At 45.9% G+C, this 57671-nt stretch carries 49 protein-coding genes and 1 pseudogene (1 of these 50 running past the window's edge); 14 read left to right on the plus strand and 36 right to left on the minus strand.

Going from position 1 to position 57671, the window contains the following annotated elements; all coding sequences use genetic code 11:
- Positions 1-156 precede the first annotated feature (156 nt).
- Positions 157-859, minus strand: a pseudogene (locus tag BQ9893_RS13350) (transposase); the annotation flags it as partial.
- Positions 860-1012: 153 nt separating this feature from the next.
- The gene (locus tag BQ9893_RS21405) at positions 1013-1492 is read right to left on the minus strand and encodes a hypothetical protein (protein WP_139322610.1); all 480 of its coding nucleotides are present in this window, start codon (positions 1490-1492) and stop codon (positions 1013-1015) included.
- 147 nt (positions 1493-1639) lie between these two features.
- On the opposite strand from BQ9893_RS21405, the gene BQ9893_RS13355 reads away from it, so the two are divergent.
- Positions 1640-2857, plus strand: a complete 1218-nt coding sequence (locus tag BQ9893_RS13355) for an IS256 family transposase (RefSeq protein ID WP_075966485.1) — start codon at positions 1640-1642, stop codon at positions 2855-2857.
- Positions 2858-3077: 220 nt separating this feature from the next.
- Here the strand turns inward: BQ9893_RS13355 and BQ9893_RS13360 are convergent, their stop codons facing one another.
- From BQ9893_RS13360 to BQ9893_RS22350, 10 genes are all read right to left on the minus strand, one after another.
- On the minus strand, positions 3078-3770 hold the full coding sequence (locus BQ9893_RS13360; protein WP_244155133.1) for a DUF4377 domain-containing protein: 693 nt from the start codon (positions 3768-3770) through the stop codon (positions 3078-3080).
- 392 nt (positions 3771-4162) lie between these two features.
- Entirely contained in the window at positions 4163-5206 is a 1044-nt protein-coding gene (gene ilvC, locus BQ9893_RS13365; protein WP_075966487.1) for a ketol-acid reductoisomerase, read from the minus strand.
- Positions 5207-5290: 84 nt separating this feature from the next.
- On the minus strand, positions 5291-6025 hold the full coding sequence (locus BQ9893_RS13370) for an acyl-[acyl-carrier-protein] thioesterase (protein ID WP_075966488.1): 735 nt from the start codon (positions 6023-6025) through the stop codon (positions 5291-5293).
- A 27-nt stretch (positions 6026-6052) separates the two neighbouring features.
- Positions 6053-6616, minus strand: a complete 564-nt coding sequence (gene ilvN, locus BQ9893_RS13375; protein ID WP_075966489.1) for an acetolactate synthase small subunit — start codon at positions 6614-6616, stop codon at positions 6053-6055.
- A gap of 12 nt (positions 6617-6628) precedes the next feature.
- On the minus strand, positions 6629-8329 hold the full coding sequence (gene ilvB / locus BQ9893_RS13380) for a biosynthetic-type acetolactate synthase large subunit (protein WP_075966490.1): 1701 nt from the start codon (positions 8327-8329) through the stop codon (positions 6629-6631).
- Positions 8330-8440: 111 nt separating this feature from the next.
- Positions 8441-10276 carry a dihydroxy-acid dehydratase gene (gene ilvD / locus BQ9893_RS13385; protein ID WP_075967375.1) on the minus strand — a complete coding sequence of 612 codons (1836 nt, stop codon included), beginning with the start codon at positions 10274-10276 and terminating at the stop codon, positions 8441-8443.
- A gap of 560 nt (positions 10277-10836) precedes the next feature.
- Positions 10837-11775: a HipA domain-containing protein gene (locus tag BQ9893_RS13390; RefSeq protein WP_208610815.1), complete on the minus strand. Its 939-nt coding sequence runs from the start codon at positions 11773-11775 to the stop codon at positions 10837-10839.
- Positions 11768-12106 (minus strand): HipA N-terminal domain-containing protein, encoded by a 339-nt coding sequence (locus tag BQ9893_RS13395; protein ID WP_075966491.1) that lies wholly within the window; start codon positions 12104-12106, stop codon positions 11768-11770. Before BQ9893_RS13395 ends, BQ9893_RS13390 begins: the two co-directional genes overlap by 8 nt.
- Positions 12103-12309 (minus strand): helix-turn-helix transcriptional regulator, encoded by a 207-nt coding sequence (locus tag BQ9893_RS13400; protein ID WP_075966492.1) that lies wholly within the window; start codon positions 12307-12309, stop codon positions 12103-12105. Before BQ9893_RS13400 ends, BQ9893_RS13395 begins: the two co-directional genes overlap by 4 nt.
- Before the next feature lie 360 nt (positions 12310-12669).
- On the minus strand, positions 12670-12798 hold the full coding sequence (locus BQ9893_RS22350; protein ID WP_262497382.1) for a hypothetical protein: 129 nt from the start codon (positions 12796-12798) through the stop codon (positions 12670-12672).
- A 56-nt stretch (positions 12799-12854) separates the two neighbouring features.
- On the opposite strand from BQ9893_RS22350, the gene BQ9893_RS13405 reads away from it, so the two are divergent.
- From BQ9893_RS13405 to aroC, 6 genes are all read left to right on the plus strand, one after another.
- On the plus strand, positions 12855-14495 hold the full coding sequence (locus BQ9893_RS13405; RefSeq protein ID WP_075966493.1) for a tetratricopeptide repeat protein: 1641 nt from the start codon (positions 12855-12857) through the stop codon (positions 14493-14495).
- A gap of 194 nt (positions 14496-14689) precedes the next feature.
- Entirely contained in the window at positions 14690-15586 is an 897-nt protein-coding gene (locus BQ9893_RS13410) for a hypothetical protein (protein WP_075966494.1), read from the plus strand.
- 54 nt (positions 15587-15640) lie between these two features.
- Entirely contained in the window at positions 15641-16327 is a 687-nt protein-coding gene (locus BQ9893_RS13415) for an outer membrane beta-barrel protein (RefSeq protein ID WP_075966495.1), read from the plus strand.
- A gap of 111 nt (positions 16328-16438) precedes the next feature.
- Positions 16439-17614 (plus strand): MalY/PatB family protein, encoded by a 1176-nt coding sequence (locus BQ9893_RS13420; protein WP_075967377.1) that lies wholly within the window; start codon positions 16439-16441, stop codon positions 17612-17614.
- Between the two features lie 96 nt (positions 17615-17710).
- Entirely contained in the window at positions 17711-18289 is a 579-nt protein-coding gene (locus BQ9893_RS13425) for an FKBP-type peptidyl-prolyl cis-trans isomerase (protein WP_075966496.1), read from the plus strand.
- Positions 18290-18457: 168 nt separating this feature from the next.
- Positions 18458-19528, plus strand: coding sequence for a chorismate synthase (gene aroC, locus BQ9893_RS13430; protein ID WP_075966497.1), 1071 nt, complete (start codon positions 18458-18460; stop codon positions 19526-19528).
- 17 nt (positions 19529-19545) lie between these two features.
- Here the strand turns inward: aroC and rlmH are convergent, their stop codons facing one another.
- Positions 19546-20019 carry a 23S rRNA (pseudouridine(1915)-N(3))-methyltransferase RlmH gene (gene rlmH, locus BQ9893_RS13435; protein WP_075966498.1) on the minus strand — a complete coding sequence of 158 codons (474 nt, stop codon included), beginning with the start codon at positions 20017-20019 and terminating at the stop codon, positions 19546-19548.
- A gap of 90 nt (positions 20020-20109) precedes the next feature.
- Here rlmH and BQ9893_RS13440 point away from each other — a divergent pair, with 90 nt between their 5' ends.
- A complete protein-coding gene (locus BQ9893_RS13440) occupies positions 20110-20481 on the plus strand; it encodes a DUF4783 domain-containing protein (protein WP_075966499.1) in 372 nt (123 codons plus the stop codon).
- Between the two features lie 108 nt (positions 20482-20589).
- A complete protein-coding gene (gene nadC, locus BQ9893_RS13445; RefSeq protein WP_075966500.1) occupies positions 20590-21447 on the plus strand; it encodes a carboxylating nicotinate-nucleotide diphosphorylase in 858 nt (285 codons plus the stop codon).
- 27 nt (positions 21448-21474) lie between these two features.
- On the opposite strand, the gene BQ9893_RS13450 is transcribed toward nadC, so the two are convergent.
- The gene (locus BQ9893_RS13450; RefSeq protein ID WP_075966501.1) at positions 21475-22050 is read right to left on the minus strand and encodes an acyltransferase; all 576 of its coding nucleotides are present in this window, start codon (positions 22048-22050) and stop codon (positions 21475-21477) included.
- On the minus strand, positions 22051-22752 hold the full coding sequence (locus tag BQ9893_RS13455; RefSeq protein ID WP_075966502.1) for an SAM-dependent methyltransferase: 702 nt from the start codon (positions 22750-22752) through the stop codon (positions 22051-22053).
- Positions 22753-22885: 133 nt separating this feature from the next.
- On the opposite strand from BQ9893_RS13455, the gene BQ9893_RS13460 reads away from it, so the two are divergent.
- Positions 22886-24292: a methyltransferase RsmF C-terminal domain-like protein gene (locus tag BQ9893_RS13460; protein ID WP_075966503.1), complete on the plus strand. Its 1407-nt coding sequence runs from the start codon at positions 22886-22888 to the stop codon at positions 24290-24292.
- Between the two features lie 4 nt (positions 24293-24296).
- Here BQ9893_RS13460 and BQ9893_RS13465 read toward each other — a convergent pair whose 3' ends face one another.
- From BQ9893_RS13465 to BQ9893_RS13475, 3 genes are all read right to left on the minus strand, one after another.
- On the minus strand, positions 24297-25301 hold the full coding sequence (locus BQ9893_RS13465; RefSeq protein WP_075966504.1) for a DUF4837 family protein: 1005 nt from the start codon (positions 25299-25301) through the stop codon (positions 24297-24299).
- Positions 25302-25489: 188 nt separating this feature from the next.
- Positions 25490-26161: a hypothetical protein gene (locus BQ9893_RS13470; protein ID WP_075966505.1), complete on the minus strand. Its 672-nt coding sequence runs from the start codon at positions 26159-26161 to the stop codon at positions 25490-25492.
- A 5-nt stretch (positions 26162-26166) separates the two neighbouring features.
- Positions 26167-28236 carry an RNA degradosome polyphosphate kinase gene (locus tag BQ9893_RS13475; RefSeq protein ID WP_075966506.1) on the minus strand — a complete coding sequence of 690 codons (2070 nt, stop codon included), beginning with the start codon at positions 28234-28236 and terminating at the stop codon, positions 26167-26169.
- Between the two features lie 58 nt (positions 28237-28294).
- On the opposite strand from BQ9893_RS13475, the gene BQ9893_RS13480 reads away from it, so the two are divergent.
- Positions 28295-28789 carry a metallophosphoesterase family protein gene (locus BQ9893_RS13480; protein ID WP_075966507.1) on the plus strand — a complete coding sequence of 165 codons (495 nt, stop codon included), beginning with the start codon at positions 28295-28297 and terminating at the stop codon, positions 28787-28789.
- Between the two features lie 54 nt (positions 28790-28843).
- Here the strand turns inward: BQ9893_RS13480 and BQ9893_RS13485 are convergent, their stop codons facing one another.
- The 3 genes from BQ9893_RS13485 to BQ9893_RS13495 form a co-directional block, all read right to left on the minus strand.
- Complete coding sequence (locus BQ9893_RS13485) at positions 28844-29965, minus strand: hypothetical protein (protein WP_075967378.1); 1122 nt, start codon at positions 29963-29965, stop codon at positions 28844-28846.
- A gap of 61 nt (positions 29966-30026) precedes the next feature.
- Entirely contained in the window at positions 30027-30872 is an 846-nt protein-coding gene (gene lipA / locus BQ9893_RS13490) for a lipoyl synthase (protein ID WP_075966508.1), read from the minus strand.
- Positions 30873-30878: 6 nt separating this feature from the next.
- Positions 30879-33053 (minus strand): S9 family peptidase, encoded by a 2175-nt coding sequence (locus tag BQ9893_RS13495; protein WP_075966509.1) that lies wholly within the window; start codon positions 33051-33053, stop codon positions 30879-30881.
- Between the two features lie 86 nt (positions 33054-33139).
- Between BQ9893_RS13495 and BQ9893_RS13500 the strand changes: the two genes are divergently transcribed.
- Entirely contained in the window at positions 33140-34096 is a 957-nt protein-coding gene (locus tag BQ9893_RS13500) for a tRNA modification radical SAM protein MnmL/YtqA (protein WP_075967379.1), read from the plus strand.
- Here BQ9893_RS13500 and BQ9893_RS13505 read toward each other — a convergent pair.
- Positions 34056-34553: a DUF4251 domain-containing protein gene (locus tag BQ9893_RS13505; RefSeq protein ID WP_075966510.1), complete on the minus strand. Its 498-nt coding sequence runs from the start codon at positions 34551-34553 to the stop codon at positions 34056-34058. The two genes, BQ9893_RS13500 and BQ9893_RS13505, sit on opposite strands and share 41 nt — an antisense overlap.
- Before the next feature lie 214 nt (positions 34554-34767).
- Here BQ9893_RS13505 and BQ9893_RS13510 point away from each other — a divergent pair, with 214 nt between their 5' ends.
- Positions 34768-37449 carry a calcium-translocating P-type ATPase, PMCA-type gene (locus BQ9893_RS13510; protein ID WP_075966511.1) on the plus strand — a complete coding sequence of 894 codons (2682 nt, stop codon included), beginning with the start codon at positions 34768-34770 and terminating at the stop codon, positions 37447-37449.
- Positions 37450-37580: 131 nt separating this feature from the next.
- Here the strand turns inward: BQ9893_RS13510 and BQ9893_RS13515 are convergent, their stop codons facing one another.
- Entirely contained in the window at positions 37581-38987 is a 1407-nt protein-coding gene (locus BQ9893_RS13515; RefSeq protein WP_075966512.1) for a sialate O-acetylesterase, read from the minus strand.
- 501 nt (positions 38988-39488) lie between these two features.
- On the minus strand, positions 39489-40334 hold the full coding sequence (locus BQ9893_RS13520; RefSeq protein ID WP_075966513.1) for an SDR family oxidoreductase: 846 nt from the start codon (positions 40332-40334) through the stop codon (positions 39489-39491).
- A 309-nt stretch (positions 40335-40643) separates the two neighbouring features.
- Between BQ9893_RS13520 and BQ9893_RS13525 the strand changes: the two genes are divergently transcribed.
- Positions 40644-41414: an RNA methyltransferase gene (locus BQ9893_RS13525; protein WP_075966514.1), complete on the plus strand. Its 771-nt coding sequence runs from the start codon at positions 40644-40646 to the stop codon at positions 41412-41414.
- A gap of 290 nt (positions 41415-41704) precedes the next feature.
- Here BQ9893_RS13525 and BQ9893_RS13535 read toward each other — a convergent pair whose 3' ends face one another.
- The 12 genes from BQ9893_RS13535 to BQ9893_RS13590 form a co-directional block, all read right to left on the minus strand.
- On the minus strand, positions 41705-42508 hold the full coding sequence (locus tag BQ9893_RS13535; protein ID WP_075966516.1) for a DUF4296 domain-containing protein: 804 nt from the start codon (positions 42506-42508) through the stop codon (positions 41705-41707).
- An 11-nt stretch (positions 42509-42519) separates the two neighbouring features.
- Complete coding sequence (locus tag BQ9893_RS13540) at positions 42520-43134, minus strand: lipoprotein signal peptidase (protein ID WP_075966517.1); 615 nt, start codon at positions 43132-43134, stop codon at positions 42520-42522.
- A 1-nt stretch (position 43135) separates the two neighbouring features.
- Positions 43136-43516 (minus strand): TraR/DksA family transcriptional regulator, encoded by a 381-nt coding sequence (locus tag BQ9893_RS13545; RefSeq protein ID WP_075966518.1) that lies wholly within the window; start codon positions 43514-43516, stop codon positions 43136-43138.
- Between the two features lie 140 nt (positions 43517-43656).
- Positions 43657-47082 carry an isoleucine--tRNA ligase gene (gene ileS / locus BQ9893_RS13550; protein ID WP_075966519.1) on the minus strand — a complete coding sequence of 1142 codons (3426 nt, stop codon included), beginning with the start codon at positions 47080-47082 and terminating at the stop codon, positions 43657-43659.
- An 88-nt stretch (positions 47083-47170) separates the two neighbouring features.
- A complete protein-coding gene (locus BQ9893_RS13555) occupies positions 47171-48208 on the minus strand; it encodes a DUF3810 domain-containing protein (RefSeq protein ID WP_075966520.1) in 1038 nt (345 codons plus the stop codon).
- Positions 48205-51993, minus strand: a complete 3789-nt coding sequence (gene metH / locus BQ9893_RS13560; RefSeq protein WP_075966521.1) for a methionine synthase — start codon at positions 51991-51993, stop codon at positions 48205-48207. The genes BQ9893_RS13555 and metH overlap by 4 nt, the downstream gene beginning before the upstream one ends.
- A gap of 23 nt (positions 51994-52016) precedes the next feature.
- Positions 52017-52481: an SsrA-binding protein gene (gene smpB / locus BQ9893_RS13565; RefSeq protein WP_075966522.1), complete on the minus strand. Its 465-nt coding sequence runs from the start codon at positions 52479-52481 to the stop codon at positions 52017-52019.
- 10 nt (positions 52482-52491) lie between these two features.
- A complete protein-coding gene (locus BQ9893_RS13570) occupies positions 52492-53058 on the minus strand; it encodes a YIP1 family protein (RefSeq protein ID WP_075966523.1) in 567 nt (188 codons plus the stop codon).
- Between the two features lie 31 nt (positions 53059-53089).
- A complete protein-coding gene (locus BQ9893_RS13575) occupies positions 53090-53848 on the minus strand; it encodes a BFO_2992 family lipoprotein (RefSeq protein WP_075967380.1) in 759 nt (252 codons plus the stop codon).
- Between the two features lie 131 nt (positions 53849-53979).
- Positions 53980-55071: a DNA polymerase IV gene (dinB, locus tag BQ9893_RS13580; RefSeq protein WP_087880697.1), complete on the minus strand. Its 1092-nt coding sequence runs from the start codon at positions 55069-55071 to the stop codon at positions 53980-53982.
- The gene (locus BQ9893_RS13585; protein WP_075966525.1) at positions 55071-56654 is read right to left on the minus strand and encodes a YfcC family protein; all 1584 of its coding nucleotides are present in this window, start codon (positions 56652-56654) and stop codon (positions 55071-55073) included. Before BQ9893_RS13585 ends, dinB begins: the two co-directional genes overlap by 1 nt.
- Positions 56651-57671: the 3' portion of a DNA recombination protein RmuC gene (locus BQ9893_RS13590; protein ID WP_075966526.1), read on the minus strand. The gene runs 254 nt beyond the window's last position; only the last 1021 of its 1275 coding nucleotides appear in the window; the start codon falls outside the window, past its right edge; its stop codon occupies positions 56651-56653. Before BQ9893_RS13590 ends, BQ9893_RS13585 begins: the two co-directional genes overlap by 4 nt.

A 57671-nucleotide genomic window follows, 5' to 3' on the forward strand; every position in this document is an offset into this window, starting at 1 on the left:
TCACGCTATAAAAATACAATTATTTTCCGAAAAGAAGCAATATTCTACGGTAAATTTCAAAAAAATCCCGTAGAATTCTTATACATATTGAGGCTGTGTCGTAATTATGTTTTACGGCGTAGCCTCTGTTTTTGTGTTCTGAGAATCGGATTATTTTTAGGCGACCGATTTTTGCGGAATTTTCCAAAATATTTGTATCTCGGACGATATAATCCAAGATACACGTATAAACAGGTCAGGATGGGGTGTATTCTCCCCGTTTTTGGCCTGTTTCGCTATTATTGAGCACATTTTCTTTATATTGAAGGCAATGGCGAAGAAGGCAAAGTCCATTGTGACCTTGTCTTTTCCGAAGTGGCGGAAGCGTCTGTATGCCATGTTTGACTTCATCTGTCCGAAGACCGCCTCCGGTTCGATACATCGTCGTCCTCGGTATCTGAGACCTTCTTCGGATGTCTGCAGTTCCCGGGCTCTTCGTTTGTATCCGTTGAGTCTGTGGTTGACCTCGATTGCCCGTCGGTCACCACGGGCTTTGTAGCAGAGGCAGCGTAGCGGACAGCCCTTGCAGTTGCGGGCGAGATAGCGTGCGCTTTCACTTCGATAGCCGCTTGCGCTCTTCGAGTGTGATGTCCCCACGCGCGTCATGTGTTGCCCCATCGGACAGACGTAATAATCTTCGTCGGCATTATAATGGAAGTTGTTGTGGTGGAACGGATGGTTTATAGCGCGGACCCTGTTCGAGATGGAATCGGTTGTACTTGACATAAGCCTCCATCCCGGCCTCGTCCATGAAGCGATAGTTTTCCTCAGAACCGTAGCCTGAGTCGGCGACTGCCACGGAGGGCAGATGCCCGTAACGGGCTCCGCCACTCCATGCCTCTGTATTTTAACAGGACTATAAATCTGTTATTTTCCGGAGGCAGTTTACGAATATGCCCTCTAATCTATAATCACAATAAAAATATATATCATGCATGATTTTTTTTGCGATGTAATTCGTACTTCCAGATTATCAATCATAATCAGAACAGTCAAATTCGCCACTACCTCCTGGAACGATGAAACAAGTATACTTCATATTCAAAGGAGGTAATGATTTATAAAAACGCCCCTCTTTTAAATAATAATGATTATTAAACCAGTTGAGACGATCCTCTATTCTTAATGAAGACTCAAATACCCGATACCCGTATTGTATAGGTGTTTCAATACCCCTGGTATGATTATGGACAATAGTGTCATTATCTAAAACAATCTCTCTCACTCCTCTAACATTAAATCTTGGTCCCACATATTGCTGCATTATCAAATGATTAAGATTGAATCCTATATAGTTTTGAGGAACTGTTCGAATAGTACAACCCTTATCTGCATAATATCTCAAAAAGACATTGGCATCTGAATAGAAATAATCAAATGTATGTTCTTTAATTATATCATATTCAACTCTTGCATATACAGGATCACTATCTATATCTATTTTAAAATTCACTTTATAAGGAGAATCATCACTATAATGTGCAAATGAGCAGAAAATAGGTTTGCCTGGAGAAGAAGAAGAAAAATCACCTCCTGAGGCTGTAATTTAAACTGTGTCATCAAGGAATAAAATATTAACTTTGCTAACACAGTTTTTTATATGAAAGCAGAATTTGATTTTGAAAGTATCAAGAACAAGACAATAGAGCAGCTGAAAGCCGGTAAGCCATTGTTAGGAAAGGATGGTGCTTTTGCCCCCCCCTTATTGGAAAGTATCTTGAATGCCGCATTGGAAGGTGAGATGGATGCCCATCTTACAGAAGAAGAACGTCAGTTGGGCAATCGTCGTAATGGTAAAATGCAGAAGCAAGTCCAGACTCCATTGGGTGAAGTCACAGTGTCTACCCCTCGTGACCGTAATTCAAGTTTTGAGCCTCAGTTTATAAAGAAACGTGAGACCATCCTGGCGGAGGGCGTAGCGGACCGTATCATCGGACTTTATGCCCTTGGTAACAGCACACGCGAGATCAGTGACTGGATGGAGGAAAATCTCGGCAACCGTGTTTCTGCCGAAACGATTAGTTCCATAACCGACCGTGTTCTTCCAGAAATAAAGGCTTGGCGTTCCCGTACCCTTGATGCTGTCTATCCGATAGTCTGGATGGACGCAATCCATTATAAAGTCACTGACGAGAGAGGGTGTGCCGTTACCCGTGCAATCTATAACGTCTTAGGTGTCGACAAGGAAGGGCACAAGGATTTGCTTGGCATGTATATCTCTAAAAATGAGGGAGCCAATTTCTGGTTAAACGTACTGACGGACTTGCAGAACCGTGGAGTTCATGATATCCTTATTGCTTGCGTTGATGGTCTGAAAGGCTTTCCTGATGCCATCCAAAGTGTTTTCCCGAACACCACAGTACAACTTTGCATCGTCCACCAGATACGTAACTCCATTAAATATGTCGGTAGCAAGCATCAGAAGGAATTCCTCAAAGACTTGAAACGGGTTTATGGTGCGGTAAGTAAAGAAGCTGCTGAAACGGAACTTTTTAATCTGAATGAGAAATGGGGAGAAAAATATCCTATCGTCATCAAGTCATGGGAGGATAACTGGGAAAAACTTACTGAATACTTCCAGTTCACATCGGATATACGCCGTATGATTTATACCACAAATACAGTTGAGGGCTATCATCGCCAGATACGGAAAGTGACAAAAAACAAGGGCGTATTCCCTAACGACACCGCCCTTGAAAAACTGGTTTACCTCGCTTACCGCAATATACGTAAGAAATGGACCATGCCACTGGCTAACTGGGGAGCCATTGCACAACAACTGGCGATAAAATTTGGAGATAGGTTTAAATTATTGTAATTTTACGCTCGTCGGGACGGGTGGTCCCGCCCCTTGGCGCTGGCCGCTCCCCGACCGATGAGATTGAATGAGAATAGAGCATGACACAGTTTAATTTACACAACCGCTTTGGGAGTATCCCCAAGTATACAGGTACACCGGGTTATGATCCCCGCGATCTATAGAAACTATATATCTATGAAGTCCAGACTCCAACAGCACATTCCTTAAACTATCTTTTCTATAATTCAAATATACCACTATTTATATTTATAATAGGTAGAATATTATATTCTTCTCCTTCTGTTTGAGATTGTTCAAAAATTTGCTTATATATTGGTACTGATATCACATCAAAAAGTAAATCAACATCGGAATTATAAAAAGAGCAATACCATTCAGGATTTCCTCTCATATTAAAATATCCTCTTCTCTCAATAACAAACTTATAAAACCCCACAAATTCTCCATTTTTTTCTATTGAAGTTAAACCTCCAAAATTTGTACAAATCCTATATTTCAACGACTTTAACGAATAATATTCTTTTTGCACTAATCTATTCTCAACATATTTTGCTCTATATACATAAAACGGGATTTCAAAAACGCCACCTTCTGGCGGAAGAATAAAAGGATTTTTTTGTTCTGTTTGAATCACATATTTAAACTGAACTTTGTCTTTTGATATAATTTCCACAAGTTTATACTTATACTTTTTAGTATTATTCTGTAAAATAGCAATTGTCGTTTTTTCTACAAACAACTCATACTCGTAATTTTTTTCGTACTCAAAACCTTCAATACTACCAATTTCTATTTTTCTATAATATTCTTGATTATCTTCTTTTATCAAAAGACATTCTACCTCTACAGAAGTGTCTTCCAATAGACACGAACTCATTTCTGCAGAAACATATATTTTCACAATTTCCACCTTCTCTTTTAAATCATCTTTTTTTGAACAAGACAAAAGAAATATCAGACAAAAAAAGAAATAAATTTAAACAATCGTTTTATTTGCATATCTATATTTATTATTGGGATTTCACATCTACATAATAGCATGACAAACGTTTCCATTTCCAACGGAACAACACTTTCTATATAAATAGAATATTAAGCAACTAATCAAAATTAAGCAGAAAAATCTAACAAACAGCTGCAATTTACGTAAAATATCAAAACCAACAAATACTTTATGCAAAAAATAAAAATACGTATTTTAAAAGTTACTAAAAAAACAAGGATATAAAGTGAGGAAAAATTTAATTCCTACAACCTTGTATCCTTGAATGAAATTCATCTGTGAAGGCAATTACCTCCGTATCAATTGTTTTCCGGACGTAATTTGCGGACAACTGCACCTGCACGCCACATTTCGCTGTTGCGCAGGGCTTCCAGTTCCTTGTTCAGTCCTTCACGATAGTCAGGTTTGCTGTTCGTGTCGATAGAACGCTGTGCTTCATTGCCGGCTGCCACTTCTTTATAGAGTTTTTCAAACACCGGCTTGGTTGCATCGTGGAACGGGCCCATCCAGTCCAAAGCACCGCGCTGTGCGGTTGTCGAACAGTTTGCATACATCCAGTCCATACCGTTTTCTGCGAACAACGGCATCAAAGACTGAGTCAGTTCTTCGACTGTTTCATTGAACGCTTCAGATGGTTCGTGGCCGTTTTCACGCAATGTTTCGTATTGAGCCAGCAGCAAGCCTTGGATGGCACCCATCAAAGTACCGCGTTCGCCTGTCAGGTCGGAAAAGACTTCCTTCTTGAATGTCGTTTCGAACAGATAGCCGGAACCGACACCGATACCTAAAGCGATCACACGATCCCAAGCTTTGCCGGTCGCATCCTGATAGATTGCATAGCTGGAGTTCAGGCCACGTCCTTGCAGGAACATACGGCGCAAAGACGTTCCGGATCCTTTCGGGGCAATCATGATCACGTCGACATCTGCAGGAGGAATGATGTGGGTACGATCCTTGTAAGTGATAGCGAAACCGTGAGAGAAATACAGCGCCTTGCCCGGAGTCAGGTATTTCTTGATACGCGGCCAGCATTCGATCTGAGCAGCGTCAGAAAGCAGAACCTGGATAATCGTTGCTTTTTCGCAGGCTTCTTCGATACCGAACAGTGTTTCGCCCGGCACCCAACCGTCGGCAACAGCCTTGTCATAGGTTTTTCCGGGACGCTGTCCTACGATAACATTGAAACCGTTGTCGCGCAAGTTCAAGCTCTGTCCAGGACCCTGAACGCCATAACCGATCACTGCGATTACTTCATCTTTCAACACTTCTCTTGCTTTTTCCAACGGAAACTCTTCGCGGGTTACTACGTTTTCGTCAACACCGCCAAAATTCATTACTGCCATTTTCTTTTACTATTTAATGTAACGTACTTAATAAAATAATTCTTTCACTGGGGGCGGTTCGCAAACCGCCCGTATCATGTTTGTTCAATGCCACGTAACGGCGGCACGGCAAATCGCTTTGCCTCCGTTACAGATAGCCATATCGTATTTTCCGGCCTCAGCCTCCTCTTTCTTGTGCAACAGGAGTTCCATCCCATACTTGCCTTCGGATTGGTAGGCGATTTCGAAACGTTTGATGTCTTTTGTCTGAAACAAGTCCAGGTCGAACAGGTCCAGCAGATGTTCCATATACTTGATGCTGTTCAGGTGGCCGTTGATGTCGAGGTCGCTGTACTTGACGACATAAGGGATTCCTTCCGTATCGTTCTCCACAGCCGCAATCTTTCCCGGTTTCCCGATCGGACAGGGGCGATCCGTGACGTAAGCGCTCAACCCGGCGACATCCAACAAGGTCGGACGGCGTGATTCCATGTCGATGGCCGCCCAGATAGAGCGGGCATAGCCGAATGTCTTGCCCCCGGCATCCACCATCTCGAAACAACGGCTGGTAAAGAGGCGACCGACTTCGTCCACCCAGGTATACAGGGTTATGGGTTCGGACATGGCAGGATATCCGGTCATCTCGATTGCCAGACGGGAAAGAACCCATGCCGTATGCCGTTCCGACATATCGTTGAAACCGAATCCGCGTTCGGCAGCATGGCTGGATGCGGCATGTATCAGGTAGTTCCCGATCATCGGAATCGTTACGCGTCCACGGAAATCCAACAGATACGGTTCTGTGACGAAATGATATTCTCCTACTTTGTCTTTGTCCATAATTCTATGCTTTTATCAGGCGATATGTTATTGTTGTCCGTCTTGCTTGTTCTGCAGCTTGCGTTCCATTTCGGCCAGCATGTCGCTCAGGCGTTCGACGCGGCTTTTTGTGATCGCGACGCGACCGGAACGGATGAACTGCAAGACACCGATCGTTTCACTCAATTCCTTGAACAAGGCTTGCGTCTCGTCGTAATGGCCGCTCTTTTCCAGAACCACGCACGTTTCGTTCATTTCCAGAATTCGGGCGTTATACTTGCGGATCAGGTCCTCGACCGTCCCCATCTTGATGAACAGTTCGGTGCTCAGCTTATAAAGGGCTATCTCTTGGAAAACCAAGTCTTCGTCCGTGTTATAATAGGCTTTCAGGATATCCACTCGCTTGTCGATCTGCTTCACGACCTTGTCGATCGTATCTTCATCGGCGAATGTCGTGATCGTAAACTTATGTATGCCCTGTATGGCGGAAGGCGAAACGGAAAGCGTCTCGATGTTCAACTGCCGGCGCGTAAAGATAACTGTAATCTGGTTCAGAAGACCTACTGTATTCTCTGAAAAGATAATAACGGTATATAATTTTTTTGTTGTCATGGCTTCTCCTCCTTACTTATCTCCTAATATCATGTTAGTTACGCTTCCACCGGCGGGAACCATCGGATATACCATCCCGCACGCCTCCACGTTGGCGACCAGCACATACGCTCCGTCATGGTGCAACATCTCGGCAATGGCCTCATCCAGTTCTTCCCGTTTATCCACGGTGCGGCCGGCAATGCCGTATGCATTCGCGATCGCCACGAAATCCGGGTTCACCATAACCGTGTTCGAATAGCGTTCGTGGAAGAACAACTCTTGCCACTGGCGCACCATTCCTAAGAAGTTATTATTGAGGATAATGATTTTCACATCCAGTTTTTCCTGCATGATGGTTCCCAGTTCTTGGATCGTCATCTGTATGCCACCGTCGCCGGTGAAGAAACAGACCGTACGGTCAGGCGCACCGAACTTAGCACCCATTGCGGCGGGAAGACCAAAGCCCATTGTCCCCAGACCGCCCGAAGTAACCACGCTGCGGGTGCGTTTATACTTGAAATAGCGGACGCCCATCATCTGGTTCTGCCCGACATCCGTCACTAAAACGGCATCATTGCCGGTCGCTTCGGAGACTTTCCGGACGACCTCGCCCATTTTCAGCGGGCCGCTTGTCGGGCACAATTCCTTTTCGATCACCTTTTCATATTCTTCCTGCGCATCCGGCTCGAACTCGGCATTCCATTCCGGGCGTTTCCGTTCTTCCAGCAACGCGGTTATCATCGGGATGGTATGTTTGGCATTTCCGAGCACTTTCACGTCGACCGGCACATTCTTCCCGATCTCCGAGTTATCGATATCCAGATGGATCACTTTCGCCTGCTTGGCGTACGTATTCAAATCGCCTGTGACACGGTCGTCGAAACGCATGCCGATGGCGATCAGCACGTCGCATTCGTTGGTCTTCCTGTTCGGTCCCACATTGCCATGCATACCGAGCATACCTTTGTTCAAAGGAAAATCGGAAGGCAACGCCGACAGGCCGAGGACGGTCGAACCGGCAGGAATGTCATTCTTAGACAGGAATGCTTTCAACTCTTCTTCGGCGCCCCCCAACAGGACACCTTGCCCGACCAGGCAGAACGGTTTCTCCGCCTTATTGATCAATGCAGCGGCAGCCTTGATCCTGTCTGGGTTGATATCCGGTTCCGGCTGATAGCTGCGGACAAAATCGACTTTCTTGTATTCATAATCCACCAATCCTACCTGGGCGTCTTTTGCCAAATCAAGCACGACCGGTCCCGGACGTCCTGTAGAAGCGATATAGAAAGCTCGCGAAACAGCCCATGCAATCTCTTCCGGTTTGCGGATCTGGTAAGCCCATTTGGTGATCGGTTGCGTGATGCCGATCACATCGACTTCCTGGAATGCATCGGTTCCGAGCAATGGAGAAGGAACCTGTCCGGCTATGACCACCATCGGCGTGCTGTCCATCAGCGCATCGGCAATGCCGGTGATGGTGTTCGTCGCACCGGGTCCCGAAGTGACCAACGCCACTCCGACTCTGCCGGATACGCGGGCATATCCCTGTGCAGCATGCGTCGCTCCTTGTTCGTGACGCACCAAAACATGTTTCAATTTATCTTTGTAGTCGTACAAACTATCGTAAATAGGGATTGCCTGTCCGCCGGGATAACCGAAGATCGTATCTACCCCTTCAGCTATCAGCGACTTCAACAAAGCCTCCGAACCGGTTATTTTATGTTTCTCCATACCCTTTATTGAATTGACAATTGACAATTGATAATTGACAATTGGATATTACTCTATTTTAATGTTTAATGTTTTCTTCTTCTTTTCTTTTTAATTGTCAATTGTTCATTGTCAATTGTCAATTATCCTCACTCCTCCCTTGTCAGCCGAACTAACCATCTTTCCGTAGGCTCGCAAGGCTTTTGAGACGACACGCTGGCGGTGAGGAGGCGTAAAGGCTTTCGTTCCGCGGGCCTCTTCCGCTTTACGGCGTTCGGCAAGTTCGGCGTCGCTGACCTTCACGTTAATCGTACGTTCGGGAATATCGATCTCGATCATATCTCCGTCTTTCACCAGGCCGATCGCTCCGCCTGCCGCTGCTTCAGGAGAGATATGGCCGATGGAGAGGCCGGATGTACCGCCGCTGAAACGCCCGTCCGTGATCAACGCACATTCCTTGCCTAAATGGCGGCTTTTTATATAGGATGTGGGATAAAGCATTTCCTGCATACCCGGACCGCCTTTCGGCCCTTCGTGGGTGATCACAACCACATCGCCCGAAACCACTTTTCCGCCAAGGATACCTTCACAAGCCGCATCCTGCGAATCGAAAACTTTCGCGGGGCCGGCAAACTTCCAGATGCTTTCATCCACACCGGCCGTCTTGACCACGCAACCGTCCAAAGCGATATTTCCTTTCAGGACGGCCAGGCCGCCGTCTTTGGAATAAGCATGTTCGATGTCGCGGATACATCCGGTGGCGCGGTCGGTATCCAGTTCCTTATAATAGGTTTCCTGCGATCCCATCCGAATACTGAAACGATGGGCGGGAGCACTCTTGTATTTCTTGACAGCCTCGTCCGTCACATTCGGCGAGGTGATAGCAAATTTATCCACGGCTTCGGCAAGCGTCATTCCGTCCACACGCTTCACGTTCCCATCTGCCAGGCCGCCTTTCAGCAGCTCGTTCATGATTCCCATGATGCCACCGGCACGGTTCACATCCTGGACATGGTAGGTGTGCGTGTTGGGAGCAACCTTGCAGAGGCAAGGAGTCTTGCGGGAAAGCATATCGATATCGTCCATCGTGAAGTCCGCCTCCGCTTCCTGTGCTATCGCAAGCAAATGGAGAACCGTGTTCGTAGAACCGCCCATTGCGATATCCAAAGACATGGCATTCAGGAAGGCCTGTCGAGTGGCGATACTGCGGGGAAGAACCGACTCGTCGCCGTCACGATAGTATTTATAGGCATTCTCCACAATCTGCCGCGCTGCGTCGCGAAACAGTTGCGTACGGTTAGCATGCGTAGCAACGATCGTCCCGTTGCCCGGAAGAGCCAAGCCGATCGCTTCGTTCAGGCAGTTCATCGAGTTGGCCGTGAACATACCGGAGCAGCAACCGCATCCCGGACAGGCATTCCGTTCCACCTGCTCGACCCGTTCATCGCTAACCGAAGTGTCGGCCGATTCGATCATGGCATCGATCAAGTCCAGATGGCGGCCAGCCAGTTCGCCGGCTTCCATCGGCCCGCCGGAAACAAAGATAGTCGGGATATTGAGCCGCATGGATGCCATCAGCATCCCCGGCGTGATCTTGTCGCAATTGCTGATGCAGACCATCGCATCGGCTTTGTGGGCATTTACCATATACTCGACGCTGTCTGCAATAATATCACGCGAAGGGAGCGAATAGAGCATTCCGTCGTGTCCCATGGCGATACCGTCGTCGATCGCAATCGTATTGAACTCGGCAGCAAAACAACCCAACTTTTCGATCTCCGCCTTTACCAACTGTCCGATCTCATGCAGATGGACATGGCCGGGCACAAACTGGGTAAATGAATTCACTATAGCTATAATCGGTTTGCCGAACTGCTCTTCTTTCAGGCCGTTGGCACGCCACAAAGCACGGGCTCCGGCCATGCGTCTGCCCTCTGTGCTGTATGAACTTCTTAACGGATTCTTCATCATATCATTTATTATTTTCGAACGGAAAAACCGTTCTCTATTTGTTTTCTCACATATATATATCAAAAAAGCCTTTCCCTATATGGAGAAAGGCTTAAGAAATATCTTTATATGATTTCACAACTTCTTACACACCTTTCTCCTTACCTGCTAATGACTAGAAGGACCACCACGAGAATAATATGCAATACGTTGTTCATCATCTTTTCTATGTCTTTATTTTCGTTTGACGCTGCAAATGTAGAACAATAATTCATACCACCAAAGAAATTAAAAGAAAAATATCAATTTATCTTACATTTCTCAAGCAAAGAAACAAGATAGGCTTGCAGTTTAACACATCCATCCATTCTTCCATTATCAAATCCGAAATGCCTGCCTGGATTGTCTCCGCCCAACTTTTCATGCAAATGACAGTTACCCTTTATGATACTTTTCGTACCCGGCTCATTTGCAGATGAAGGTAACCGGAACAGGCGAAGGCACTTTTACCCTTTGGGTTCACCTGTTAATAGTCTTATAATTAAGCACTATACATAAAGGTGACGGCAATTCTCGGATTATAACGAAAAAAGTCTACCAAACCGTTCTCCCAACAATTCAGCATACATTTCTTTTAGTTCAGCACTTAGAAAGGAGTTTTGAATGACAGCCTCAAACTTTGGCAACAGCTTAATATACTTTTTTATCAATCGTTCTACAATCACAGCCTCTATTCCTAAGGTAGCTGCCGACTTGATAAAATCTTCTCTTTGCAATTTCTTCTTCCGCCCATTCAAGGTCAATGCCAGTTCTTCATCATCTTTCGGATTAATGATAACTGCATTCAACAAGTCATAAGCTGGAGCCAGACGTATCTTATTGGCTGTTTCATACAAAGAGAAATTTTTCAAGTGCATATCGTTATTTCCAGTCAGCCAAGAGAAAAGTACCAACTCAAAAAAATTGATAACATCCATTTTAGGTAAAGACGAGTATTTCAAAATTGCTTTGCCTATGCGCTCATAACTACTCTTGTATTTATGTTCCGTTTGCCGTTCCGTCAGTTGGCACATATCTTCCATTGCTATCTTTTCTCCGGTAAGAGTCCTGTCGATTCGGCGAGTAAGATAGCAAAGCGTATTGTCTGCCATCCGCATCAATGTATGGGGAACCACATCAATATGTGCCACTTCTGCAAGGTGCATAGTCAAATCTTCCACTTCCGGCATCATTTCATATTGGGAAGTCTGTGGTTTGCAAATGTAACCGCCCCAGAGGCCGACGATGGTCAATCGCTTACTACCTTCATGTTCATTTAAATGCAAAGACAACTTCGGCTGAACGCCAGTCAGAGATGTTTGGTCTTGGATAATTTGCAGGGCAAGTTGCTCAAGCTGCTCTGTTGTATAGTCTAAAACAGGCAACACCGTCGTTCCGAAGAATTTCTTGATACAAGCTGTGTGCATATCCTTTTCTCCTTTTAGGAGAGGACGATAACAATATAAACAATTACACATGTTTTCCCTCCTTTTCTTCAATTGGAACAACACTCACCGCCCCAATGCAATCTTTGCAGCAAGTCAGTAATAACGACATTCGATCAAGAATACTAATGTCTGTATTCCGCAATGCCACGTCCAGCAACCATCCTTCAGGAATCAAACCATCAAAGAAAGGAAATAGCGTAGGACTTATATATGCCTCTTTTTGCAAAGGCAATGTCAGGCTAACCGCCTTTGCTGTTTCCAAAGACAGATACTCCGGCAAATAATAGAACTCATATCCGGCATCATTTTCTGTCAAAATACCTGCCAATTGGTTTTTGTAAAATATATTAGCTTGTCTCATCGGTTATTGCTTTTTGGTGTAGCAACCATTTCATAATTGAAAAAATCAAGAAGCTGATTCACTTTATCGAGGCGTAGCGTTTCTTTGCCTTGTTCAAGGTCTCGCACAAAGCGCAAACCAACACCCGATTTCAACGATAGTTCTTCTTGCGTCAGATTATATTGCTTCCGCAGCATTTTGACCGTAGTAGAAAGATTATTCATAATATCAAACTTTATACCTTTTCGGGTACAAAGTTAGTATTATTATTCGACATTATATCAGTATGGGTATAATTTATTATTTTACGGATACAATTATATCAGTATGGGTATAATAGACATGACCGGACACGAACCGAGTCGATGTCTGATAACCATGCAGAACCTTACTGTCATATTTCTACTTATTGTATAGTTTTCTCAAATACCCACTGGTCCAAATCGAAACAGTAGCGCATGAAATTTGATTTTCTACCCCATTTATTTCAAATTACTCGCAAGGGTAATATTTTTTAATAAACACGATTTTACATAAAGCACTATATATAAGACATATATAAACATTCACCCTTTTAGAGGGGGTTATTGTAAACTGTAGATATTCATTCCCCCCTCTCCGAAAGCAACAAATCCACATGAGTCCGGACGTAGATTTTCCCAATAGAACATCCGTTCGGGTACAACCATCTTGGCCCCAATCAATAAATTCATTCATTTTTATTTGATAATCAATAAAAATCGTATCTTTGATACTTTAATACATCAAAATGAAAAACAGTCTGTTACTTACGCTATTTGTCATATTTTTCTCTTGCCATAACGATCGAACAATTCCCCTTTTGCTTGACCGGGTCGAATCTCTTATCGAAACACAACCCGATAGCGCAGAAATATTTTTAGACAGTATACAAATGCCGGATAAGCTAAACGACAAGCTTTTTGCCCGTTGGTGTTTTTTACAAAGCAAAACTGCAGACAAATTACATAAAGAGATGCCTTATGTAGAACAACTCTCACGCGCCTTGCAATGGTACGCCAAACATGGGACTGCAAAACAACAGGCATGGACTGGTCTATACTTAGGCCGATCTTACACAGAGGATAAACTTTTCATACCTGCAATCAACGCCTATTCAGATGCATTGGAAATAGCTCAGAATAAACATATATATAATGTAGCGGGATATATTTGTAGTTATATGGCTGATCTGTATACCTATACAGGACAAAGAACTGAAGAAAGACGAAAATTTGAAGAAGCAGCCGACTATTTCAAAAAGGCCGGGAATATCAGAAGCTATGCGTTTGCGCTACGGGATATTGCTCAAACTTGGGTGTTTGGAGACTCCTGTTCAATAGCATTAAACTATATGTTAAAGGCAGATTCTATCATTACAAAATTAAATGATTCTATAGGAATGGCTTCCATCGCAAACGGATTTGGAAACATCTATAAAAAAACTGGAGATTTAAATAAAGCCAGATTGTATTATATAAAGTCCATAGCTTTATATAATACAAAATCCTCTCCCAATTTTTTAGCATTAAGTAATATTTATTACAGAAACGGTACTATAGACTCGGCTCGCTATTACTTAGAAAAATCAAAAAGCTTAACAACAAACCCCTATACCCATATTGATCGTTTATATATGGGATATTTAATTGAGAAAGATGACAATGAAAAAGATAAAGCTTTAAATTATCTGGAACAATATATTGAAGCAAAAGATTCTTTATATGACACAGAGAAGCAAATAGACATCATCGATGCAGAAAAACGACACAATTTAGCTGTTTTATCTAAACAGTACAAAGATCTTCAACTTACAGAATATTTTCATATTACCCTACTTTGTATCTCTGCTATAATTACCCTTATTATTTACCTGTTCTACCAAGCAAAAAATAATTATCAACGGAAAGTTTTAGAACAAAAAGGAATCTTGCTAAATGAGTTGGAATTGGAAATACAACAAAAAAATTCAAGTTTCGAAAATACAGAAGACCTTCAAACTGAAGCAAAAAGAACGAAAGAAGAATTGTGTGCCCTAAAACAGAATATATTTCAAGCAGCTTCAATCACAAAGCGAATAAAGAAACTTTGTAAAAATGTGACTCCCGACAAAGATCAAAAATTAACAGACAAAGACTGGAACAGTCTAATTGCTCTCATCCAAATGCTTTATCCTAATATTATAACCTTTATAAAAGAGAATCCATACAGTCTGACAGATACAGAAAAAAAGATATGTTACCTCAGTTTTTTGCAACTCGATGTAAAAGCAGAAGCAATCCTGTTAGACATTATTCCTAATTCAGTCAGCAAATACAGGCTAAGGACTCGCCAAAGACTCAATTTGACCAATCAAAACACAAGTATTCACGATTATCTATTAACTTACTGATTGTAAACAATATAACATATCACATTGTCTTGACAAAATATATCAATGTCCATCCTTAATCCACATAAACAGTTGAATTACAAGCACAAACACCACGCATCAGAAAAGTCCTTGTCCATGTCTATTTCAACCGATTCCTTTGCCAGGAAAGCATAGCCCCCTACTTTTGCATCATTCATTTTAAACAATCAATTATGGTCAAAAACAAATTATGGTGTATCGGATTAGCGCTGACATTTATATTGCCCGGCTTTGCTAAAAAGGGAATTACACACAAGAGCAAAACACCCTATACAACATTTCAAAAAAATAAAACTACAAAATATCGTAATTCAACAAATAATGCCATGAAACATATTATATATACAATCAATTTTTTACTTCTATTTTGCTGTTGTTCAAAAAAGGATACAACACTGGAAACGATCGAACCTGAATCTATTTCATATTCAGCATATATAGGTGAGACATGTAACCTATTTATCGATTTAAAAGCTAATAAATACACTGTTAGAAACAATAATCCGGGGATTGCGTCATGGAGCTACATCGAAAAGTCGGATGCAATCTCCATCAAGCTTGAAGCCGATGGAGAAGGGACCATTGATATATTAGATGCAAATAACAATATAAAAAACATTATCCATATTTATGCTTTCTATTTCAATGCCGATAAAATAGAAGAATCAGACATGCATCCCACTGAAAAGGCCGAAGTTACAGTTGAAGTTATAGACTCTGATGTTAAATCTTTAATTGAAAAACAATTATGGAAAGAGATCGAACAAAAAAGAGGAACATTTTATAGTTTCAAATCTGACACAAAAGTGTTTACAATGAGTTATCCTCAAACAACAGAAAAGCTACAGGGAACTTATAAATGGAGTATTGATTCTCTGACTTTAAACTACCAAAATACGATAGAAAAGTATGGTTTCAAAATTGCGACCGGAAGACGTTGCTATCTAATATCATCGGACAAAACAAAAGAATATCAACTTCTATTTCCAAACGCGGGTATAAAAGTTGTCCGGACTCAAACAATCTGGTATGACCATACCACCAACCCACTACCCGGGTTAGTTTTGTGATTAAAAAACCGGATTTCATAAAAACACAGTATAGAACAATAAATATTTAGCATTATGAAAGTTACGAAATTATTGCTTATCGCATTACTGAGCTTTTGCTTCTTTACGGCAAAGGCGCAATGGCGTTTGGGAGCAGAAGCCGGTATTGACTTGTCAAGTGTCGACGTTATCACCAATCATACACAGATTGGATCACATGGAGGATTGACGGCCGATTATGCTTTCAAGAATCGTATTAATTTGTCTACCGGGATATTTCATACAATGAAAGGAGCAAACACTATTTGTGCGGATGACCTCGGATATGAAATGTTTGTCAGATTGGGCTACTTAGAAGTGCCGACAATGATCGGCTATCGGATACCGGTCACTTCCGGCATCTACCTGACACCTTCCGTTGGAGCTTATTTCGCATGGGGAATCAACGGATACGGAGAATTTGAAAAGAGTGCCACAAACCAAACTTCCAATGAATCCATGAATCGGACAGAATGGTCAAATCCCTTTGAATCTCATTATTATACGACCACAGAATCTGAAAGAAAGCTCGCTTATGCATTCAACCGTTTCGATACAGGTCTACGCTTTGGGCTAAATGCAGAAATCAGGCGTGTCAGCATGTCGTTCAATTATGATTTAGGCTTAAAGGATATGTGGAAAGGGTTTATGGATGCAGGACTGCATCACCAGTTAAGAAACCGCAATGCGACACTGGCGATCGGCTATAAACTTCAGTTATAAGAATACAATTAAAAGTCCGGTAGTGTAACTACCCAAATGTCGGAATTGAAACAGTTTCTAAATATAATTCGTATCTTTGGACCCGATCAACAGACTGAACTTATAGAGATAATGAAACAATACAACTTTGACGAGATCATCGAACGTCGTGGAACCAATTGTGTCAAGTACGATCTTCTAAAGAAAGACTTCGGTAACGAGAACCTTGTTCCACTTTGGGTAGCCGACATGGATTTCCGGACACCAGACTTTATTGTCAACGCAATCAAGAAACGCCTGGAACATGAGATTTTCGGGTACACATTCGATTCGGATTCCTATTATAACAGTATCATCGAGTGGGTACATTATAAACATAACTGGAAAATCCAACGCGAATGGCTTAGTTATATTCCCGGCATCGTAAAGGGAATCGGTTTCGTTTTGCAATGCTTCACCAAACCGGGCGACAAAGTAATTATCCAGCCACCGGTCTACCATCCTTTCCGCATCGTTCCGGAAAGCATGCACCGTGAGGTTGTCTACAATCCGCTTAAAACAGTAGACGGCATTTACGAGATGGATTTCGAGAACCTCGAATCGGTCATCGATGAACATTGCAAGGTCCTGATACTTTGTAACCCTCATAATCCGGGCGGCATCGTCTGGAAAAAGGACACACTGACCAGGTTGGCCAAGATTTGTGCCAAACACGATATACTCGTCATCTCCGACGAGATCCATGCGGAGATGGCTTATCCGCAATATACGCATCATCCGTTTGCAACGGTTTCGGAGACAGCCGCCAATTGCAGCATTACTTTCATGGCTCCGAGCAAGACCTTCAACATTGCCGGAATCGTGACCTCCTATTCGATCATTCCCAATGCGGAAATACGCGAAAAATTCTATTCCTTCATGGAAGCGGGAGAATTCAATGCCGGAACGCTTTTTGCCTACACGGCGACCGAAGCGGCTTATACATACGGAGCCGAATGGTTGCAACAGATGCGGATGTATATCACTGAGAATGTACGCTTCGTAGACGAATATTGCAAAGCCAAACTGCCGAAAATCAAAGTCTACCTGCCGCAAGCCTCTTTCCTTGTATGGCTGGATTGCCGCGACCTGAAACTGAGCCAGCCCGAACTGGTGAGTTTGTTCCAGGACAAAGCCGGCCTGTTGCTGAACGACGGAAGCATGTTCGGCCCCGGAGGCGAAGGGCATATGCGCCTGAACATCGGTTGTCCGCGCTCCGTCCTGTCTTCCGCACTCGACGCCTTGAAGAAAGCTATAGACAAGAAATAAAAGCCGTTTGCCTATTTAATTATCGAGATTAGGCAGACAAGTCGGAAATTATGCGTAAATTTGTCATCGTTTTATTTATCACAAATACAATTACAAATGAAAATTACAGCAAATAAGTTCGTTGCAGTTACTTACGATCTGAACGTAGGCGAAGGCGAAGAACGCGAATTGATGGAAAGAGCAACAGCTGAAACTCCTCTGAAATTCATCTTTGGTACAGGCGCTATGCTCCCCGCTTTTGAAGACGCTCTGAAAGGACTGGAAGTAGGCGACAAATTTAACTTCTCTATAACTCCGGCTGATGCATACGGCGAATATGTGGAGGAACATGTATTGGATCTTCCGAAGAATATTTTCGAGGTAGACGGCAAATTCGACTCGGAAATGATCAAGGAAGGCAACACGGTTCCGATGATGGATTCGAACGGCAACCGCATGAACGGTTCTGTTTTGGAAATAAAAGAAGATGTGGTCGTTATGGACTTCAACCATCCGTTGGCCGGCGAAACGCTGCATTTCAACGGTGAAGTTATCGACGTACACGAACCGACAGCTGAAGAAATAGCTGCCCTCACGGCTCCGGCAGGTGGATGCGGTTGCGGTTGCGGATGTGACGACTGCGGAAGCGGTTGCAGCGACCACGGCCACGAAGAAGGGTGCGGATGCGGGCACTAAGGAATTGACAATTGAAAATTGGCAATTGACAATTATTTGATATGCATTTTAACTGTCAATTGCCTATTGTCAATTGTCAATTGATAACATGCCGGCAATTGACAAAAAAGGAGTATTGCTTTATTTAAATTGTCAATTGCCAATTGTCAATTGTCAATTTAATAAAGGGTGAATACTTTCGGAAACATATACAGACTGACCTCTTTCGGAGAATCTCATGGTCCCGGGATCGGAGGTGTAATAGACGGATGCCCCGCCGGCATCGAATTGGATACGGAATTTATCCAAAGTGAACTGAACCGTCGCAAACCGGGACAATCCAAAATCACGACTCCACGTAAGGAGGACGACGAAGTACAGTTTCTTTCCGGTATTTACGAAGGAAAAACAACTGGTACACCGATCGGGTTTATTGTCTGGAACAAGAACCAGCATTCGGCGGACTATGACAACATGAAGAGCGTCTATCGCCCTTCCCATGCCGACTATACCTACCAGACCAAATACGGAATCCGCGACCCGCGCGGAGGCGGACGTTCGTCTGCACGGGAAACAATTTCCCGTTGCGTAGCCGGAGCAATCGCCAAACAGGTTCTTCGCCAGGAAGGCATCCTGATCCAGGCCTTTACTTCGCAGGTCGGGAACATCAAACTAAACGGTTCGTATACGGATTATGACCTAAGCAAGACGGAAGACACGGCCGTACGTTGTCCGGACCCGGCGACCGCTGCAGAAATGGAAGCCTTGATCGCCAAAGTGAAATCCGAAGGAGACACGATCGGCGGCGTGATCACCTGCGTGGCACAGGGAGTTCCCGTTGGCTTGGGCGAACCGGTATTCGGGAAGTTGCATGCGGCATTGGGGCATGCCATGCTGACAATCAATGCCGTAAAAGGTTTCGAATATGGCGACGGTTTCGACGCGGCTTTATATCGAGGTTCGGAACGGAACGATATCTTCTTTAACGACAACGGACGCATCAACACCCGCACCAACCATTCCGGAGGCATACAAGGAGGCATCTCGAACGGACAGGATATCTATTTCCGTGTCGCCTTCAAATCGGTTGCCACCATCCTGATGGAACAGGAAACCGTCAATATGGAAGGCGAAGACACAATACTGAAAGCCCGCGGACGCCATGACCCGTGTGTATTGCCAAGGGCTGTCCCTATCGTCGAATCGATGACGGCAATGACATTGCTGGATTTTCTGCTCTTGCAGAAAATCCGAAATTGACAATAATCCATTGTCAATTATTCATGGTGATACGGTTCATTGTTCAGGATTGTCATCGCCCGGTAGATTTGTTCGATGAAGATCAGGCGGATCATCTGATGGGAGAAAGTCATTTTGCTTAAGGATATTTTCTCGGCTGCTGCTTTATAAACGGCATCACTGAAACCATACGGCCCACCGACAACGAAAACCAAGCGTTTCGGAACCGTATGCGTCTTTCTTTCTATATAGGCGGAAAATTGCATCGAGGTAAATTCCTTTCCTTTTTCATCCAATAGAACCAAATAGTCACCCGGCTGCAATGTTTTCAAAATCAGCTCTCCTTCTTTCTCTTTTTGTTGGGATTCGGAAAGATTCCTGGCGTTCTTGATATCAGGGATCACTTCCATTTCAAAAGGGATATAATGAACCAGGCGGTTCTTGTATTCATTGATCGCTTCCACAAAATAGCCGGCATCCGTCTTGCCGATCACAATCAGTGCAATTTTCATTCGTTTACATTTTAGAGATTGAGGACGCTAAATTACAGGAAAAAATACATACCTTTGTCACACAATACTCACAAAAAGAGGAGAAAGTTTATGAAACGATTATTTCTGACGTTGGCATTGGTTCTCTCGGTTCTGAGTGTAATGGCTGCCGATATAGCTCCTATATCGAGTGCTTTTAAAGGAGGCAACGCCTCGTCGCTCAGCGGATCAATGGACAAGGAAGTCGACATGGCCCTACCGGGTTCATCAAAAAAATGCAACGCGAACGACGCTGTTTCAATGCTGAATGCCTTCTTCGGAGGGAACAAGCCAGCAGGATTCACGGTTGTCCACCATGCCGATAAGAAAGAGAATGGTTTCTTTGTCGGCAAACTGCCTACTTCTTCCGGTGAATATCGCGTAAACGTGACATACCGGGCCGAAGGGGATAAAGCGATTATACAGTCTATCAGAATTGAATAAAAGATCCTATGATTTATGATTTATAATTTATGGTTTATGCCTTGCCGCATATAATCCATAAAGAACAAATCATAAATCGTAAATCGTAAATCATAAATCAACAGTAACATGAACGTAAAAGAAACAAAAGAACAACTGATTGCGGAACTGATCCGCCTGGCATTTGCCGAAGATATAGGTGATGGCGACCATACGACTTTATGTTGCATTCCGGCTACGGAAATGGGAAAGAGCCAACTGATCGTGAAAGAAGACGGCGTACTGGCCGGAGTCGAAATGGCTGAACGTATTTTCCACACATTCGATCCGGATCTGAAAATGACGACATTCATCCACGACGGAGCCGAAGTGAAGAAAGGCGATATCGCTTTCGTGGTCGAAGGCAAAGTACAGTCTTTGTTGCAAACGGAACGCCTGATGCTCAACGTCATGCAGCGCATGAGCGGCATCGCTACCACGACACGTAAATATGTCAAGGCATTGGAAGGAACGAAAACGCGTGTGTTGGATACGCGCAAAACGACTCCGGGCCTGCGCATGATCGAGAAAGAGGCGGTCAAAATCGGTGGCGGCGTCAACCATCGTATCGGGTTGTTCGATATGATTTTGCTGAAGGACAACCATGTGGACTTTGCCGGCGGAATCGAAGCGGCTATCACACGTTGCCATCAGTACCTGAAAGAGAAAAACAAGGATCTGAAGATAGAAATCGAGGTTCGTAACTTTGACGAATTGCAGGAAGCGATGCGTGTCGGTGGTATCGACCGTATCATGTTGGACAACTTCAATATCGAAAATACGAAGAAAGCCGTTGAAATGGTTGCCGGACGTTATGAGTTGGAATCTTCCGGCGGCATCACGTTTGCTACGCTCCGCGATTATGCCGAGTGCGGCGTGGATTATATCTCGGTCGGAGCACTGACACATTCGGTCAAGGGACTGGATATGAGCTTCAAGGCTTGCTGAATATATTAAAGAGGGCGGATATCGCCCCTACGAAATACGTCTTACGACGTCACCCTCTAACAGGTATCGCTGGTTGCTCTCCGGGCATGTGGCGATACCTTTTTCATTGAAGGAGAGGCGATGCCCGTATTCGCTTACCCAACCGATCCGGCGGGAAGGATTGCCGACCACCAAAGCATAAGGCGGAATATCTTTGGTCACTACAGCTCCTGCACCGATCATGGCATATTCACCGATCGTATGGCCGCAAACGATCGTCGCATTCGCGCCGATAGAGGCTCCTCTGCCAACATGCGTCTTCTGATATTGGCTTTTACGTGAAACGGCACTACGGGGATTGACCACATTCGTGAAAACACAGCTGGGTCCCAAAAAGACATCATCTCCGCAAGTCACACCGGTATAGACGGAGACATTGTTCTGCACCTTCACATTATCCCCTAAGACAACCTGCGGAGAGATCACGACATTCTGCCCGATATTGCAATTCCGGCCGATTATGCAGCCCGGCATGATATGGGAGAAATGCCAGATGCGTGTGCCGTCGCCAATCGTGCATCCGGGATCGATAACGGCTGTTTCGTGCGCCTGATAAGTTGCCATTTACTTATAGATTAAGAAGATTGTCGGTTTCTTGCTCAGATCGGGGACCTTTCCGGCCCATTCCTTGACAGGACGGGTATGGATATACTCGTCTTCGCAAGTGATGTTAGAAGCTATACACAGTTTGGTCGAAGGGCGGCACGTGCGGATCAACTCCTCCGCCAATTTATTATTGCGGTAAGGCGTTTCAATGAACAACTGCGTCTGGTTCTCCGAGTAAATGCGCCCTTCCAGTTTCTTGATCGTATTCGTGCGCTGCGAAGCGTCGATCGGCAGATAACCATGAAAAGCAAAGCTTTGCCCATTGAAACCGGACCCCATCACCGACATCAGGATCGAAGAAGGGCCGACCAGCGGAACCACCTTGTAATTTTTACGCTGTGCGATCGCCACCACATCCGCACCCGGATCGGCAACAGCCGGACAACCGGCCTCCGAGATCACACCGACCGACTCGCCTTTGGCCAAAGGTGCCAGATAGGCGGCAACGGCTTCGGGTGACGTGTGCTTGTTCAGTTCATAAAAGACAAGATCGTCTATCACGATCGAAGGGTCTGTCTTTTTCAGGAAACGACGCGCCGTACGCACATTTTCGACAATGAAATGACGGATCGAAAGGATGACTTCCCTGTTATATTCGGGAAGCACCCGGCGATGTTCGACGTCGCCAAGCGTGACGGGGATGAGATAGAGAGCGGACATGAATTTATGATTTAGATTTGTGATTTATGATTTGTGATCATGATAAAAAGGGCGGCATTGCCATAAATCATAAATCTTAAATCATAAATCTTAATGCAAAAATAGTAATTTTGCCGAAAATAAGCGAAAAGAGATGGCACTTCCGATAGATTTTATCACACGCACCCGTGCATTGTTGGGAAATGAGTTCGACAGTTTCGAAGCAGCGTTGCAGGCCGATGTTCCCGTCAGTATCCGTATCAACGAGAAAAAAGGCACGCCTGCCCCGTCGACGGCAGGTGCGACAAGTGGCCGGGTGGCTTGGTGCGAGACAGGCTATTACCTGCCCGAAAGGCTTTCGTTCACCTTCGACCCGCTCTTCCATGCCGGCGCCTACTACGTGCAGGAAGCATCGTCTATGTTTCTCGAACAGGCGATCCGCAACCATGTGAAAACGCCTGTCCGGTGTCTCGACCTGTGCGCCGCTCCGGGAGGCAAATCTACCCATCTGGCAGCTTGCCTTCCGGAAGGGAGCCTGTTGGTCAGCAACGAGGTGATCCGCAGCCGGAGCCATATACTGGCAGAGAATATCGCCAAGTGGGGCAGCCCGAATTGCATCGTGACAAACAATGATCCGGAAGAGATCGGCCGCCTGACGCATTTATTCGATGTGATCGTCGCCGATGTGCCCTGTTCCGGCGAAGGGATGTTCCGCAAAGATACCGACAGCACGGGCGAATGGAGCGTAGCGAACGTCACGCTCTGTGCCGGACGCGGACGACGCATCATCCACGACATCTGGAACGCGTTGAAACCCGGTGGCCTGCTGATATACAGCACTTGTACCTACAACACAGAGGAGGATGAAGAGAACATCCATTATATAACGGAAGAACTGGGAGCCGAAGCACTGCCAATCCCCGTCAAGGATGAATGGTTGATCACCGGCCCGCTCAAATACGACCATCCGGCCTACCGCTTTTTCCCGCACAAGACCAAGGGCGAAGGTTTCTTTCTTGCCGCCTTGCGCAAAGCGGACGGCGAGACAGAGGAGATCCGGTTCAAAAACAAGAATAAAAAAGAAAAAGGTAAAACGGCTCCTGCTGTCCCGGAAGCTGTCAAATCTTATCTGGCAGACACTTCTTCTTTCGCACCAGAATGGAGCGGTAATTTCCTCCGGATGCTCCCCCAACCCGTCCAAGACGTGTATCCCCTGCTCCGCGAACACCTGCGCATTCTTTCGGCCGGCATCTGCATGGGTGAAGCGAAAGGAAAAGATTTCATTCCCGCCGAAGAGCTGGCACTCAGCACGGTTCTTCGCCCCGATGCTTTCCCTGTGGCTGATTTAGATTGGGACGATGCCATCCGTTACTTGAAAAAAGAAGCCCTCCTCCTGCCTGCCGGCACAGAGAAAGGCTACGCATTGGTCCGTTACAAAAAGTTTCCGCTCGGTTTCGCCAAACACCTTGGCAACCGCGCCAACAACCTCTACCCGCAAGAATGGCGTATCCGCACGGGATATATGCCGGAACGGGTGAAGACATTCGATATGACGGTGTAGGGTGTCAATTCAAACAAAACGTATAAAGCGAAGCCTCTCCGCGCCGGAGCAGTTTCGCTTTTTTCGTATTCGGGGCATAGACAAAAGTTTCAGCCACAATCACTCGCTGGTTCTGCCGGTCGAGATGGGCATGGCTGACAAACGGGCCGCCCATCATGTCGCCTTCCATCTCCCACAAGCCTCTCAGCACGCCGCAATACTCACCATTCCGGGAGATCGCTTCATAAGAAGGAGAAAAACGCTTCACGGTCGTCATGTAAGAACCGGGGAATGCACCCTGTATATGTTCTCCCAAAATGGAATCGCGCATAGCAACCAGATAATCCAACGTAAAAGTACGGTCGCTGACATACGGGAAACTATACACGACCATGTCGATCCGTCCCCGCGTGCCATGATCGGTCGCCCAAAAGAAATCCGTCGTATCTTTATAAGAACACATCTCTTCGGGTGCATATAACTGTGCGTGGAAACGCGCCCTCACTTTGTCATTCACCCAGACACTATGTGAACTTTCCAGATAACCAGCGGCACGTTCCCGCTCCTTCTCTCCCAGCCAGGCGACCAACGATGTGCCCTGTTTTTCCAAGTATTCAGCTAAAAGCCGGGAGGAAGGCGCATTAATTGTAACCACCTCCTGCCCCATAGCCCAGCAGTCCTTTTCCTTATATACGGATACCTTTGTGTAAAGAGATTCGTCGATCCGGACACGGATGATGTTACGGACATACTGCAACAGGCCGTCAAACTGCGACGGCTCTGCATACGTCACCCGCATAGTCGGCTCATTCTGGGGCAGCCCCGGAATAGGTGCCGTCAACTGATCATACAGAAGCCGTCCGGCTTCCCCTTTCCACGTATTCTTATCCATTACGACCAGCACTTCGTAGGCGAATCCGGTAGCCCGTTTCATAAAGATGGATTGTTTGGACGATTTGGCGGACCGGTTACAAGCAGTTCCACCAACCAAAACGATCAGGACCAAAAGCAATAAAGATTGTGTTCTCATACCATTCACTTATTAGGTTTACTTAAAAATCAAACTCACACAACGCAAAGGTAGAGAGATGGAGGAGGAAGGAGAAAAAATACTGCCGGACAAATATCTAGTTCATTAACAAATTAATATCCAGGAATATAAATAAGATAAACAGCATCAATCCGTCCATTTGGCGGACAATCTGCCCTTCACGGTCCTTAATAAAGACGGATAAATTGGTCCAAATCGGCCTTCTCGTCCAGCCGGAGTTTCTTCTTCAACCGGTTTTTCGATTTGGTCAGGGCTTCCGATGTATTATTGAAAACGGCAAGTTGTTCCTTCCGCGAGAAGTTCCATTTGACCAGACAGCAGATTTCCTGTTCATGGCGGGTAATCCCTTGCTGATCCTTCAGGTCTGTCAGAATATGATTGAAAAGGATATCCGTCAGATGAAACAGATCGTTCCATTCCTCGCGAGTAAGGTTCGTATGGAGCGGGTCGTCTTTCAACTGAACCAGCATAGAAAGGACATTCATATCGGACAGGTCTGCGTTTTCGGCCGATAAAGAGGATATGATCCGCTCACTCTCCCGTAGTTTCTGCTGGTAGAACTCAAGGTCGGACATCCGTTCTTTATACTGTTCGGATTCGGATGCCGAATGCAACAAGTCTTCTTCCAACCGTTTCACCTGCCTGGCATATTCGTGCCGTTCCTTCTGCCAGCGACAGACAATTTCCTTATTCCGTTTCAGTTTCTCCTTTACCTGGCGAAAGCGTTCTTGCCTGCCGCCCGTACGCACCCCGATCATAAATCCGAACAAGGATCCTGCGATCAGGGTAACAAAGCACAAGGTAAATAATACGAATGTCCAGGAGGAAGAAAGATCCATACCGCCTATATTTTGTTTTTCAGATATTCATAAATAGCTAATTGCGCCCGTACCTTCACCGGATTGTCATCCCGCTTGAAGTTGTTATGCAGATGTTCGTCGATCAGACAGGCTTTCACGTTATCTTGCAACTGGATATTCAGGATATCTATGATGCTTCGCTTGATTTCCGCATCCAGAATCGGGAAAGCGGTCTCTATACGGCGATTCAAGTTCCGGCGCATCCAATCGGCGGAAGTCAGGAACAAATCTTCCGCACCGTCATTATAGAAATACCAGATACGGGAATGCTCCAGAAACATATCCACAATACGAGTCACCCGGATATTCGCACTGTACGGCTGATTGGGAACCAGACAGCAAATTCCCCGGACAATCAGATCGATTTCCACCCCGTTCTCACTCGCATTATACAACTCGTCGATCATATTCTGGTCATGCAGGCCGTTCATCTTCAAAACAATGCGCCCTTTACGCCCGGCCTTCACATGTTCGATCTCCCGATGGATCATGCGGATCAGTTCCGGTACCATATTGAAACGGGCAACCAGCAGATGGCGGAATGTCGGTTCGGCCAACTTCCCTTCCAGCACTGCAAACACTTTGTTTATGTCGATTATCAACTCCGCATTCGAAGTCAGCAACGCCATATCGGAATAGACACGCGCCGTTTTTTCATTGAAATTACCGGTGCTCAGATAAGCAAAATCCCGCCGCTTGCTGCCGTCTTCCGTATCTTTGCGCAAGATAACCGCCACTTTTGCATGCACTTTCAAGCCGGGGATGCTATAGATGATACGGATGCCCGCTTGCTCCATCTTTTCGGCTGTGCTCATATTGTTCTCTTCGTCGAAACGAGCTTTCAACTCCACAAAGACCGTCACCTTCTTCCCGTTCTGAGCTGCACTGATCAACGTGTTGATCACGGCCGAATTCTCTGCCACCCGGTATTGCGTAATCTTGATCTCATCTACTTTCGGGTCAAAAGCCGCCTCCATCAGGAAGCGGATCAGGTAGTCGAAAGACTGGTAGGGAAAATGCAACAGGATATCCCGCTTTTTCACCGCCCGGAAGACAGACCCCATCTCGTCAAGGAATGGTACACGCATGGGAGACGGAATCGGCTGCTCCAATTCTTTTCCTTTCGGATTCGGCAGTTTGGCCAAGTCCTGCAAATTGTTATACCGTCCTCCTTGCACCAGATCGTCCGTGGTAATGCCAAAGGCACTGCATATAAACGATAGAAAATCGGCGGGCATATTGCTGTCGTACATAAACCGGCTCAACGCGCCGATCTTGCGCTTTTTCACCTTCTTACGAATGCTTTCCACAATATTCCCGTTTTTCTCGTCATCCAAGTAAATATCGGCATCCCGCGAAATCTTGATGCTGTAACAACTATCCACCACATAGCCGGGGAAGATACTGGACAAATTGGCTCGGATAATATCGTCAATAAACATGATATAATGTTTCCCTTCATGCGTTGGCAATTCGATAAAGCGGGGTACTTTCGCATACGGGATCTTCATCAGGGCATAATAATAGTCCGGCACATAATCCGGTTCCGCCATCCGCTTGCTCTTTTTCACCATCCGGATGACCAGATAAAGACGGCGGTCGCGTATGAATGTACGGATATCACCCGCCTGTATCATGACCGGCGAAAGGAAAGGAAACACTTCCTCATTGAAAAAGTTATGCACGAATTCCTCATGAAAAGGTTCCGGCCGGCTGTCCTGATACAGGTAGATATCCTGCCGGTTCAACTCTTGCAATACTTTGGAGAATATGCGGTAGTATTCGCGCTGCTGCCGGTTTACTTCCTCTGTTATTTCGGAAAGCGTCTCTTCCGCTTCCGCCCCGCTTTCTTCGGCGAAATTCTTTTTCATGATCACACCCCGATGTTCGGCAACCCTTATTTCGTAAAACTCTTCGAGATTGGACGAATAGATCGAAAGAAACTTGATACGCTCATAGATAGGGAGCGTTTCATCTTCCGCCTCCAACAAAACGCGATAGTTAAAAGACAACCAGCTAATATCACGTTTAAAGTATTTATGTGAATTCTCCATCGTATTATTATCTTCGGTCGGTAAATATAAATACTTTTGTGGGATAAAAGAAATTGTTATGCTTAAAATAGGACTTCTTTCAGACACCCACGCCTGGTGGGACGACAAGTACGCGGACTATTTCTCAGAATGTGACGAGATATGGCACGCCGGAGACATCGGTTCGGACACATTGGCGGCACGTCTGGCAGCCTTGAAGCCGCTGCGTGCCGTATATGGCAATATCGACGGACAATCGCTCCGGCTGCAATATCCGCAGGTCGCCCATTTCAAAGCCGAAGAAGTAAACGTGATGATGACGCATATAGGAGGCTATCCCGGACGCTATAATCCGCTTATCCGGAAAGAGCTGTACGACAGCCGGCCTAATCTGTTCATTGCCGGACATTCGCATATTCTGAAAGTCGCTTTCGACAGAAGTTTGAATTGTTTGTATATAAATCCGGGAGCTGCCGGTAAGAGCGGGTTTCATCAAGTAAGGACTTTGGTTCGTTTCGTGATAGACGGAAAGCAGATCAAAGATTTGGAAGTTATTGAATTAGGTAATCGATAGGAAAGTGTGTCAAACGCGGAGACAAGTATATTTTGACACTCTTCCCTATTGATTCTAACAATCAGCTTTGCAGAAGTTTTCTGCCAACAAGACAGTGTTTTGCAAATAAGCGAACTCTTGTTCAAAATACTCACTGAAAACACCCGAACCCAGATTTTCTTCAATCTGCCTGGAAGTCCAGAGTTTTCCATTCGGTTGTTTGATCCGATCCATAACCTCTTCTGAGCGCACACACATCACATACAAGTTCACCAAATGTTTCACCCTTTCGTTCTCAAATGTGTACCGAATCAGGAAACGAGGCATGAGCTCTTCTTTCTCGCCCAAGCTACCCATTGTTTCACGCACCGTACTTTCTATACTATGCCGGAACAAGACATAGCTGTGGAACGGATAATCCATTGTATCAGGCGAGACAAAAGCTTTCTTTCCCCTGTTTACCAAATAAAGCATTCCTTGGTAAATAACAGCCACACGTACGACTGGATGATAATATTTTTTCGGTAACGAACGGCTTACGGAACGGGCTATGCAACCGATCACTTTTCCTCCATCATTCAATACAGGCAACCACATTTCCTTTCGAAGGCTGCCTTGCATCATCGAGATTCTTATCTGTTCATACAGAATCAGAAAGACTCCGATAACGATCCCAAGCTCCCGGTATAAAAAACGTTCCATACGCACACTCTGCATCGTTTCGGGCAGAATACTGTATACCAAAATGATAAACAGATGCAATGTATAGAGGTTCTGGATGAGCTGGGCGACAAAAAAGAATTCATTTAACGTTGTACGCATCAATGTCCGCTTATAGGTCGGATGCCGAGAAGTCCGGATTTGCCGTAATATTGTCCGTTTGGCAAACCCCAAAAACGCCAATACCACGACCAGCAAAACTTCTGTTATTAACGGAGAATAAATAAACAACACTGGCTCAAGCCGCAGACAAAGAAAAATCGAATAAAGGACTAATGTTGTTGCAGCCGGTAATAACAAAAACTGATAAACCTTATCTTTACTCAGGACCCGAAACAAAATAACACAAACGAAACAAAAGGTAACACCGATTATGAAGGATAACAAGTATGAAAAATAATTATCCAAAAACATAAACAGCAACAACGGCACTAAGCCTATGGCCTGATTATCCAGCCCTCTCTTCACTTCGTTCATATATTTTTCCCCCTTTTCCCCTTTATAAGATAACAAACTGTACAGAGAAATGTTCTTGCCATCATACGTGTTTTTCCGCGTGATAAGAGGAACGGACCAACGGAGCGCTCTCCACCTTTTTAAATCCTTTTTGTAAAGCTATTGATTTATAAGACTCAAACTGTTCGGGCGTAACGTATTCCTTTACCGGAATATTTTTCCGGCTTGGCTGTAAATACTGCCCTATTGTCAGAACGGAAACACTGGCAGCCCGCACATCATCCATTAATTCGCAAACTTCCTCGACTGTTTCACCCAAGCCTACCATTATGCCGGTCTTGGCAACAACGCCTTGTGCGGCTATACGCGCAAGTACGGAGAGGCTCACCTCGTATTTCGCAGCACTGCGAACTTCGGGGCTGATACGGCGAACCGTCTCCATATTATGTGATATTATTTCGGGGGCGGCTTCCACCACTTTATCCACCAGCTCCAACCGTCCTTGGAAGTCGGGGATTAAGACCTCGACCGTCGTTTCAGGGTTGACCGTTTTTATTGTACGGATCGTCTCGACCCAATGCTGCGCACCCAAATCGGGCAAATCATCCCGGTCGACCGAAGTAATGACTGCATGTTTCAACTTCATCAGCCGGATACTTTCCGCCACGTTAGCGGGTTCCTTCGGGTCCAACGGGAGTGGCTTTCCGGTCAATGTATTACAAAAACGGCAAGAACGTGTACAGATATCTCCGGCAATCATAAAGGTAGCCGTTCCCCTGCTCCAGCATTCTCCCATATTCGGACATTTCCCGCTGGTGCAGATCGTATGTAGGCAGTGGGACTCGACGATGCTTTTTGTCCGTGTGAACTGTTCGTTCCCACCCAGCCGGATTTTTAACCAATCCGGCTTTCTCAAATGCTCTGACATTATAAGTTACAAATTATCAAATAAAAAGTTAGACATTCTGGTATACAGATGATAGCGGGTATTTCCTCCATAGATACTGTGGTTACGGTCTTTGTAAACTTGCATTTCAAACTGTTTACCTGCTTGTACCAAGCTTTCGGCATAATCCATCGTCTGCTGGAAATGTACATTATCGTCGGCTGTTCCGTGGATCAGCAACAACTTTCCCTGCAAATCCTTTGCCAGACGGATCGGCGAAGTGGCGGCATAACCTTCAAAATTTTCTTGTGGCGTACGCATAAAGCGTTCCGTATAGACAGAGTCGTAATATTTCCAGTCGGTAGGAGGTGCGACAGCAATACCGGCTTTGAATGTTCCGTTACCGACGCTCATGGCCATCAGCGTATTGTAACCACCAAAGCTCCATCCCCAGATAGCCATGCGGCTCTTATCGACAAACGGCAATTTGCCTAAAGCTTGCGCGGCTTCCACCTGATCTCTGGATTCCAGTTCTCCCATCCGCAGATAGGTACACTTGCGGAAGGCTTCACCACGGGCTCCTGTTCCACGTCCGTCCACGCAGACCGTTATGATCCCGTTAGCCGCCAGATATTGTTCCCAATCAAAACCATATTTATCCAATACCTGCTGGGAGTTTGGACCACTGTACTGGAACATCAGAACCGGATATTTTTTCGATTCGTCGAAATCGGCCGGCTTCACGATCCATGCATTCAGTTCATAATCGGAAGCCGTACGCACTTTGATAAATTCTTTCTTGGCATATGAATAGCCTGCCAGCTTATCGATCAGCCGGGCGTTATCCTGAAGGACACGCAGTGCTTTATTGGACTTTGTCTCGTTCACGGTAATTTTGACCGGTGTATTCGCATTTGAATATTGATTTACATAATAAGCGAAGTTATCGCTGAATGTTGCATTGTTCGTTCCTTCCTGTGTGGAAAGTTTCGTCTTTACGCCTTTCGCATCGATTTTATATATGGCACGCCGGATTGGACTTTCTTCGGCCGATTCATAATAAACCGTCTTAGTCGCTTCGTCATATCCCAGGAATGCCGTCACGTCCCAATTGCCTTTCGTCACCTGCCGTTGCAAGACTCCCGTCGGAGAATACAGATAAATATGCGCATAACCATCCTGTTCATTTACATAAGAGAAGCTGTTCGCATAAAAATGGATGGAATTCAACCACTCCGAATCGACATAAGCCTTATTTTCATCACGCAGGATCAAACGGAAAACACCGCTTTTCGGATTTGCATAATACATATTGAATACATTCTGATGACGGTTCAAAGTCATCACAGCCAACTGATCATCATTATTCGTGAAAACGATCCGTGGAATATAGCTGTCCTCTTCTACCGGGACTTTCAGCTCCTTCGTATCTTTCGTCGCCACGTCATAAGAGTGTAACGTTACTTTCGAATTTTTCTCACCGGCCTTCGGATATTTATAGTCATAATAACCGGGATACAACCCCTTTCCGAACATCTGCATCGAATATTCGGGAACTTCCGATTCGTCGAAACGTACAAAAGCCAACTGTTCGCTGTTTGGCGACCAAGCCATCAGGTTCGTTACAGCAAACTCCTCTTCGTACACCCAATCAGTAATACCGTTCAGGATTTTATTCAGCTTTCCGTCTTTCGTCACCTGGACTTCCGTATCGTAATCGAATTTACGAATCCAGATATTATTGTCACTTACATAAGCGACCATCCTCCCGTCCGGTGAGAATGTCGGAATCATCTGCTTGCTTTTTGAATCAGAAATCGGTTTTACATAATTACGGCGCACATCGTAGTCGTACACATTCGCCTTGAATGAACGGCGATAGATAGGTTCCGTATCGCGCCATACGAGAATATGGTGCCCTGTACTGCTGATTGTATATCCGTCGAATTTGTCAAACGTACACTCACGCGCTTTCCTTGTATTGAATAAAGTATCAACAGGATTTCCGGTACGATAGGAATATTTTATAATCATGTCGCGAGTATCGTTCATCGCCGTATAATGCTCACCATCAGGCATAGAACGCATTTCTCCAATATTAGTAACCTGGCGGAACTGACCGTCTGTAATTTCTTTCAAATCGACACGTTTACTTCCATTCTGGGCTGTCAGGCTCCCAACCAGCAGGAACGACAGTAAAGCGCCAAACCCTAATCGTTTCATGTATGATTCTATTTTTTATCTTAATATTTCAGTTAGAACGAATTGCAAAGTTACTACATTCTTGCGGATTTATTATCTTTGCCCGCATGGAAAACAACAAACCATATCGTGAATTCGGAGATTTCCTGCGGGAAATATTTCCTTATAAAGTCCAAAAGATATCGATCAACGCAGGCTTCACCTGTCCGAACCGGGACGGGACGAAAGGCTTTGGCGGTTGCACCTATTGTAATAATCAGACGTTCAGCCCGGAATACTGCCATACCGAAAAAAGCGTAACCGAACAACTGGAAAAAGGCGTTCGCTTTTTCTCCCGCAAATATCCGAAAATGAAATATCTGGCCTATTTCCAGGCTTATACAAACACGTATGACGAGCCGGACTCGCTAATTTCTAAATATGAAGAGGCCCTCGCCTATCCGGGCGTTGTCGGATTGATCGTCGGCACACGTCCGGATTGCATGCCGGATACGCTATTGGATTATTTCTCCGCTTTATCCCAAAAGAAGTTCGTCATGATCGAATATGGTCTGGAAAGCACACTGGACCGCACTTTAACCCGCATCAACCGAGGACATACACATGCCGAATCGGAAGAGGCCATCCGCCGCACGGCGGCCCGGAACATCTACACGGGAGTCCACTTGATCTTAGGCCTTCCGGGAGAAAGCAGGGAAGATATATTGCACCATGCAGACGTCTTATCCACCCTTCCGATCACAACATTGAAACTTCATCAGTTGCAACTTATCCGAGGTACGCGCATGGCCAGGGAACAGGCGGAACATCCCGAACGGTTCCATCTCTACACCGTCGACGAATACATCGACTTGGCCATAGACTTCATAGAACGGCTAAACCCCTCTATTGTCGTAGAGAGGTTCGTATCGCAATCTCCCAAAGAGCTGCTGATTGCACCGGATTGGGGACTTAAGAATTTTGAATTTACAGCCAAGGTAAACAAACGCATATCCGAACGAAATGCGCGGCAGGGGCGCCTTTTCAATTCTCCTTCTTCGGAGCCAGTTCTCCCTGGTATGTGATATTCTGCCTATTTGCCGACGTTACGCCTATGGTCGCGGAAGCATTTGAAAATACTTTTACATCGAAATGAAAAGTATCTTCTTTGGTACGGGCTACGAATTTAATTCGAGCGGTTCCCTTCTTATCGAAGGTTAATTGATAATCGGTAATTGATTCTTCAAAACGCATCCCGTCACCTCCTCCGTACGGCAAAGAATAAGCCCTGCCGAAATAAGGCAAATAAGAAATTGCCGAATCACCGCGCATTTCAAGGGAATAAGGAGTCGTCAGATTAACCGAACGTCCTCCCATTGGCAACGCCCGGTCCACCTCTATCGTAAACCGGCCACCTTCTATCATTTCTTTTATCTCTTTTGCTTTCTGCTCTTTCCTTTCCTTCTTATTTTGGGAATAAAGGGATTGCCCTCCAATCATAAGGACAATCCCTATCAGAAAAAATAACCTAACGTTCTTCATAACACCTTAAATAACTAAACACTATTTTCGCCTATGTATATATAAGACAATTCAAAGCCTCAAAAGGTTTATTCCAATTGATATTAAAATACATTAAATCATGCCCGCAAAATATCCATGAAAAACAATCAAACATTAACACACGGTATTTGTATATGTCCAATAACTTTGCGTAATTTGTTCTTTCAATTTTCTGAAACAGATTAATAGATTTATGGAAAAAAAACATCAGTATCAAGGATTAACCAAACAAGAAGTAGAAGAAAGCAGGCGCTTACATGGCGAAAATATCCTCACTCCCCCGGAGAAAGCCTCTCTGTGGAGTCAATTCATCGAAAAATTCAATGATCCGATTATCAAAATTCTATTGGTAGCATGGTTCTTATCCATGATTATCGCAGGTGTACATTGTTGGGGGCCGGAAGCCAAAGGGTTCACCGCATTTCTCGAACCGATCGGCATATTCTTCGCAATCATGCTGGCATCTTGTGTCGGCTTCTTTTTCGAAGTCAAGGCTAACAAAGCTTTCGATGTTTTGAACACGGTCAATGACGATATTTCCGTGAAGGTGATTCGTGAAGGAAATATCTGCCAAATTCCTCGAAAAGAAGTTGTTGTAGGCGACATTGTGGTACTGGAAACAGGAGAAGAAGTCCCAGCCGACGGACATTTATTGGAAACGATCTCTCTTCAGATAAACGAATCGACACTGACCGGCGAACCGATCATCAGCAAAACGACTAACGAGGCGGATTTCGATAAAGAAGCGACCTACCCGTCCAATGTTGTCATGCGCGGAACGACTGTTGTCGACGGACATGGCGTGATGGCGGTAGAGAAAGTCGGCGATGAAACCGGATACGGAAAGGTGTATGAAGGTTCGCAGATAGAAAACAATATCGACACGCCGTTGCAGATACAGCTGGCAGGACTGGCAAAGGTCATCAGTAAAGCCGGCTATGCGATTGCCACCATCACTTTTATCGCGCTGCTGACAAAAGTCCTGCTGTCTTCGTCCGGCATGCCGGTCATGGACCTGATCTCACACATCTTGAATATCTTCATGGTGGCAGTCACGCTGATCGTCGTGTCCGTACCGGAAGGATTGCCGATGAGCGTAACTCTCAGCCTTGCACTCAGCATGAACCGAATGCTGAAAACAAACAACCTGGTCCGCAAAATGCATGCATGCGAGACAATGGGGGCTACCACTGTTATCTGTACAGACAAGACCGGGACACTCACACAGAACCAGATGCAGGTGTACCAGACAAACTTTTATAACCTGAAAGACCAGAAATTAGGAGACGACGAACTGAGCAACCTGGTAAAAGAAGGTATATCGGTCAATTCGACCGCTTTCCTCGATTTTTCCGAAGAGAAGATCAAAACATTGGGAAACCCGACGGAAGCAGCCTTACTGCTATGGCTGAACAGCCAACATCAGAATTACCTGGAAATAAGAGAAAACGACCGGATATTGGACCAGCTGACATTCTCTACCGAACGGAAATATATGGCGACTGTCGTACAATCTTCTTTACTGGGTAAACGCGTGCTATATGTCAAAGGCGCCCCGGAAATCGTACTGGCAAACAGCAACCGGGTTGCAATCGACGGAAGCTATAAACCGGTAGAAGAGTGCAAATCCGACATCGAAAAACAACTCTTGGACTATCAGAACCAAGCTATGCGTACGTTGGGATTCGCGTATCAGATATTGGAAGACGGGCAGGAGGCCGCGTTCTTTGTGAACGGACGACTGCACAAGACGGACCTTACCTATTTAGGTATCGTCGCCATTTCCGATCCCGTGCGTGCCGATGTTCCGGCAGCCGTCCAAAGTTGTCTTGACGCCGGCATCGACATCAAGATCGTGACCGGCGACACTCCGGGAACGGCCAAAGAGATCGGACGGCAGATCGGAACCTGGAAAGCCGGAGATACCGAACGCAACATCATCACCGGACCGGGCTTCGAAGCCTTGACAGACAAAGAAGCGCTGGATCGCGTGCTCGACTTGAAGATCATGTGCCGCGCCCGCCCAACCGACAAACAACGCCTGGTGCAATTGTTGCAACAAAAAGGAGCCGTAGTTGCCGTAACTGGTGACGGGACCAATGATGCCCCGGCCCTAAAGGCCGCACAAGTCGGGCTGTCCATGGGTGACGGAACCTCCGTGGCAAAAGAAGCAAGCGACATCACGATCATAGACAACTCGTTCAGCAGCATCACCCGTGCGGTGATGTGGGGACGTTCCCTGTATCGGAACATCCAGAAATTCCTGTTGTTCCAATTGACGATCAATGTCGCGGCCTGCCTGATCGTCCTGTTGGGTTCCCTGTTGGGAACCGAATCTCCGCTTACGATCACCCAGATGCTTTGGGTGAACCTGATCATGGATACATTTGCAGCCGGAGCATTGGCCTCGCTGCCGCCAAATGAACGGGTGATGAAAGACAAACCCCGCCGGAGCGGCAAAGACGGCGACTTTATCATTACCCGTCCGATGGCTTACAATATTTTCGGTGTCGGCCTCGTATTCGTAATCGTTTTGATGGGATTATTGCTCCACTTCCATGCGCAGGACGGACTGACGCCGCACGACTTATCCTGGTTCTTCAGTTTCTTTGTGATGCTTCAGTTCTGGAATATGTTCAACGCAAAAGCATTCATGGAAGGACGCTCGGCATTCGCCAACCTGAAAGGGAGCAAGGGGTTCCTGACGGTAGCCTTGCTTATCATCATCGGACAATACCTGATCGTCACGTTTGGAGGCGAGATGTTCAGCGTTGTCCCGTTATCCTGGAAAGATTGGGGAATCATCATCGGTTCGACTTCGCTGGTTCTCTGGATCGGAGAGACCGGCCGGCTAGTCGGAAGATTGAGAAAATAAAATTTGCTCACGTAAAGGATTATCAATACATTTGTTTGAATAAAAATCAGAATAAGATTACCGACAAAGATAATAAAGATTATCAGAAAGTAATCGTTTTGATACACAACGATTACTTTCTGATAAAAGAACTACATATCTGTCCGAAATGGCGCAACAGGATATCCTTCTTTATTAAATAAATTGCCGACAGTCGCATCGTCAAAACAATATCTGGCAGAGACTGGGGTTTTCACCTCCGGAGAAGATACAACCAGTTGATTTTTGTTGTTTATGACAACTTTTGCTTTGACGAATATTCCGTCCGGACCGGCAATTTCCAAGCCCTTCACCTCTTTATCACGACAAACGATGCCGTTTTGGACGGAACTAAAAGTCAGCACAAGTTTATCCTCTTTAACCTCACATCGCCTGAGAAAAGGACTTTCGTGTACCCCGGCCAATGTCTTATAATTCTTTGCCAATGCAAGATCTGCCAGTCTTTTGCCAACCGGACGTTTGTTTATCGGATGGATCGTGGAAACATCTTCTACACAGTCGGAGGCAACAACCAATCCGGTTTTCTCCGTATGGCGAACCACCCATTCTTGCGCCTCGCGGATAAATGCAGCTTCGTTATTATTTGATTTATATAGAAAGGGAGCGATCTGTACCTGGTAGAAAGGGAAACATCTGCCGGCTTCCCGTCTCCAGGATTCTATCATACTTTTTATCAAAAGGCCGTAATGTTCAAAGTTGTCCCTGTTCGCCTCACCTTGATACCAAATGGCTCCGGCAAATGTGAAAGGAAGGAGGGGATGGATCATTTGATTATATAAGACGCCCGCTTCCATCGGCCACCAAGGGTAGGTTTGCTTTATCTGGTTATTATTCAAATCAGGATTACCTTGCACAATCTCCGTAGGAGTCCACGACTCAGCCGGCGTACCGCCCCAGGCTGCGACCATGACTCCGACAGGAACTTGTAACGAGTCTCTGAGATGGCGAGCAAAGAAGTAAGCGACAGAACTGCGCTCGCGCATGACCTCTGGTGTACAGACATCCCACTGCCCGAAACAGTCTTCCTGCAAGGAACGACTTGCTCTTTTGGGAGCATGGAAAATACGTATGTCCGGACAATTGGCATCGGCCACTTCACGTTCCATATCCGTCAACCCGTTGATGGGCGTCCATTCCATGTTGGACTGGCCGCTACACAGCCAAACCTCGCCCAGTAAGATATCGTTTAATACAATTTTGCTTGTTCCGTCAAAGACCTGTAATGTATAAGGGCCTCCACTCTTGCCGGTCGGCAGGACGGCTTTCCACTGTCCGAAACAATCCACCGGTGCCGATATTGTATCTTTTTCCGCCCAACTTCCGATGATTTTCACTGTCGAGCTGGCTGTCCCCCATCCCCAAACGGAGGCAGAAGAATTTTGCTGCAAGACCATATGGTCGGCAAACATAGAAGGCAAAGAAACAGGTGTATAACTTTGCGCCTGACATAATCCCATTCCAGAAAGGATGGATAAGAAAAGTAAACTAATTTTTTTCATGGTGTGTGTGTGTTTATTACTGATATTATATATTGATATATAATTATTTGAGCATCACTTATAAGAATCCATCGCATCACCTACAAAAAGCCTGTTTTTTCAGCAGAAGCAGCTTCTTAGCGTGAGTCATATAAGATAAAACCGACGAAACACAAACAATTATCGCTATGATCACGGAGTAGCAAATTTACTAAAATTCCCTATATCGCAGATAAATTCCGTAAAATTTCTAATATTTCTCGTAACATCTTTTCCCAAACGGCATGATGGTAAAGATGGTTCAATGGATGGACACGAAGTCCTAAATTATTACAGAACCGGGATTCAACTGGAAAAATATTTTTTTCGATATAATCCGGGAACTGCCATCTCTTTTAGTCATAATAATTTAATTATAAGACTATTAATAGGCAAGCCAAAAGAATAAAAGAGCCTTCACCTGTTCCGGTTACCTTCACCGATAAATGAGCCTGGTACGGGAAAAAAGTCCGGCGAAGACGCTTACCGACAAAGCAAGTTTTTACTTAGTTTCAATGGTCCATAAAAGAAAGAAGCAGTCGCTCCACCGTCAATCAAGAAATCTGCACCGGTAATGAATGCACCTTTGGCACTCATCAGTAATTCTGCCACATTGGCGATTTCGTCCGCCGTGCCGGGACGTCCAGCCGGACATTTGGCAAACATGTTCTTATAGAAATCACCACGTGGGCCATTGAACTCATCTATAGCTAACGGAGTGACCACTATACCCGGAGAAATGGAATTGATTCGCGCCTTTTTTGTTCCCCATTTCACGGCTTCTGCCATCACCCGCTTTACATTGCAACGTTTTGCCATTTGGTAAGCATGCAGCGTGTCGTGGATATTCTCCTTTTGAAGCATATCCAACGAGAGAAGTTCCTCGGTAGGAGTTGTAGCAAGTAACTCGTCTGCTTCAGGGGTAAGTGCCGGCATACGGTGTCCCGACTGGCTGGAGATAGTAACCCCCACGCCACCAGGTTTAATGACTTTGCCTACTTCTTCCAATAACACCGCGGTTCCATATAAATCTACTTTCAGAATTGTTTCAATAGATGCTTGGCTGGGTGATACGCCTGCGGCATTCACCAACATTGAAATCTCACCATATTTCTGCGCTTCGCTGATCAAGTTCAATATAGAATATCTGGAAGACAAATCCATTTCGATGGGGATGACATCAAAACCTGCATCATTCATTGTTTTAGCAATTGCATCTGCATTTCCCTTGAGCTTATCACCTATGACGATTTTCATTCCATAACCCATCCGGCGTGCGATAGCCATACCTATTTGACCGGCCCCGGTCAATATCATCACATTTTTCATATTCTTTACTTATTTAGTTACTATTTATTCCTCTCTTTTGTGAGTATAATTGATTCAATGCAAAAATAGTTGGATTAACATAGACGGACATTAAATAAATTACAGATTGAGTTACCCAAATCACTGTTTGGTTCCTATACATTATCTAAAATCCAAACGATCCGTTCCAAAAGTAAGGAGATGGGGATCACGGTGCTAAATGTTTTCTGACGAACAATAACAAAACGCAGATGACACAACGCCTTGATTCTATTTTGCGGAACGGGTAAATCCTCGTACATTTGTCACAATAAAGATGGAGTAAAAAAGATGCTAAGCAAGGGGAAAGTAAAATACATACGTTCGTTAGAAATGAAGAAGTACCGGAACGAACTGAACGCATTCGTTGCCGAAGGGAATAAACTGGTCGCTGACATGATGTTCGCCTTTGAATGTGAACTGATTCTCGCCAAACCTTCCTGGATGGCGATGCAGGGGAACATTCCGGCAAAAGAGTTGTTGGAAGCGGAAAACGAAGATATCCGCAAAGCCAGTTTCCTGAAAAACCCACAGGACGTACTGGCCGTATTCAAACGTCCGGACTGGCCGATCGACGAATCCGACCCTTCCTCTTCACTCGTCCTGGCTTTGGACGGCATACAGGATCCCGGAAACCTTGGAACCATCATCCGGCTTGCCGACTGGTTCGGTATCGAGCATATCGTCTGTAGCCCTGACACCGCAGACGTATTCGCCCCAAAGACTGTGCAGGCCACCATGGGAGCGTTGGCACACGTGAAAGTCCACTATACAAATCTGGAAGACTACCTGAAAACCCAGGTGGCAAAGCAGGTCCCATTGTTCGGCACATTCCTCGACGGAGAAAACATGTACACAAAGGATTTGAAGGCAAACGGAATCATCGTGATGGGAAACGAGGGGAACGGAATACGTCCACAAATAGAAGCGTTGATCGATCAAAAACTTTACATTCCGAGTTTTCCCCCCGAAAGAGAGACTTCAGAGTCTTTGAATGTAGCCATCGCCACGGCCGTCATCTGCGCCGAATTTCGCCGTCGCGGGGGAAATGCCACTCAATAGCAACAGGCAGACAGGCAAACCCGTTCGAGAAATTGGTGTAAACCCTTGACGTTCCAAGGCCTCAGCCAATGTCTCGCCCCGCCGCATGTCAAAAGCAACTCGCTCTCCCGTGCAAAGCGTAGAAATGGAGGCAAGGATCAGGAGGCCGTCATAAAACTCCGTACCCGCAATTTCTTCTTCCAAAGGGAAAACACCAGCCAGACATTCCTCTTCGTCCAACTCGACGTAGTGCATCGGGAAGAAGCTATTCCAATAAATATAATGAGAGGCTATCCGGCGCATAACACGTTTTATTTCGTAGCGGAGACTTGCGCAGCCAACGAATCTTTTGCCATATCAGTCAGGCGGCCATAATTGTATTTCATAAGGTTCAGACTGTCCAGATAAACCTTGTAGTAGGAAGAGTCGGCATTGTTCATAAAGATATATCCGTAGACGCGCTTGACCTGCTTAGTCGGGATCGTCTTCAAAACGGTCTCGTGAGGTCCATCGCGAAGCACCTTGTCATTAACGGTCACGATCGTATCGCCCTGGTCGGCACTTATGTGTATCTCCGGCTTATAAGTCATTGTCTCGTTGATGCCCCAGACATTCATGCCCAAAACGAACGAGCTCCCGGATGAATAGTTCGTTTCCGGCCTGACATCGAACGTCACCCCGTTAAACAACGCATCGGGTTCCAGCCTCAAAGAAGTACGACGAGGCCAAATATCCACTGAATCTTGTTTGGAAACGGGCACCGCCGAAGCCTGCACATCACCCAACGCTTTCTGCCGATTGTTCAAATCAGCCAACACGCGGTCATACACCTTCATATAAATATCCAAATTCCGCCCATACCAAACAAGCGAACTATCATATTCGGCCTGTGTGATCTTATATTTGCGGAAGATGGATTGATACAGAGCCTCTTTATGGGCATTATCGGGAAATCCCTTGTTGTCAAGGCTGATCATGGCTTCCGCCAATTGCATATCTGTCTGTACGGCTTGCATTTTCTTTTCAGAAAGAATGCCATCCGGCACTTTGCTACAACCGGCCAGTAAGGCTCCCAGTAACAAAACGACACTATATCTATGCAGGCTGTTCCGCATTAATTCTTTTTCTATTTTTCTTTTGAGAGACTTGTCGACAATGTGCGACGGTAGAACAACAACAAAAAAAAGACACCTACGCAAATTGCCGAATCGGCCAAGTTGAAGATCGGACGGAAAAAGACGAACTCTTTTCCTCCCCACACCGGAATCCAGTCCGGCAACACTGTCTGTATCAAAGGGAAATAGAACATATCGACCACTTTCCCGTGCAACCAACCGGCATAACCGCCTCCTTCAGGCATAAACGAAGCGACCTGCCCAAAGCTATGGTCAAACACTACTCCGTAGAATACGGAGTCGATGATGTTCCCGATAGCTCCCGCAAAGATCAACGAAATACAGGCGATAAAGCCAAAGGTGTAGTTCTGCTTCACCAGCTTATACAGGTAATAACCTATAAAACCGACGGCCACGATGCGGAAGACCGACAAGAACAACTTTCCGATTACTTCTATCCCGAATGCCATTCCCGCATTCTCGGTAAAGTACAGATAAAACCATGGAGTAATTTCAATGCTCTCATGCAATTGCATGTGAGTTTTGATCCATATTTTAAGAGCCTGGTCAAGAATAAGGAGCAACATCACAATCAACGCTGCTCCCCAACCTTTGGAATATCTCATTTTATTTGGCACCTCCCTGTTTAGCTTCGATACTCAACGTGGCGTGAGGCACGGCACGTAGTCTTTCTTTCGGGATCAATTTTCCGGTCTCGCGGCAAACACCATACGTTTTATTTTCAATTCGGACCAATGCCGCCTGCAAGTTCTGGATAAACTTCATCTGACGTTGTGCCAAACGACCGGCCTCTTCTTTTGATAAAGTCGCAGCCCCTTCCTCCAAGACCTTAAACGTCGGAGACGTATCAGCGACATCGTTACCGTCGGAGTTGGTGATACCGGATCTCAACAGGTCATAATCTTTTTTCGCTTTCTCCAGCTTTTCCAATATTATGGCGCGGAACTCCTCGAGTTCAGCATCCGAATATCTTGTCTTTTCTGCCATGGTTCATTTAAATTAATAATTAACAATTAAGAATGAATAATGAATAATTCAACAATGAGAAAGTTCTCTCCTTCCTCTTGCCCACAAATATAAGCAATTCTTCCATTGTTCATATTAATTATTCATTATTCATTGAATATTTACGCTTTTTCAATTCGGACCGAAAGTTTGAATTCTTCGAAGTCCAACTCGGTTGCATCGCTGATCACATCCGTAATTTCCACAGATACAGCCAATACTTGATTCGCTATATACGAATTGAAATCCTTTATAGCCTCATCCATCACTTCGTTCGAAAGGACGGTAACAGATATCTTGTCCGTGATATCGTAACCGCTGCTCTTACGCAAGTTCTGGATGCGGTTCACCAACTCACGCGCCAGCCCTTCCTTACGAAGACTCTCCGTCACGGTAATGTCCAGAGCTACCGTCAAGCGGCCTTCGTTCGCAACCAGCCAGCCCGGTATGTCTTCGGAGATAATCTCGACGTCCGTACGTTCGATCACAGCCTCCTGTCCTTCGACGGTCAGCGTGAACGTACCGGCTTTTTCGAACGCATTGATTTCGTCCTGACTCATCGTCTGGATAGCAGCAGCCAAGGTCTTCATGATCTTGCCGTAACGCGGGCCCAACTTCTTGAAGTCGGGCTTGATCTTCTTTACCAAAATACCGGCAGCATTATCGACAAACTTCAGTTCCTTCACATTGACTTCATTCAGGATCAATGTTTTCACTGCTTCGAGACTCTCCTGCTGATGAGCATCCACAACCGGGACCATGATGGTTTGCAACGGCTGGCGAACCTTAATATTCACCTTGCGGCGCAAAGCCAGCACCATAGAAGACACATCTTGTGCCATTTGCATACGCTCTTCCAGGTTCTTGTCGATCAAAGCCTCGTTGCAAACTGGGAATTCGGACAAGTGAACAGATGCGACCTTCTCACGTCCGGTAGCAGAGATCAGGTCACAGAACAACTGGTCTGCATAGAAAGGCGCGATCGGAGCCATCAACTTGGCGACCGTTTCCAGACAGGTGTACAACGTCTGATAGGCGGACAACTTATCGGTCGTCATGCCTCCACCCCAGAAACGGCGGCGGTTCAGACGCACATACCAGTTACTCAGATTGTCGTTTACGAAATCTGAGATCGCACGTCCGGCACGGGTCGGTTCGTATGTATCTAAGAATCCATCCACGTCCTTCACCAGCGAATTTAGCAACGACAATATCCAACGGTCGATTTCGGGACGTTCTTTCCAATCCACATCCGGTTCGGAATAATCGAAACCGTCCACATTCGCATACAAAGCGAAGAACGAATATGTATTATATAATGTACCGAAGAACTTACGGCGAACTTCTTCTATTCCGTCGATATCGAACTTGATGTTGTCCCAAGGAGAAGCATTCGTAATCATGTACCAGCGCAAAGGATCGGAACCGTATTGTTCGATCGTAGCGAACGGATCAACAGCGTTGCCCAGGCGTTTTGACATCTTGTTGCCATTCTTGTCCAATACCAAGCCGTTCGAAACGACCGCTTTATATGCCACGCTATCAAATATCATCGTGGCGATCGCATGCAACGTGAAGAACCATCCGCGTGTCTGGTCAACGCCTTCGGCGATGAAATCGGCCGGATACACCTTACGCTCGTCGAAGATTTCCTTGTTTTCGAACGGATAATGGATCTGAGCATAAGGCATCGCGCCGGAATCGAACCATACGTCGATCAGGTCAGCCTCGCGCTTCATCGGTTTGCCACTTTCGGATACTAAGATCACATCATCCACATAGGGACGGTGCAGGTCGATCTTTTCGTAGTTTTCCTTCGTATATTCGCCCGGCTGAAAATTCAGGTCCTTGTATGGGTTGGACTCCATCAACCCGGCTTTTACGGATTTCTCGATTTCATTGTACAACTCTTCAACCGAACCGATGCAGATTTCTTCCGCCCCGTCTTCGGTACGCCAGATTGGCAACGGCGTTCCCCAATAGCGGCTACGGCTCAGGTTCCAGTCTTGCAGGTTTTCCAACCATTTACCGAAACGTCCCGTACCAGTGCTCTGCGGTTTCCAGTTGATCGTATTGTTCAGTTCGATCATCCGTTCGCGGCAAGCAGTCGTACGGATAAACCAACTATCAAGCGGATAGTACAAGACCGGCTTATCTGTGCGCCAGCAGTGCGGATAGTTGTGTACATGCTTCTCGATGCGGAACACACGGTTCTGTGCCTTCAGCATCATGCAGATTTCGATATCCAGCGTTTCGTCTTTTTCTCCTTTCGTCGGATCGTAGGCGTTCTTCACGAACTTGCCTTGCCACGGATCATAGTCAGTCGCATTCATATGCTCCTGTACATATTCGGGATCAAGGTCTTCCAAGAGATAGAACTTTCCGGTCATGTCGACCATCGGACGACGATTCCCGTCTTTGTCAATCATCATCAATGGAGGTATGCCGCTTGCTTTTGCCACACGGTCGTCATCCGCACCAAAAGTCGGAGCAATATGGACTATACCCGTACCGTCTTCAACCGTCACATAGTCACCGGTGATGACCCGGAAAGCGCCTTCACCCGGATTGACCCACGGGATCAGTTGCTCGTAGTGCATGCCCGCCAGTTCCGGACCTTTCCATTCGCCGACCACTTTGAACGGGACCAGTTTGTCGCCTGGCTTATAATCGGCCAAAACCAGATCGGCAGCTTTCGGGTTGAAATAGACATTCTGTAAGTCCTTGGCCAAAACGGCCGTCATCGGCATACCTGTATACGGGTTGTAGGTCTGAACAGCCACATACGTGATATTCGGTCCCACACAAAGAGCGGTGTTGGAAGGCAATGTCCACGGAGTAGTGGTCCATGCCAGAAAGAAAGGTTCACCGAATCCGGTCATCTCCGGTTTCGGATCGAGAATGCGGAACTGGGCCGTACAAGTCGTATCCTTCACATCGCGATAACATCCCGGCTGGTTCAACTCGTGCGAGCTAAGCCCTGTTCCGGCCGCTGGCGAATACGGCTGAATCGTGTACCCTTTGTAAAGCAAGCCTTTCTTATATAGCTCCTTCAGCAGGAACCACAAGGTTTCGATATAGCGGTTGTCGTAAGTGATATACGGGTTTTCAAGGTCAACCCAATATCCCATCTTCTGTGTCAGATCCGTCCATTCCTTCGTAAACTTCATCACGTCGCGACGGCAGGCGGCATTATATTCGGCTACAGAAATCTTTTTGCCAATGTCTTCTTTGGTTATACCCAATGATTTTTCAACTCCCAACTCTACCGGCAATCCGTGTGTATCCCATCCCGCCTTACGGTTGACAAGATACCCTTTCATGGTCTTATAACGGCAGAAAATATCCTTAATCGAACGGGCAATCACATGGTGAATACCGGGCATACCGTTTGCAGAAGGGGGACCTTCATAAAACACAAACGAGGGATGTCCTTCGCGGATTTCAAGACTCTTATGGAAGATGTCGCCATCCTGCCATTTCTTCAGCACCTCTTTATTGACGTTCGACAAGTCAAATTTCGAGTATTCGGCAAATTTCTTACTCATATCGCGTTATCTATTTATTTATCTTCTCAAAAATTGCCGCAAAGGTAGTGATTTAATTCGAATTAGGCAATATGGTAACAGCGAGGACTCAAATCTCTCCGGACGCATTTTTCAGAGCCATCAGCAACGCCACCACTTCCGAATAATTCTTTCGGCCGGAGGGGATGTTGTTCCCTTTCAGGAACCAGTTGTAAGCAGCACTCTGGATTTCACCTATGAACGGGCTGTACATAGCTTGCCAGTAAACGACTTTCCGGTTGTAAACATCTTTTACTTCGGGGGAGATCGTTTCTTTCCATTGATTAAATTCTTCTTCAGGCAAAAGTTGATATGCGTTGCTCAAGACATACGGTAACAAGGCGAAGTAAGCCGAAAAACGGATTTCCGCCACTTCCGAACGGGAGCAGACCAGAAAACCGTACAGATTTGCTTCCGCCTCGCTGGATATCCCCAACACATGCGCCATTTCGTGCGCATAAGTAAACGGATACTGGACAGGCAACAATTCGGGATTCAGGTTATATTCGGTAAAAAACGGCCCCATATATCCCAAAACGCCCACCTTGCTCATCAACGAAGGAAGTAACATCGGCTTCGGATGCAGATATCCGGCAGGAGCGACCAGTCCGAATCTTCCGACAATTTTCCGGTAGCCCTTTTCGGACTCCTCCGCAACAACCACCTTGTCGATCTCCTCTACCGGGACAAAAGAAACATTCAGAGAATCCGTGTAAGCAGACAGGAAAGAGCGGAACGCTTCGGCCGAATAAGCCACGTGCGAAAGTTGCGTCCGGGTAAAAAAATCTTGCCGGAAATAATTCAACCCCCATGCCATATAGAACCAGACATATACCCACAAAAGGTATTCGACAATCCGTTCCGCCAACTTCTTCCACGAACATCTACCGGCAACAGCACAAACCACATAAACAAGTAGACTTCCTATACTTCCATATATCAAGCAATCGCCCACCGAAAAGAAAAAAATCGATGAGAAACGGGACAGGACGGCCGATACATACGGATATACATTCCGGGCATACGTCTCTCCGGCTCCTGGTGAACACATGGTGAACCAGATAGCAACTAAAAGGAGAGACAAGATTGTCCGGCGTATGTATTTCAATTTGATATGTTTTTATTCAATAATTTCCTGACTTCCGCTACCGACAGATTCCGACGACGGGCATAATCCTTTATCTGCTCCTCGTCGATATGGCCGACCATGAAATATTGCGAATCCGGATGTGCGATATAAATACCGCTGACCGTCGCCGTCGGGTACATCGCTCCGTTTTCCGTCAAGCTGACACCGATACGCGACATATCCAACAATTTATCCAACGTATAGTTCAAAAGCTGGTCCGGCAACGAAGGATAGCCTACAGCCGGACGTATTCCCTGATATTTTACCTTGTACAAGTCAGAGATGGAAAGCGATTCATCCGGAGCATATCCCCAATACTCCTTACGGACTTTTTCATGAAGATATTCAGCCATCGCCTCAGCCAGACGGTCGGTCAGGGTTTGTAGCAACATGGAATTATAAGTGTCACCCTCCTGCTCGAACCGTTCTTTCAGAGATTCAGCACCGACACCGGCTGTCACCACGAAAGCTCCAACAAAGTCTGTACGTCCTTCCGATACAGGTATCACATAATCGGCCAACGATTTATAGACACCCTCCTCTTTCTTCGTCTGTTGCCGCAAGACGGGAAGCAAGACTTCCCCTATCCTGATATTATCTCCATCGCTATTGGCCGGGAAGATGCCGTAAATTGCCTTGCAATACTCGACTTTCATTTCGACCAGGCGATCCAGCAACTTGACAGCATCTTTATATAGTTGCATAGCCTCCGACGCCTTCGCCCGGTCTGCCTCCGGAAACTCGGCTAGCCAAGCGGTACGACAGGCTTCGCAATCGTGGATTTGCGCAATTTCAGAGAAATGTCCGTTCAGTTTCCAAGCATTGAAAAAGAAGGTCCAATGGATATATGGGATTATCTCCTCCAAAGGAATATAAGGAATCACCTGCACTCCGCGCTGCGCCGGGACGACCGGATGATAAGAAACCCAATCGATTTTCGGACGGTTCATCCGGACTTCCGCTAACGGGAGCAGTATCTCTTTTTTCTCATTCATGGAGGCACGCAAAGTCTCATACTCGTTGTTCAGTTGGGCAATATAAGCATCCCGCGTTTCCGGGTTCAACAACTTAGCCGCTATCAACGGGTTTTGCGAAGCGTCCAGCACATGAATGACAGGATAGTCATAATGAGGAGCGATCTTAATGGCCGTATGCAATTTCGAAGTCGTGGCACCGCCCACCATTATGGGAATACTCAGGCCCGCTTTCTGCATCTCGTCCGTCACATGCACCATTTCTTCGAGCGAAGGCGTGATCAGACCGGAAAGACAGACCAAATCGGGCTTCTCTTCGATTGCCTTTTTTACGATCACGTCCGCCGGGACCATCACTCCCAAATCGATCACCTCATAGTTGTTGCAAGCCAATACGATCGAAACAATATTCTTCCCGATGTCGTGCACATCACCTTTCACTGTTGCAAACAAGACTTTCCCGGCTTTTTTCATTTGACAATTGTCCATTGACGATTGACAATCATCGGTTTCCCCTTCTTTAATTGTCAATAGCCTTTGTTCTGCCTCAATCGCCGGTTGTAGGATACCAACGGCCTTTTTCATTATACGGGCCGTCTTGACAACTTGTGGCAGGAACATTTTCCCGGCACCAAACAACTCGCCGACCTTATTCATCCCGCTCATCAGCGGTCCGTCGATTATATCCACCACACGCGGATATTTCTTCAAGGCTTCCTGCAAATCCTCTTCCAGATGATCGCCAACCCCACGGATCAGAGCGTTCTCCAAACGTTCTTCCAATGGACAATCTCCAATCGACAATTTGCAATTATTCGCTTTCTTATTTGCCAATTCATTGTCTTTTGTCAACTGTTTAGAGCTATCTATTGTCCATTGTATCAGCTCTTCAGAAGCTTCCGGACGGCGTGCCAGAATGACGTCTTCCAGTAACGTACGGAAAGAAGGTTCAATATCTTCATAGAGCACGGACGACGATGGGTTCACAATCCCCATATCCATACCTTTGTTAATCGCATGATACAGGAATACGGAATGCATGGCCTCCCGCACGTAATTATTTCCACGGAAAGAGAAGGAAAGATTGCTGACACCACCACTCACCTTCACGCCCGGCAGGTTCTTCTTTATCCATTCTACTGCACGGATAAAGTCAAGCCCATATCCGTTATGTTCTTCCATGCCGGTAGCGATAGCCAGCACATTCGGATCGAAAATGATTCCGTTCGGATCAAAATCGACTTTTTCTCGAAGGAGGCGGTAAGCACGCTCACAAACCTCGATTTTTCGTTCGAACGTATCGGCCTGCCCTTTTTCATCAAAAGCCATTACGACCGTGGCTGCCCCCAGTTGTTTGATGCGGGCAGCATGTCGCAAAAATACATCTTCGCCTTCTTTCAAAGAAATCGAATTCACGATACTTTTTCCTTGCACGCACATCAAGCCTTTTTCGATCACCTCCCATTTGGAAGAGTCGATCATCACGGGGACACGTGAAATATCGGGCTCGGAAGCGATCAGGTTCAGGAAAGTCGTCATTTCCTTCACAGCATCCAACATTCCGTCATCCATATTGATGTCGATCACTTGCGCACCATCTTCCACCTGCTTACGAGCAATCGTCAAAGCTTCTTCATAGTTTCCTTCCTTGATCAAGCGCAAGAACTTGCGCGAACCGGCCACATTACACCGTTCGCCAACGGTTACAAATTTACAATTGTCAATTGCCAATTGTTTAGAGTTACCTATTACTAAGGGTTCCAGCCCCGACAACCAAAGGCCGTCGGGCTTCGGAGCCGGCACATGCGGCTTGGCTCCCCTTACCAACTCGGGATATTTGGCAATATGAGCCGGTGTTGTACCGCAACAACCACCCAAGATATTCACCAGCCCTTCATCGATAAAGGATTTTACATGAATGGCCATCTTTTCCGGCGTCTCGTCATAAGAGCCGAAGCTGTTTGGCAGACCGGCATTCGGATAAGCACTTATATAATAAGGAGCATATTTTGCCAATTCAGCCAAGTATGGTTTCATGTCGGCAGCGCCGAAAGAGCAGTTCAAGCCGACACTGACAATATTGGCATGTTGCACGGAAGCCAAAAACGCAAGCAATGTCTGTCCGGAAAACGTACGTCCACCCTGGGCAGACAACGTCAAAGAAAGCATAATCGGCAAATCCAGGTTCTTTTCCTTCAATACGGTCTCGGCGGCTTCTAACCCGGCTTTCACATTCAACGTGTCGAAAGTCGTTTCAAACAGGACGATATCCACACCTCCGTCCACCAAAGCTTCCACCTGTTCCTTATAAGCGCCATACAAATCCATATAGGTAACGGCCCGGTAAGCCGGATCGCTCACGTCGGGACTCATCGAGGCCGTCTTGTTGGTCGGCCCGATGGAGCCGGCCACAAAGATCGTACGATCCGGATGTTCTGCCATAAAACCATCGGCCACCTCACGTGCCAACTTTCCGGCAGCTAAGTTAATATTCCGTACCTGCCCTTGCATACCGTAATCTTCCATCGAAATGGCATTTGCATTGAATGTATTGGTAGCAAAAATATCAGCACCGGCCTCCAGATACTGGCGGTGGATCGATTTGATCACGTCTGGCCGGGTGATACACAACAGATCGTTATTTCCTTTCAGATCGCCCGCCCAATCAGCGAACTGTTCTCCGCGATAGTCCTTCTCTGTCAGTTTAAATCCCTGGACCATCGTGCCCATTCCCCCGTCCAGAATCAAAATACGTTCTTTCAGGGCATTCAAAAATATCTCTTTATTCATGTTTATGATTTCCGAAACTCTTTTCAATTTCGTTTAAAAGCCCGATCCATCTCCCGGCGGTCATCCCGCTCCTTGATAGAGTCGCGTTTGTCATATTCTTTCTTACCTTTGGCGATAGCGACAATGACTTTAGCCAGTCCCTTGTCGTTAATAAATAGGCGTGTCGGGATAATGGTAAAGCCATTATTACGAGCGGCCGTTTCAATCTTCCGCAATTCCTTTTTGGTCAATAGCAACTTTCGATCACGACGAGCCGTATGGTTATTGTATGTTCCGTAGAAATATTCGGCCACATACATATTTTTCACCCACAATTCTCCCTTCTCCACAATGCAGAACGTATCGACCAGGCTCGCCTTTCCCAGGCGGATCGATTTGATCTCCGTACCGGTCAGTACGATTCCAGCTGTAAACGTGTCGAGTAACTCATAATCAAAAGTCGCCCGCTTGTTCTTTATCTGTATGTTATTACTTATTTTCTCTTTCATCTTTTTTCTATCAAAAACGTAAACCGGGCATCAACATGGATAGGACAACCTCGATCAGCCTGGGCATCAACAAGATCAATCCGGTTGCAATCCCGACAAACTTTAGGCGAATCTTCTCCTCCACCTGCATATAAGGGCCAGCCCCTTCCCATACGATATAAAACGTATATAACACAAATATCTGCAAAAAGAAGAACTCAGGAAGCAACATCAACACGATGTTCAAAGCAAACATCAATGAGGACGAATAGCCGACAAATCGCTGGCACAACTTCATATCTTTTTCCCGTTTAAACAATCCTTGCCAAAGTTCGTTCAACAAATAGGAAGCCAGGTAAAAACCACCGAATGCCGCTACCAGTGTCCGGATAGACGATTTCAACGCCAACTCGACATCAAACTCTTTCCGGGTGAACAGCACGCCCAAAAAAGCTGCCACCGTAACGAATCCAATCAGAGGATAGACAAACCGGGATAAAAACTCATCGTCCTTTTCTTCCTTTCTCGTCAGAATATCCCACGCTTTTCCAGGCTGGGAGATGATAGCTATTACCAATTTAAATATCTCTTTATACATTTTTTCAATACGCCCGTTTTCTATTTATCGTTTATTTGTTTTTCCCCGGCAGATCTATCGTAAACACATCGGAACTTTTCCAGTTTATCGACGCCGAGTCTTTCCCGAATGAATAAGCATAATTAATCCGAAACTTCAGTTCGTCCGAATTATTCTTTTCCGCCTCTTTCACCAGGTCATCTATGTTGAACGCACAAGGAATAATCATCGACTCGCCACTTGTTGTCGTGTCCGCCTTTATCCGGATCGTGCGCAAGTAGAGACTATAAATCTTATCGTCAGTCAGCAATTTAGTAGGATCGTAGGACAGAGAGAAGCTATCCACCTGGTTTGCAGGATGATTACTCATCTCCGCAAACAGGAACAAATTTCCCCTGATATAGGCGGAACGTGCCTGGAGAGAAGAAAGAAGCAGTTCTTCTTTTGCAACAACAGCCGTATCGGTCAGTACATCATAGAAGTTCCAACGACTGACCTCCGAGATCGTATTTTCATAAATGACGGCCTCGGTATAGCTGGTATCCGTCCCGGTTCCCATTTTGTTTGCTGTTCCATAATCGATGGAATAATCAAACAAAATACATTCTCCGTCTTCCACATTGGCTTTCTGGAAATCACTCGAAGAGACCACTACGTCTCCCTTGGTATAAATAGCCTTACCCGGTCCGTATCCGGTCACCACGACCCCAGCCTGATTCGCCATCGTCAACTGGGTAGCCGGGTCTCCCAAACAAGAACTCAACACAACCAGACAAAAAGCCAAAACACCATATAATACTGTCTTTCTCATCTTCATATACAATTTTGAAGTCGAATTTATCTTCCTCTCCCAATGGAGGAAACGCACAAAGGTACGAAAAATTAAAAATCCACATGGCTACTTTTACAAAATCTTTGTGCTATGCCTATACTGATAAGACACTACGAATCCCAGTCGCTGAATTCGAAACTCAGTTGTTCCCAACGGGCTTTCTCTTCGTTTTTCTCATAAGGGTTGGAAACCGAAAGACCGATCAAGCGAATCGGGTGAGTCATATATTCAATGTCCTTCAACAGCTCTTTGGCCAAAGGTAGTATTTCGGCTAAAGTGGTCAGTTCATGGCTTTGAGTGATGCTTCTTGTCTTTTGATTGAAATCATGGAATTTAATCTTTAAAGTAAGAGTATTCCCTTTGAAACCGGTCCGTTTCAACCGTTCGATCAGCTCGGTCGCAACATGATATAATTCGATGATAACGGATGATTGCCGCGAAATATCCTTTTCAAGCGTATGTTCGCATCCTACTGATTTGCGAATTCGAACAGTTTCGACCGGACGCAGGTCTATTCCTCTTGAAAACTCATAATATAAAACCCCCGCTTTCCCAAATTGGCGTGTGAGCATCTCTTGTGAACAAGTTCTCAACTGTTCGCCGTTATGGATGCCCAACGAGTGCATCCGTTGGGCGGTAACCGGACCGATCCCCCAAAAGGATTCGATCGGCAAACGTTTGATGAACTCTTCCGCCTGAGACGGATGGATGGTGCAAAGTCCGTCCGGCTTGCGGTAATCGGAGGCGATTTTGGCCAAAAACTTATTATACGAAACTCCTGCCGAGGCGACCAAATGCAACTCTTCCCTGATTTTTTGTTTGATTGCCTTGGCGATATCGACAGCAAGAGGAATGTTCTGCTTATTTTCGGTTACATCCAGAAACGCTTCGTCCAATGAAAGCGGCTCGATAATGTCCGTATACTCGTGGAAGATTTCGTGTATCTGGCGAGACACCGCTTTGTAGACATCTATCCGTCCAGGGACAAACGTGAGTTGCGGACATAGACGTTTGGCCTTTTGTGACGACATGGCGGAACGCACGCCGAATTTCCGGGCCTCGTAGCTTGCTGTAGCGACAACGCCTCGTTCCTCCGCGTGACCGACAGCAAGCGGAATCCCGCGAAGTTCCGGATTATCCCGTTGCTCCACAGAAGCGTAGAAGGCATCCATGTCGATATGTATGATCTTCCGTTCCATTATTAGAATCCGTTCATCTGAATCAATACGGTCGGTATCAACAACAGGAATCCGACTATTACCAGAAGCAAGATGAATTTCCATGCCCAACGGAACCATTTATCGTAAGGGATACGGCTGACACCCAGAACGGCAATCAGCACTCCCGAAGTCGGGGTGATCATATTGGTAAATCCATCTCCGAATTGGAAGGCCATTACGGTCGCTTGTTTAGACAATCCGATCAAGTCGGAGAAGGGAGCCATAATCGGCATGGTCAGGGCTGCTTTGGCACTTCCGGAAGGAATGATCAGGTTGATCAAAGTCTGAATCACGTACATCATGCCGACAGTCGCCACTTGTCCGAGCCCTTCCATCCCCTTCGCCAGGTAGTAAAGAATGGTGTCGATGACAAGGCCATCTTTCAGCACCACGATAATACCGCCCGCAAGGCCGACTACCAAGGCAGCACTCATGATATCCTTGCACCCGTCCAGAAACAGTTTGACCAGTTCATTCGGAGTCCGGTTGTTGGCGATCCCGGCAGCCAGTCCTAAGGCGAAGAACAGGGTGGCTATCTCCATGATATACCAGCCATATCCCATCACCCCCGTTATCAGATAAAAAATCGTAAAGAAGAGGAGAGTCAATATATAAAGATGGACTGTTTTGCGTAGGGCAAGCAGAGAAGTCAGGATGAAGGCTGCTGTTAATATGGGGAGAAGAGGCAGTCCTTTGATTACGCTATTCCCGATTTGCAAGGTAGTGGCAGGATAATAAGCCGCAAAAATGATTTGTACGATTGCCAGCAACCCGAAACTGATCCAAGCGGCACGTGGCGTATGATAGCTTACATCCGGCGAATTACTGCCGTGCAGGTCCCGCCAATACTGGTCCTCTTCATAGACCAAAGAAGATTTCGGATCTTTTTTGACCTTAGCGGCATAACGTAGTATCCAGGCGAAACCTATCAGGTTGATTACGCCCCAGCAAAATATCCGGTATTCAATTCCGGAAAAGAGCGGAATACCAGCCAGTCCTTGTGCAATACCGATTGTAAACGGGTTCAGTATCGCTCCTGCAAATCCCAATCCGGCAGCGACAAAGACCATGCAAACACCTGTAATGGAGTCATATCCCATCGAGATCGCCATCGGGACAAGCACCAGGCAAAATGCAATTGTCTCTTCACTCATTCCGAAGACTGCCCCGAATATGCTGAATAGTAGCATGATGGATGTCAACAAGAAGTTCTCCACTCCGATCTTACGCAAGAGACGGTTGTTTTCCATTTTACGAGCGCTGCGCAGGAAACTGATAGTTCCGATATCGAAGGCCTTGCTGTCGTTGACGATCCAGAACGCCCCTCCGATGATCAGGATGAAAACGATGATATCCGCCTTGTCGACAAATCCTTTGTAGAAAGCCGAGAACACCTGCCAGGTTTGCGGAACATGTTCTATCGCTTCGTAAACAATCGTTTTTCCTCCGGCGGTATTGATGTTTTCCGTGTATTGTCCGCCCGGAATGATCCAGGTGAGGGCAGCACAAAAAAGAATGATATAAAAAATGATGACGTATGTATGTGGAATCTGTTTCTTTTTCATAATCCGTTTTCTTCTTCTTCATCCATTAATGAACCTATTTCAGGAAGGATGGCGCGTGCCTCCTTATCGCTGAGAGAATCTACATCTTTCAGCTTGCGCTGGATCACACGTGTACGTGTTCCCAACACTTCTTCGATCTGTCCACTGGCTGTCTGCAAGTTCTTTTGCGCTTTTTCCAGCATGCCACCAACCTTCTCAAATTCTTTCTTTACCGCTCCCAGGATAGTCCATACCTCCCCGGAGTGTTTTTGAATGGCGAGCGTACGGAATCCCATTTGCAGACTGTTCAAGATGGCAGCAAGTGTTGTCGGGCCGGTGACAACCACCTTGTAGTTGCGTTGTAGTTCTTCCAACAAGGATGAACGGCGTACGACCTCCGCATAGATTCCTTCGAAAGGCAGGAACATGATGCCGAAATCGGTGGTGGAGGGAGGTGCCAGATATTTGTCGGAAATATCCTTTGCCATCTTTTTAATAGTTGTTTCCAATAGCTTTCCGGCAACTTCTATTGCCTGTGTGTCGGCATGATCGTATGCATCGAGCAGCTGTTCGTAGACATCTTTGGGAAATTTTGCGTCAATCGGCAGATATACGAATTCGCGAACATCGTCACGTCCCGGAAGCTTGACGGCAAACTCCACGACGGCATCCGATCCTTTGCGGGTATGCACGTTCGCTTCGTATTGCTCCGGTGCCAAAATCTGTTCGAGAAGCATGCTCAGTTGGATTTCCCCGATGTTGCCACGTGTCTTCACGTTGCTGAGGACACGTTTCAAGCCACCGACATCTTGTGCCAATGTTTGCATTTCTCCAAGCCCTTTCTGTACACTTTCCAGTTGTTCCGTTACAAGCCGGAATGATTGCCCGATCCGCTCGTTCAGTGTCTTTTGCAATTTCTCGTCTACAGTCAGACGGATTTCTTCCAACCGTTTTTCCGTGTTAGAAACAAGCAGGCGTTGCTGTTCGTCCAGGTTGGCGAACTTTTCCCGTTGCAGGGTGTTGAATGAAGCGATCCCT

It is taken from the genome of Parabacteroides massiliensis (genome assembly GCF_900155425.1).
Taxonomy (GTDB): domain Bacteria; phylum Bacteroidota; class Bacteroidia; order Bacteroidales; family Tannerellaceae; genus Parabacteroides; species Parabacteroides massiliensis.

Bases quoted from the DNA above. Each gene is read 5' to 3' on its own strand.
- BQ9893_RS13355 (WP_075966485.1), top strand. From the start codon at position 1,640: ATGAAAGCAGAATTTGATTTTGAAAGTATCAAGAACAAGACAATAGAG.
- ilvC (WP_075966487.1), bottom strand. From the start codon at position 5,206: ATGGCAGTAATGAATTTTGGCGGTGTTGACGAAAACGTAGTAACCCGC.
- BQ9893_RS13370 (WP_075966488.1), bottom strand. From the start codon at position 6,025: ATGGACAAAGACAAAGTAGGAGAATATCATTTCGTCACAGAACCGTAT.
- ilvN (WP_075966489.1), bottom strand. From the start codon at position 6,616: ATGACAACAAAAAAATTATATACCGTTATTATCTTTTCAGAGAATACA.
- ilvB (WP_075966490.1), bottom strand. From the start codon at position 8,329: ATGGAGAAACATAAAATAACCGGTTCGGAGGCTTTGTTGAAGTCGCTG.
- ilvD (WP_075967375.1), bottom strand. From the start codon at position 10,276: ATGAAGAATCCGTTAAGAAGTTCATACAGCACAGAGGGCAGACGCATG.
- BQ9893_RS13390 (WP_208610815.1), bottom strand. From the start codon at position 11,775: ATGTGTAATTGTTTATATTGTTATCGTCCTCTCCTAAAAGGAGAAAAG.
- BQ9893_RS13395 (WP_075966491.1), bottom strand. From the start codon at position 12,106: ATGAGACAAGCTAATATATTTTACAAAAACCAATTGGCAGGTATTTTG.
- BQ9893_RS13400 (WP_075966492.1), bottom strand. From the start codon at position 12,309: ATGAATAATCTTTCTACTACGGTCAAAATGCTGCGGAAGCAATATAAT.
- BQ9893_RS22350 (WP_262497382.1), bottom strand. From the start codon at position 12,798: ATGAATTTATTGATTGGGGCCAAGATGGTTGTACCCGAACGGATGTTC.
- BQ9893_RS13405 (WP_075966493.1), top strand. From the start codon at position 12,855: ATGAAAAACAGTCTGTTACTTACGCTATTTGTCATATTTTTCTCTTGC.
- BQ9893_RS13410 (WP_075966494.1), top strand. From the start codon at position 14,690: ATGGTCAAAAACAAATTATGGTGTATCGGATTAGCGCTGACATTTATA.
- BQ9893_RS13415 (WP_075966495.1), top strand. From the start codon at position 15,641: ATGAAAGTTACGAAATTATTGCTTATCGCATTACTGAGCTTTTGCTTC.
- BQ9893_RS13420 (WP_075967377.1), top strand. From the start codon at position 16,439: ATGAAACAATACAACTTTGACGAGATCATCGAACGTCGTGGAACCAAT.
- BQ9893_RS13425 (WP_075966496.1), top strand. From the start codon at position 17,711: ATGAAAATTACAGCAAATAAGTTCGTTGCAGTTACTTACGATCTGAAC.
- rlmH (WP_075966498.1), bottom strand. From the start codon at position 20,019: ATGAAAATTGCACTGATTGTGATCGGCAAGACGGATGCCGGCTATTTT.
- BQ9893_RS13440 (WP_075966499.1), top strand. From the start codon at position 20,110: ATGAAACGATTATTTCTGACGTTGGCATTGGTTCTCTCGGTTCTGAGT.
- nadC (WP_075966500.1), top strand. From the start codon at position 20,590: ATGAACGTAAAAGAAACAAAAGAACAACTGATTGCGGAACTGATCCGC.
- BQ9893_RS13450 (WP_075966501.1), bottom strand. From the start codon at position 22,050: ATGGCAACTTATCAGGCGCACGAAACAGCCGTTATCGATCCCGGATGC.
- BQ9893_RS13455 (WP_075966502.1), bottom strand. From the start codon at position 22,752: ATGTCCGCTCTCTATCTCATCCCCGTCACGCTTGGCGACGTCGAACAT.
- BQ9893_RS13460 (WP_075966503.1), top strand. From the start codon at position 22,886: ATGGCACTTCCGATAGATTTTATCACACGCACCCGTGCATTGTTGGGA.
- BQ9893_RS13465 (WP_075966504.1), bottom strand. From the start codon at position 25,301: ATGAGAACACAATCTTTATTGCTTTTGGTCCTGATCGTTTTGGTTGGT.
- BQ9893_RS13470 (WP_075966505.1), bottom strand. From the start codon at position 26,161: ATGGATCTTTCTTCCTCCTGGACATTCGTATTATTTACCTTGTGCTTT.
- BQ9893_RS13475 (WP_075966506.1), bottom strand. From the start codon at position 28,236: ATGGAGAATTCACATAAATACTTTAAACGTGATATTAGCTGGTTGTCT.
- BQ9893_RS13480 (WP_075966507.1), top strand. From the start codon at position 28,295: ATGCTTAAAATAGGACTTCTTTCAGACACCCACGCCTGGTGGGACGAC.
- BQ9893_RS13485 (WP_075967378.1), bottom strand. From the start codon at position 29,965: ATGAACGAAGTGAAGAGAGGGCTGGATAATCAGGCCATAGGCTTAGTG.
- lipA (WP_075966508.1), bottom strand. From the start codon at position 30,872: ATGTCAGAGCATTTGAGAAAGCCGGATTGGTTAAAAATCCGGCTGGGT.
- BQ9893_RS13495 (WP_075966509.1), bottom strand. From the start codon at position 33,053: ATGAAACGATTAGGGTTTGGCGCTTTACTGTCGTTCCTGCTGGTTGGG.
- BQ9893_RS13500 (WP_075967379.1), top strand. From the start codon at position 33,140: ATGGAAAACAACAAACCATATCGTGAATTCGGAGATTTCCTGCGGGAA.
- BQ9893_RS13505 (WP_075966510.1), bottom strand. From the start codon at position 34,553: ATGAAGAACGTTAGGTTATTTTTTCTGATAGGGATTGTCCTTATGATT.
- BQ9893_RS13510 (WP_075966511.1), top strand. From the start codon at position 34,768: ATGGAAAAAAAACATCAGTATCAAGGATTAACCAAACAAGAAGTAGAA.
- BQ9893_RS13515 (WP_075966512.1), bottom strand. From the start codon at position 38,987: ATGAAAAAAATTAGTTTACTTTTCTTATCCATCCTTTCTGGAATGGGA.
- BQ9893_RS13520 (WP_075966513.1), bottom strand. From the start codon at position 40,334: ATGAAAAATGTGATGATATTGACCGGGGCCGGTCAAATAGGTATGGCT.
- BQ9893_RS13525 (WP_075966514.1), top strand. From the start codon at position 40,644: ATGCTAAGCAAGGGGAAAGTAAAATACATACGTTCGTTAGAAATGAAG.
- BQ9893_RS13535 (WP_075966516.1), bottom strand. From the start codon at position 42,508: ATGCGGAACAGCCTGCATAGATATAGTGTCGTTTTGTTACTGGGAGCC.
- BQ9893_RS13540 (WP_075966517.1), bottom strand. From the start codon at position 43,134: ATGAGATATTCCAAAGGTTGGGGAGCAGCGTTGATTGTGATGTTGCTC.
- BQ9893_RS13545 (WP_075966518.1), bottom strand. From the start codon at position 43,516: ATGGCAGAAAAGACAAGATATTCGGATGCTGAACTCGAGGAGTTCCGC.
- ileS (WP_075966519.1), bottom strand. From the start codon at position 47,082: ATGAGTAAGAAATTTGCCGAATACTCGAAATTTGACTTGTCGAACGTC.
- metH (WP_075966521.1), bottom strand. From the start codon at position 51,993: ATGAATAAAGAGATATTTTTGAATGCCCTGAAAGAACGTATTTTGATT.
- smpB (WP_075966522.1), bottom strand. From the start codon at position 52,481: ATGAAAGAGAAAATAAGTAATAACATACAGATAAAGAACAAGCGGGCG.
- BQ9893_RS13570 (WP_075966523.1), bottom strand. From the start codon at position 53,058: ATGTATAAAGAGATATTTAAATTGGTAATAGCTATCATCTCCCAGCCT.
- BQ9893_RS13575 (WP_075967380.1), bottom strand. From the start codon at position 53,848: ATGAGAAAGACAGTATTATATGGTGTTTTGGCTTTTTGTCTGGTTGTG.
- BQ9893_RS13585 (WP_075966525.1), bottom strand. From the start codon at position 56,654: ATGAAAAAGAAACAGATTCCACATACATACGTCATCATTTTTTATATC.